The organism is Falseniella ignava, assembly GCF_002847645.1.
Lineage (GTDB): Bacteria > Bacillota > Bacilli > Lactobacillales > Aerococcaceae > Falseniella > Falseniella ignava.
This window is the reverse complement of record NZ_PKHE01000007.1, coordinates 1-57,671: the sequence shown is the minus strand read 5'-3', so window position 1 is coordinate 57,671 and position 57,671 is coordinate 1. Positions and strand designations below refer to the sequence as shown.

Genomic DNA, 57,671 nt, shown 5'->3' with positions numbered 1-57,671 from the left:
TAGATTCGTCAATGCTTGTTCGTCCCGAAAGAATCACGCCGTCGATAGGAACGCGGTCGCCATTGAGAACTTGAAGTTGATCACCAATTTGTAATGAATCGACAGAGACAATTTCAAGGCTTCCATCCGACATAATTTTTCGGGCAGTTGTAGGATTGATTGCCATTAATTTTGATATTTCTCGTTGACTCTTGCCCTGAGCCCAGTCTTCTAAGAAGTGTGCTCCTGCAAAAATTAATATAAGCAGTGCCCCTTCCCAATATTCGCCAAGTACCATCGAACCGATTGAAGCGAGTCCCATTAAAATATGGGCATTGGGTTTAAACGAACGATGTTCGACCGTCTCGTGCCAAGTTTGGGAGACGCCTTCCATAATAATTACGTGATAGCCTGCCAGCAGCGCCGATAAGACAAAAGTAACATTCGCTAACGAAGGGTTGGAATGTCTTAAAAACAATCCAACCAATGCTAGAATTAAACCAGTGAGATAGCTAATGATAGGTGCTTTACCGTGATTGTGATGATGTTCGTGGTGATGGTGTGTATGTTTCATAAAAATTCCTCCATTCAACTTATGAGTAATCATTCATATGATTATAATTTCATATTATACCGAACGGACAGATTTGTCAAAGGAAAAAGTCTTCATATGATTTTTAATAAAAAGATATTATAATAGAGGAGTAGGGAGGCGAAATAATGAGTTTAACAGACTTTAATAATGAAGATTTATTAGCAGTGAGTCGCTTGTTTAAAGTTATTAGCGATCCGACTCGCTTAGCGATTTTATTTTTTTTACGCGAAGGATCTGCCAATGTGGGACAAATCTCTGATAAAGTAATGATGGAACAATCCGCCACGTCACATCAGTTGAAGACGTTAAAAGAAGCACGTCTCGTTAAATCTGAGCGATCCGGTAAGAATGTCTATTATGAATTAGACGACGATCATGTGTTTAGTATTTTGAAACAAGTGCTAGACCATATTCAAGAAGTAGAGTGCGATCATCATCACTAATCAATAAAGTAAGCTACCGAGCTCATCAGCGTATGATGAGTTCAGTAGCTTATTTGTTTGAGTATTAATTTAAATTTAAGAGAAACTTTGAAACGAAATTGGGGTTTCTTTGACTGTATAACGTCTTTCCAAGTAGTGTTGGACTTGTTCAAAGACGAAACAAATTGACCAATATAAGACAGCCAATAAGAGATACATCGTAATAAAATTATTGTTCGAAGCAGCAACAATCTTTGCTTGTTGGAAAATATCTCGCACCGTAATCATCGCGGTTAGTGAGGTTCCCTTAATGAGATCTAATAGGATGTTACTCAAGCCTGGAATGGCAATCCGAGTTGCTTGTGGGAGGATGACCCGCGTAATCACTTGTCTGAGATTTGCGCCTAAATCCATTGCCATCTCCCACTGGGCGCGCTCAATCGCAATGATTGAACTGCGAATCACTTCGGAGCTGTAGGCACTGGCAGTAAAGGTAAATCCAATAATCGCAGCAGTATAAGCCTCTAATGTGACACCGGCAAAGGGTAACCCAAAGTATAGAAAGAACAAGACAACAAGTGCAGGAACGCCTCGAAAGAATGATACATAAAATCTTGCAACCCAATGTAAGATTGGGACTTGTAAGATTCGAACGATGGCAATCAAGGTTCCAATTAATAATGAGTTTAAGAAACTAATGAGGGCAATGGAAAGTGTTGTGCTTAACCCCATTAAGACAAAATCAAGGTTCTCCCAAATTAATTGAAAATCAATCAGTTCATTAAGTGGCGTCATCGATTCAGCCTCAATTTCTAATGTTAATACTCAATCACAGGGATATCTTCGATAGGAGTTCCGTTGATTTCTTTAAACGGTTCAGATGGATTATCACCATTAAAGTATAGTTCTGCAATTTCTTGTAAACGACCGCTCTCGCGAAGTTTTTCAATTTCTTCATTAATTTTTTCGACTAATGCCTCAGCGTCTTTATGGTACATAAAGCCTGCTTGAGTTGGGTTAAAGAAGACGTCTGCCATTTTAATCGGGTATTGCTCACCGTAGAAAGCAATAGCGGATTTAATGGTATAATAATCATTCGGAATAAAATCAATACGCTTCGCCACTAAGTCCATAAAATATTGCTCGTTAGAAGAATTATCATAAACGACAGGTTCAGCACCGAATTTTTGAGCAATTTTCATATAAGATGTTGAAGCTGCTCCACCAGATTTCTTCCCGGCAAAATCTTCAACACTCTCAATACCAGAGTTATCTTCACTTCGAACGACGGCGGTTCCAAGACTGTAAATAAGCGGTGTAGAGAATCGATAGCTTTCTACTCTATCCGGTGTCATATCGAAGCCTTCCGCAATTAAATCAACTTGACCATTATCCAAAGACGTCACCATACCGTCGACGCCCATCTCTTTAACTTCAAGCTCTAGCCTCATATTTTTTGTGACTTCTTTAAGAATATCAATGGTGTAACCTACCAGTTCATTATCTTCATTGTAATAGGCAATGGGGTATAAAGTTCCTGAAGCAGCGATAACTAATTTACCATTCTCTTCAACGCGAGCGAGTGAGTCATCTTGCTTGTCTTCTGCATAAATGGCAGTGTTGATTGAAGTAAGTGACAGTAGAAATACAAGTAATGTTGTTAGAAATTTTTTCATAATATTGCTCCTTTATTCGTTAATTTGTGTTGATAAATCAATAATATCTGTATGTAATAAGCCGTTTTCTTCAAGTTGAAGTGCGAGTTGAAGTAGTAAATATTCTTCACCGCGACCGCCCCATGCTTGAATACCAATCGGTAGACCTTGCGCTGTGTGATACATCGGTAATGAAATCGCTGGCTGACCGGTTAAGTTTTGCTGTTGGGTAAAAGGTGTCCACTCGAGACTGCGATCGAACATCTCCCAGATTAAACTTTGCTGCTCAGCTTTCGATAAATCATCAATATGATGGAGTCGATCAACCATTTCGGGTTGTTTGTGGAATTCTTCATGAACAAAGGCAGCTCCATTGTTAGTAGGAGTTAATAGCACATCATACTCTTTGAAGAATTGTTCCATTTGAACGGCTAAATTATCCCAATACGTTAATACTCTAGAATAATCAGCGCCAGTCACATTCTCGCCTGAACGATAGAGAGCCCAGCTCATCGGTTCCATATCATCTTGAGTTACTTTACGTTGTTGACCTTGCTCGATGCTTTCCATCATCACTTGGGTCTCTACACCGTTAACCATATAATATGTTTCCATTGCGCGGCGTCCGTCGGTAGGAAGTGGAACTTCCACCAGTTGGTGTCCAAGTCGTTTTAGTTGTTCGACAGCTTGATCAAGCGCTTCACGAGCCTCCTCTCGTAAGGCGTAACCAGCTGGAACATCATAAGTATATGCGATGTTCAGTGGACGATCTAATGCGGTCAATTCTTGCTGGGCAATTTTTGGACAGAAGAAAGCCGCCTCAGTCTGTTCAACTTGCAAAGCTTTTAACATTTCCCAAGTATCTCGCACGGTTCGAGTGATGGCGAAGTCAATCGACGCCCCTTGCCAGCCACGGTAACCTCCAGGACCAACGGGCATCCGACCCCGAGTAGGTTTAAGGCCAATTAATCCAGTAAAGCTAGCGGGAATCCGTATTGAACCTCCGCCATCACTGGCTGTGACCGCTGGAACCAATCCGGCTTTTAAGGCAGCAGCAGCACCACCACTCGAGCCTCCTGGGTTACGCTTTAAATCCATCGGATGATTCACTGCCCCATTAAAATCAGAATCACTTTCATTTTTGAATCCAAACTCAGGTGTATTGGTTCTTCCGACAACGATAAAACCTGCATCCAATACTTGTTGAACAAAGTTATCCGTGATGGGTGCAATAAAATCCTTCATCAATCGACTGCCAGAAGTACTCGGTTGTCCTGCTTGGGTTTGACCGAGGTCTTTCAAAAGAATTGGTACCCCGTAAAACGGTGGTAATGCTTCTTTTTGAGCATCGCTCAATGCGTCGAGCTTTGCTTGATAAGCTTCAGCAATGTCTAAAGCGTCATACTGGGTATGCGTCACTGCATTTAACAACGGATTGTACTGGTCAATATTATCAAGTGCTCGTTGAACCGTATCAACGATTGAGATATGGGATCCTCGAATCTGTTGTGCAATTTGAACCGCATCTTCAGTAAATAGCATAAAATACCCCCTTCAATTTTATACAATTAATTTATTGTGTTTCTAGTATAAATGATTTTAAAGGTTTTGTGTACCTTAATGCTTAAGTACTTAATTAATTTTTTCGATGTTTTGAGGGCTGTTTAATGCATGAATATTACAAATTGGCAACAAAACATTTCAATCCAGAAACCAATATTGGTCTTTGAGTTGAAACGTGATACACTACAGTTGCGATTATAATACGGTAAAAAGGTGAAATTATGAATAAAACAAAAAAATTATGGTTAAGCACGTCGCTGGTCGCTTTATTGGCACCCAGCGTTTTAGTAAGTGCTCAAGGTCCAGCGGTGGCAGCACAACCTAAGAGTGTAGCACAAGCCAATCGAGTACAATCTACACAACGTCAAACTAGCTATCAAGTGAAGTCTGGTGACACATTAAGTACGATTGCGAACAAACTTAAGATGGATTTACGCGTTTTAGCGTACTTGAACAAGACAAGTCAAGTAAATATTATCAAGCCTGGTGCAGTAATCGAAGCGCATTTTGATTCGAATCAACGCGCTGAGCGCATGACGATTTCAGCCCCAGAGCAAGAGGCTGTTGAAGTGGACGTACCGGTTAACTTAACGCCACTCCATAAAGTAAAAGCAGCAACTTTCGTTCAACGTACTACGCCAGTGGCACCAGCGGTATATACTGAAGAAACAACCCAAGAAGTTGTGACCGTTGACGAGATTGAGACAACGGTTGAGGAAGTTGAAGAAGCGACAGAGGCAACGCCAGCGGTTGAACAATCGACTCCTGAAGTTGAAGCAACTCAAGAAGAGCCACAACAATCACGTTCGAACTCATTACATTTGACAAGTCCTAAAGTTCAGGCACAACCGTCTACTACTCAAGAAGAGAAACCAGCAAATGTTGTGACACCACCTGTTGTTAACGCCGAAGAAACGACAAAAGAAGTTGTTGAGAGTACGTTAGAAACAACTGAAGAAACGACAGAAGAGACAACACAAGTAGTAGCACCAAAACCTGAAAAAGAAGTTGACGAGGGTGTTTATACACAACCGCCAGTTGAAGCAGAGCCAGTGGAAGAAACTACGACTCAAGTTGAAGTATCCATTGAAGAACCGATTGTTGAAGAAACAGAAGAAGTAGTACCTGAAACACCGGCTGAGACACCGTCAGTGGATGGTTTACAACCACATGCCGCAGCTTATAAAGATTTAGTCGGTTCGATGTTCGGCATTACGAACTTCAGTACCTTCCGCCCAGGAGATCTAGGAGATCACGGTAAAGGATTAGCTGTTGACTTTATGGTTTATAGCAACGAGCAGCTAGGTGATGCAGTGGCTGAATATACTTTAGAACAAATGAAGAGTGGCCAAAGTAGAATTAGTTATGTCATTTGGAAACAACGTATTGCAGGGCCATGGACAGGTTACCAATGGCAAGATATGGAAGATCGTGGAAACATTACAGCAAACCACTTCGATCACGTCCACGTTTCATTTAATCCATAAAAATAAGAAGATTCTATCAAATTAAGTTAAAGTCCCCTCAATCCAAAACGGATTTTTGAGGGGACTTCGTATCAATCTAATAAAACCCGAGATGAAAAATCATCTCGGGTTTTTGGTTATAGTGATAATTTACCAACGTTATAGGTATAAGCAGCAATCCGCTCAAAAGCAACTAAGCATTTTTCAAAGATAATACCACTTTCAGGGTCGCAAGCGCCGCTTTTCATTCGATCAATATGGATTCGCTTATAATTTTCGACATTGCTCTCAACGCCAGTATAAGCTAAACGTAAATCATTCACCCGATGTGACTTAACTGGATCGATTTCAATCGATTCGAACATATCATCGATAATGGATTCTAGCGCATCGAATTCTTCTAAAGCATCTTCCGTGTAAGTGAGGCGAGAAAGATTTGAATATTGAGAATGTTCCGCAATATTCTTCGTATGGTCACCAATCCGCTCCAAGTCTCGTACAATCCTCAAATAGGCTGTGTAGAGAGAGGCCAAGGAATCGTCCATTGGTAAGCTAATATTTTCAATGATATGTTTTGAAATTTGAGAGTTTAAATAGTTAATAATCGACTCGTTGTGGAAGCAACGATCAAAGTTCTCCTGATCAAACTGACGAAATAGTTCCGTACTAAGCAGGAAGTTACTGCGTGCTAACGAAATCATTCGCTCTGTTTCAGCTCGAACCCCAGCGAATAGTGCGTTAGGATCTTGAATATTTGGGTTGAGATAAAGTAGAGATTTTTCATCTCGATCACTATCGTCCCCTTGGATAATAAACTTAGACATTCTCGCAATTTGATTACCAAATGGGAATAAGGCTGCGGTCGCAAAAATATTAAAGAACGTATGCATATTCGCAATTTGCGCTGCAGGGACATTGCGCGATATTCCCGTAATGAAATTCTCAACGGGTACAATAAAGGCAAGAATTAAGAATAAGGCGGTCCCGATGACGTTAAATAGTACATGGCTGGCTGCCGTTCGTTGTGCATTTTTGTTAGAACCAATGGCTGATAAGACAGAGGTAACACATGTTCCGATATTAAATCCACAAATGATAAACATACTCGGTCTTAATGCAATCAACCCCATATTCGCAGTCGCTTGCAAAATACCGAGCGAAGCAGAAGAGGATTGTAAGATACAAGTAATTGCCGTCCCCACTAAAATACCTAAGAGAGGATTTTGGAACTTGGCAATTAAATGAACAAATTCAGGATTATCAGCTAACGGAGCCATCGAACTTGACATGGTCTTCATTCCTAAGAAAAGTACCCCAAGTCCTAATATTGCTTGTCCCGTATGTCTTAAGCCGCTATTTTTATTTGCGAATTTCAAAAGTAAGAAACCAACAAAACAAAGAATTGGCGCTGCGGCAACGATATCTAAGGCGACAATTTGCCCGGTAATCGTTGTTCCGATATTCGCCCCCATAATAATTCCGATGGTCTGCTCAATGGTCATAATTCCCGCATTGACAAAACCAACTAACATAACGGTCGTCGCAGAAGATGATTGAATCACTGCCGTGACAACTGTTCCAATAATGAGACCTTTAAATCGGTTAGAAGTAAATTTTTCAATCCAACCTTGCAGCTTATTTCCCGCTGCCATCTCAAGGCCCTGGCTAGTTAGATCCATCCCATAAAGGAAAAGGGTCAAACCTCCTAGCAGGCCGACTAAATAATTTATTTTCATATGTGCCTCCCAATCAATTAACTCTATTGTACTGTATCTTTCTGTGCGATTAAAGTCAAAAAAGAATTTTATGGGTGTGAATGTTAAACCTTTTACTGATGAAATTTTTTGAGGAAAAAATTAGCATAATAAACATTTGAATTGCATTTTCGATAAAAGTATCATAAAATGATAGCGAGATGATATTTAATATCAGAATGGAGAGAGGAGGGTGAAACGTTGTATGATGAAGGATTTGAAAATGCTGTAGATAGTACGGTAAAACAATGGGGAGGTTCGCTTGCCATTCGCTTACCTAAAAGTATTGTAGAGGCTTTGCAGTTACAAGCTGAAGATGCAGTTCACTTGAAAGCGAGAGGTTCGGGTACTTTAATTATTCGGAAACGAGGAGCCGGTGAGGAGACGAAACAAGAACCCGTTCAAACGAATTGTGAAATATTAGATGCTTTGAATCGCTTCGAACAAAAAGTGGAAGGTAGCATTGATCAACAAGAGTCGCTTTATGCCAATGTACAAGAGGCAACGGAAAAATTATTTAATCCATTTTTTGAAGGGGTAGCAACCCGGGCATTCTTCCAATTAGTTGATCTCGCTATTTTACACTCCGATACAGGATGGTATCAAGTTACGGTCAGTGGAGATCAGCAATGGTTCTTAGTTTTTACCGGCGCAAAGACAGACCTTACAGCCACGTTGCAACGACCGGTCAGATCCGGTAAAGAAGTTGAAAGTTTAGGGAATTTTCGACTTACGCCGCAACCATACGGTGATATCCGAATTACTTATGAACCGTTAACTGCTTTACATCATAGTGATACGAATTATTTGATTTTGGAGTTAACGTTGCAGTTTTTAGAAGATGTTTCAGCAGAATTATTGAGTACAACCGTAGCAAATCAAATCAAACAAGATTTTAACTTATAGTGGAACCAATGGTGATAAAAATTTAAAGGAGGCGTATGATGGGAGCATTATTTTATGTTATTGTGGCACTGGTGATTGTTGGGATAGCCTTTTTCTTATATTTTGTACCGCTTGGGCTATGGATTACAGCCTTATCAAGTGGGTTACGAGTGGGCGTTGGAACGCTATTTGCGATGCGACTTCGCCGAGTCAGCCCAAGTGCGATTGTTGAACCAATGATTCGGGCACATAAAGCAGGTATCAGAGGCTTAACGTTGAATGATTTGGAGTCACACTATATGGCCGGTGGAGATGTAAATCAAGTGGTTAACTCTTTAATTACGGCGCAACGTGCGAATATTGAACTCGATTTTAAAAAAGCTGCAGCGATTGATCTGGCAGGACGCGACGTATTAGAAGCTGTTCAAGTATCGGTCACACCAAAAGTCATTCAAACACCTGAGATTGCTGCTGTTGCACAAGATGGGATTGAACTGATTGCGAAAGCGAAAGTGACGGTCCGTGCTAACATCGAACGTTTAGTCGGTGGGGCTGGTGAGGATACTATTATTGCTCGCGTCGGTGAAGGGATTGTTACGACCATTGGTAGTGCCTCTTATCACGGCACGGTGCTCGAAAATCCAGATTTAATCTCTGAGACGGTTCTGAAAAAAGGACTCGATAAAGGAACGGCTTATCAAATCTTGTCGATTGATATTGCAGATATCGACGTTGGCCGCAATATCGGGGCTTCATTGAAGCGAGACCAAGCAGAAGCAGATAAAAATATCGCCCAAGCCAAAGCAGAAGAAATGCGGGCAGAAGCGGTTGCTAAAGAGCAACAAATGCGCGCACTCGTTGTAGAACGTCGTGCACAAGTTGTTGAGGCCGAGGCGGAAGTGCCTCGCGCAATCTCTGAAGCATTGCGCAATGGTAATTTAGGGGTGTTGGATTACTACAATCTAAAAAATATTGAAGCTGATACGAAAATGCGCTCTAGCTTAGGAGAATAAGGAGGGATTCGATGAGTTTCTTTCCAGGTCTAATTATACTTTTTGTCGTAATTTTAAAAATTTCAAGTAAATATCGAATGCCATTGAGGCGTTGGTTGGCGTCTCAAGAAGAGGCAATAGAGACTGCACGCTTGAAAGTGCCGAAAGAAGTAATGCCAAAAGATACTTTAGAGAAGCCTCAAAAGCGGCACCGTATTGCGAAGCGAAATCAACCGCGAACTAAAGAAGGAGTTTCCCGGATGATGCCAAAAGAGACGCAGACTACGCAATCTGACAAGGAGCAAGTAGAGGAACTTGAACAAAAGTTAACTAAAAGGATTGAATTAAACACTACGGGAAATAAAAAAATCGAGGTTACAAATTTAGATTTAGTGTCTGAAGCTTCAGTCGACCGACAAGCGTTGAGAGCAGCTTTAATCCTAAGTGAACCAAGGTCACGTCGTCCAATTATTTAGAATAGAATGATTGCTGGGTCAACTTATCAAGAAAGGATGATGGCTGATGAATGTAAGAGAAAGACAAAGTAGAGAAATGGCGCGCTTAAGTAAGCAACTCGAACATTATAATGGAATGAAGTCTACCCGTCGCGAATTGAGTGAACAATCCTCAACGTATGTTGGACCGAAAAGGGATAGTTGGTGGATTCGTTTTAAGCGCCGTTGGTTTGGAGAGTAAAGAGAATTGGAAGCGAACTCAAAAACGAGGTCGCTTCTTTTTAATATGAACAAACAATCTCCATCGGTATCGCATCGAGATATGGTACAATGATAAAGATATAAAAGATGAGTGAGGAGTGAACCTATGACGATTCAAATATATAATACTTTAAGCCGTAAAAAAGAAATTTTTGAGCCAATTCAACCTGGGAAGGTGAATTTTTATGTCTGTGGACCGACGGTATACAACTATATTCATATTGGAAATGCGAGAAGTGCAGTGGCTTTCGATACGATTCGTCGCTACTTAGAATATCGTGGTTATCAAGTTCGTTATATCTCTAACTTTACCGATGTTGACGATAAAATTATACACGCAGCGGCGCAAGAAGGCGTCACTCCAAAGGAATTAGCCGATAAATACATCGCGGCTTTTGAAGAGGATACGCAAGCTATCCAGATCAAACCCGCCACATTGCACCCGCGAGTGATGGACCATATTCCGTCGATTATACAGTTTGTCGAGCAATTAATTGAACGAGGCCATGCTTATGAAGTTGAAGGCGATGTTTACTTTGACACAACATCATACGCTAACTATGGACAACTCAGTCATCAGAGTTTAGATGAGTTAATTGTCGGTGCAAGCCAACGGACTGAAAGTGAAGATACTGCGCGCAAGAAAAATCCAGTGGACTTTGCACTATGGAAAGGCGTCAAAGATGCTTCTGAAATTTATTGGGACTCTCCATGGGGTCCAGGGCGTCCTGGCTGGCATATCGAGTGTTCGGTGATGGCAATGGAGCATTTAGGTGAGACGATTGATATTCACGGCGGGGGACAAGACTTAGAATTCCCTCATCATGAAAATGAAATTGCACAGTCGGAATCTTGCTCTGGACATACTTTCAGTAATTATTGGATGCATAACGGTTTTGTTACCATCGGGCAAGATGAAGAAAAGATGAGTAAATCATTGGGTAACTTTGTCTTATTAAGAGATTTACTCGAAAATGAAGATCCAACGGTGGTGCGATACTTATTAACGTCAGTGCACTATCGCCGTCCGCTTAAATATGATCAAGCAGCTTTGGATGAAGCTCGAAGCAATATTGAACGTTTGAAAGAAGTGACGCGTCGCCTTAATAATCGCTTATCACTGGCAGAAACGCAACTTGATACGGATACCGAATGGTTAGATCGTTTAAATCAACTCGAAGCGCAATTTGTCGCAGGAATGGATGATGACTTCAATGTAGCGAATGGTTTAACCGCCGTAAGTAGCCTCGTAAAGACTATCAATCATTACTTAACCCAAGAAGAAGTTTCGAAGGCAGTACTCCAACCAATGCAAGAACAGCTTACACGGTGGTTAGAAATCTTCGGAATTATTTTAAGCGAAGATGAAGCGATCGACCAAGAAATTGAAGCATTGATTGAAGAACGCAATCAAGCCCGAAAAGATCGTAACTTTGCACGAGCGGATGAGATCCGTGATTTGCTGAAATCGCAAGGAATTCAATTAGATGACACTCCACAAGGCACGACATGGAAGAGAGAAGGATAGTGTGGAAAAACCAGAATTAATGAACGGGGCAACCCTGGCTTATATCGGTGATGCAGTCTACGAGGTTGCAGTACGACAGCACGTACTTCTATCTGGCGAGACCCATCCTAACCAACTGCATCGACTGGCCATTCGATTTGTAGAAGCAGCCGGTCAAGCACAAGTGATGAAACATTGGCTCAGCGATGATACAAGTCTGACACCAGAGGAGATACAAATTTATAAGCGGGGTCGAAATTATAAAACGAATACAAAGGCGAAAAATGCTTCAATTGGTGATTATCGGCAAGCAACTGGATTTGAGGCACTCATCGGCTGGTTATATTTATCCAACCAGCATGATCGAATGAATCAATTGATGCAAGAAGCGATTCAGTGGATTGAATCAACGCATTCAAAGTAAGGAGGGAAACGTATGACACATTCTAATAAAAAAACCAATAATCGTGATAATCAATCCAAAGAAAACGAAATTATTTATGGAAAACATCCTGTTTTAAGTTTTTTAGAATCGGATGAAGCAATAAATAAGCTCTATCTTCAAAAAGGCATTGCGGGTGCTGCCATCTCTGATATTTTAAAATTAGTGAAAGAGAATGGCTTCGTTATTCAAGAAGTACCTAAAACTAAACTGGATGAATTGACCGGTGGGAAGAATCACCAAGGCGTCGTCGCAACGATTCCCTCTTATCCTTATAGCGAACTGTCCGATATTTTCGAATTAGCGGAAGCAAGACAAGCTGACCCATTTATTTTGATTCTCGATGGCATCGAAGACCCTCATAATTTGGGCTCGATTATTCGTACCGCGGATGCGATGGGAGTTCATGGTATTATTATTCCAAAGCGCCGCTCAGCAAGTCTAACCGGGGTTGTTGCTAAAGTTGCGGCTGGAGCCTTACAGCATGTTCCGGTTGTTCGTGTCACGAATTTGGCTCAGACGATCCAAACACTCAAAGAACGAGGTGTCTGGATCTTTGCAACCGAGATGGATGGGGAGGATATCCGTCAATGGAATTCATCGGGCAGTATTGCGATCATTATTGGTAATGAAGGACAAGGTGTCTCGCGCAATTTACTCGACAAAGCGGATGGCACCATTACGATTCCGATGGTAGGTCATGTTCAAAGTTTAAATGCTAGCGTCGCAACGGGGATGGTCGTCTATGAAGTCGCCCGTCACCGTATTGAGAAATGAAGGTGTTACTTTGAAACAAGACATCCTTTTTGTAGACGGCTACAATATGATCGGGGCGTGGCCAGAATTAAATCATCTTAAGCAACGAGATGAATTAGGGGCGGCTCGAGATTTATTGTTATTCGAATTATCCAATTACCGTAAGTACCGAGATATCCAAGTTATCGTGGTATTTGATGCGCAATTTGTTCCGGGTATTACGTCAAGTTATGATGAATACGAATGTACCGTTGTCTTCACAGCAGAAGGAGAGACAGCTGACTCTTATATTGAACGCGAAGTCCCTCGCTATATTAATCCGTTGACACGCGTCGTGGTGGCAACGAGTGATGCTGCTGAACAGTGGATGATCTTCCAACAAGGAGCGCTTCGCCAGTCGGCGAAGGAGCTCTTGATGGAGGTTGACTATGCGAAAGCAGAAATCAATCAAGACGTCACGACCTACTATAATCAACGGCTCAGACGGCGCAGTCCGTGGACCATGGATCATCTGCAACAATTGAATCAGTTGTTATATGAGCTAGAGAATCCAAAACGACGTTCATAAAAGGTAGCTGTTTCCAATACAAAGGAGTGGAAATAGCGGTGTATTATGACTTATCGAATGAAGCATTAGTTGAACTTATTATAAAAGACAGTTGTAGCGAAAAGTTCGAACATTTATTTCGTCGATTTTATAATTTATTATGGAAGTTCTACGGTCAAATTAAAATACCATCCTATGAAATGGATGATTATCGACAAGAAGGGCGAATTGTCCTTTACCGCAGTATCCAAGAGTATCGCTTCGATCGCGGTGTGACCTTCGCCCCTTTTTATAAGACGAATCTCTATCACCATCTATTGAACTTGTATCGAATGAGCCAAGCTCAAAAGAGAGGTGCAGGTATGCATGAAATAAGTTATCACGATAATTTCCTCAGTGAAGATCTAAATCCCTATTATATGACCGTCAAACAACCTCAGACGGACGCCATGGAAGAAAGGCTCATTGGCAATGAATTTATGCAAGCCTATTATCAAAGTTTAACCCCATTAGAAAACCAAGTAATCCGTTTGATGATTATCGGGTTGTTACCCGATGACATCGCCTCTCTCTTACAACGCTCACGCTATCAAGTTGACAACGCGCTTTATCGAGCTCGTTTGAAATTCTCCAAATTAATGCTCCAAACTCCTCTACCTACGACTCAAATCTCTTTAATTCATTCTCTCCAATTATAATGAAGTGAACCATCATTCTTTGCAAAACATCCTTTCCTTTATTCACATCAAACTCTAATTGTAAACGCTAGTGCAATAGGCTATGATAGTGGTGAAAGCGTTTATCAAAAAGGAGGAGATTGTGTGTCACAAGTTAATGACATCTATGGTTCGGTAGAAATCCCAGAAGGCGTATTATGGGGCGCAAATACGCAGCGCAGTCTACAAAATTTTCCAATTGGTGTCGAGAAAATGCCACGTGAATTGATCGAAGCATTAATTCATATTAAGCGGGCTGCGGCACAAGCGAACGGTGAAAAGGGAGTGTTAGATCGTCAAATCGCAGATGCGATTATTGAAGCGAGCGATCAAATTTTAGAGCAGAAACTATATGATCAGTTCCCTCTGGCCATTTGGCAGACGGGGAGTGGAACTCAGACGAATATGAATGCCAACGAGGTGATTGCGAATTTAGCGAATAAAAATCATCCCGGTCTCGTGGTGCATCCGAACGATCATGTTAATAAAGGGCAAAGTTCTAACTGTGTTTTCCCGACAGCATTGCATGTATGTCTAACCTTGATGATCAATCGAGATTTAATTCCAGCCATTGAAGCGATGCGGGATGAATTAGATCAGTTAGCTGAGAAACACCAAGATGTTCTAAAGACAGGGCGCACACACTTACAAGATGCGACACCAGTGACGTTTGGCCAAGAAGCAGCAGCCTGGGCGCATTGTTACCGTCAATGCCTAAGCCAATTAGAAGCAACCTTACCGATGCTTCGTAAATTAACGATTGGCGGTACGGCTGTAGGGACAGGCTTGAATGCGTATCGTGGTTTTGGGGCAGACGTCTCACGCTACTTAAATGAAAATCTCGGCGAACAATTTGAATCAACTGAAAATCCATTCCACGGAATGAGTGCCAAAGATGCCATCGTCTTTATGCATGGCGCATTGACAGCTATTGCAGCAGATACGATGAAAGTGGCCAATGATATTCGCTGGTTAGCGAGTGGGCCACGCTGTGGAATTGGAGAATTAACCATTCCAGCGAATGAAGCAGGAAGCTCGATTATGCCTGGGAAAGTAAATCCAACTCAAGCCGAAGCGATCACGATGGTGTGTGTTCAAGTCATGGCCAATCACCAAGCAGTTGTGATGGGTGCAAGTCAGGGGAACTTCCAATTAAACGTGTATATGCCGATGATTTTACACAATGCTTGGCAATCAATCCGTCTTCTAACGGATGGATTGAATTCATTCCGCGAACGTTGTGTTCAAGGAATCGAAGTCAATCGCGATAAAATGCGCGAAAATCTAGAAAAGTCATTGATGACAGCAACTTACTTAAATAACCGTTTTGGTTACGACCAAACTGCTAGAATCGTTAAAGAAGCACATGAACGCGGCTTAAGAATTAAAGATGTGATTGTCGAACATCAGTTAATGACAGCCGATGAATTTGATGCATTCTTCGATTACGAAGCGATGATTAAACCATACGAACTATAGAGATATTTGAAAGGAATGGGAAAATGACAGAATACAGAATTGAGAGCGACTCCTTAGGAGAAGTAAAAGTCCCTAAAGATGCACTATATGGCGCACAAACAGTGCGCGCCCAACATAACTTCCATATTACAGGACAAACGGTCCATCCTGCGATGATTCAGTCACTCGCTTATGTGAAGAAAGCTTCAGCCTTGGCGAATTATGAAGTAGGTGAATTAACTGAAGAAGTGGCGAAAGTAATTATGCAAGCTGCTGATGAGATTATTGCTGGTGATCACTTAGAAGAATTTGCGACGGATGCGATTCAAGGTGGGGCAGGGACGTCAATTAATATGAATATGAATGAAGTCTTAGCCAATCGGGCAGCGCAACTATTGGATGAACCTCTAGGAACTTATCAGACAGTCCATCCGAATGATCACGTTAACCGAGCGCAATCAACTAACGATGTCATCCCAACAGGTGGAAAATTAACAATCTTATTCTTAAGTGAAGCATTAATTGATGCGATGGATCAACTTGCTGTTTCCCTTGAAGCTAAAGCCGAAGAATATCGTGACGTAACGAAAGTCGGACGGACACACTTACAAGATGCTGTTATTATAACCTTCGGTCAAGTGTTCCAGAGCTTTGCGACAATGATTCGCCGAGACATTCGCCGTATCCAACATGCTTTAGAAGAGATGCATACCATCAATATGGGTGCAACAGCGGTAGGAACTGAAATTAATACGACTCCGGGTTACAAAGAGCGTGTGGCAAAATACTTAGCGGAATATACGGGATTTGACTTTGAAACAGCAGAAGATTTAGTGGATGGAACGAAACATATTGACGGTTTTGTCTACGTATCGAGTGCATTGAAGAGTTTCGCGGCAAGCTTATCACGTATGTGTAACGATATGCGCTTAATGGCATCAGGTCCAAAAGTCGGATTGAATGAAATTACCATTCCACAAAAACAACCTGGCTCATCCATTATGCCTGGGAAAGTGAACCCGGTAATTTTCGAAGTTACCAACCAAGCTTGCTTCCATGTCATTGGGAATGACCTAACAATTACGTTAGCATCTGAAGCCGGCCAAATGGAACTTAACGTTTTCGAACCTGTTTTGTTCTATAATTTATTCCAATCGATCGATTACTTAACCAATGCTTGTACAACATTACGTGTCAATGGCATTGAAGGACTCACCGTTAATGAACATCAAGCTTCAGAGTACGTTCGTCAGTCCTTTGCTTTAGCAACAGCCGTATCGCCTCAATTAGGCTACTCAAAAGTTTCGAGCCTGACAAAACAAGCAATGAAAGAAAATCGTCCATTTGTCGATGTGTTGATTGACGAAGGAATTATGACAGAGGCTGAACTTAAAGAAGCCTTTCCAGCTTACTTCCCAACTAATTAATTAATAATTTAAGGTTGAATTGTGTAATACGTTAAAGATAACTACAACTTGACAGTGACGCGATCATTGAGTATGATTGCTAGAGGTACATGTATTATTGAAAAGGAGGACTGTCAATGGCGCAGAAGAAAGCAGCGTTAGCTTGTATTGAATGTGGTCAGCGCAATTATCAGATGACTCCAACCCAAATGGGGAAAACAACGCGACTCGAAGTGAAAAAGTATTGTCGTTATTGTAATAAGCATACCTTACACAAAGAGACCAAATAGTAAAGGTGGGAGCTAAATGAGTTATTTCAAAGAAGTCCGTAAAGAAATGAAACGAGTAACCTGGCCAACGGTGTCAGAAGCGAATCACTTTACTTGGATTTCAGTGATGTTTATTGTCGTCTTTGCGGCTTACTTCGGCTTAGCTGATCAAGTATTTTCTTGGTTAATTAAGTGGTTTGTTAATTTATAAAATATTAGGCTGGCGCTTTCTATCGCCAGCCTTTTCTGTTATAATTGGGGGGTAGACCTGCCAAGGGGTAGGTTTTTTTGTATGGAAGATATTAAGGAGGAACAAGGCATGGAATCCAATAATAAAGCATGGTATGTACTACACACTTATTCAGGCTATGAAAATAAAGTAAAAGAAAACATTGACTTACGCAAAGAATCGATGGAAATGGAAGAGAATATTTTTAGAGTGATGGTACCTGAAGAAACTGTACGTGAATCAGCAGAAGGTAACACCAAAGAAAAAGTCCAAAAGAAATTTCCAGGCTATGTATTAGTTGAAATGATCATGTCCGATGAAGCATGGTTTATTGTACGTAATACACCGGGTGTCACAGGATTTGTCGGATCACACGGTGCTGGAAGTAAGCCTGCGCCACTGTTAGATGAAGAAATTGCGTATATCTTAGGTGACATTGATGCGCCACGTGAACATATTGAATTGGATGCTGAGATTGGCGATGTCGTTGAAATTACGGACGGTGCCTTCAGTGGACTTGAAGGTAAAATTGAAAGCATCGACCCAGATGCCCAGAAAGTAAAAGTCTTGATTGAAATGTTTGGACGTGAAACGGTGGCAGAACTTGAATTTCATCAAATAAGCCATTAAAATCAAGGAAAAAATCATCGAATTGATTATAGAGATGAGGAGAGCTATGAAATTAAGAGATTGCATCATATTACTAAGCATCATCTTATTAACAGGGTGTCAAGGATTTCCGACGCTATCGACATCTAAACCAAATGAAGCGCCATCGTATGAATTGCCTACAATCACCCCGAAATATGATAAAGAAACCATCTCGGATTTTAAGAAAAAAGCGGGAATGGGTAAAACCAATCGCTATGAGGGACTTGTTGTTTCTAATGATCCGATTCTATCCTTACCAGATACATTGCCGGCGAGCCTGACCTACAACACAGGCATTGATATTCCATATCCAAATAACGGAGTTCGCGGGTTGTATATTAGTGATGCGATGCTGATGGATCCCGAATACATGGATTATATTTTGGAATATGTCCGAGATACGGAACTCAATACCGTGGTGATTGACTTCAAGACGGACTATGGTCATATCGCAAATCAAGAGGAAAGTGATAACCCCGTTATTAATGAGCATCGTTTAAATATCGATATGCGTAAAATTCTCGAGCGTCTCGAAGAATACCAAATCTATCCAATTGCTCGGATTGTAACATTTAAAGATAATTTAACGGCCGATGCAAGTCCGGACTTAAGCTTCTTCGATAAAGAAGAAGGGGCGGTCTGGGCTGACCCGAATGGCTCTAAATACTTGAATCCATTTTTGCAATCAACATGGGACTATATTCTGGAAATTGCGGAAGAAGCAGCGAAGTTAGGCTTTAAAGATATTCAGTTTGACTACGTTCGTTTCCCAGAAGGCTTCTTCGAAGTGGAGCCAATGCTAGAATATAATATCGGGGACTTTAGTATTGAACGCGATGAGACCGGACAAAGTACGGGTTATGAGCGGGTCGAAGCAATTAACCATTTCTTGGAGTATGCTAAGAAACGTCTGACACTTTACGATGTTCAAGTGAGCGCCGACATCTTCGGTTATACGGCGATTGCCGGAGATAAGTACGACGTTCGAGGAATCGGACAAAATTTTGCCCAAATGGCAGAGCGATTAGATACCGTATCTTCGATGATCTATCCATCCCACTGGGATGCAGGCTTCTTAGGTTTTGACTATCCTGACTTATATCCATATGAATTTGTCGATGCTTATATTAAGGAAGAGCAGCATGTTTTTGATACCTCCGTTAAAAATGAAGTAAATACGCGCCCTTGGTTACAAGACTTTACTTGGTATAAAGAACCTGGAACTTTCTTAGAGTATGGCCCTGCAGAGGTTGAAGCACAAATTCAAGCGCTAGCTGATAATGGCATTTATGAATTCCTCTTATGGAATGCAAGTGGTGAGTATCAGCACGGTGTAGATTATTATAAAGGACCTTAAAGTCATAACGGATGAGTTAAAGAGCGACGAGGTTACCCGCTCTGACTCATTCGTTATTTTTGTGGGGCAAATGGGCAATTAGGCCTTGAATTCAATGTATGAGTTATGCTATAATACTCGAGTGCACTTGACGGCACACTGAGTGGGAGGGCTCCGGCCCGTCAACCACATCACGATTAAATATAATAGGAGGAATGTTTCGTGGCTAAAAAAGTCATTACTCAAGTTAAATTACAAATTCCAGCTGGACAAGCTAGTCCTGCTCCACCGGTTGGACCTGCATTAGGTCAAGCTGGGGTGAACATTGTAGCCTTCACGAAGGAGTTCAATGCTCAAACAGCAGATCAACAAGGCTTAATTATTCCAGTTGTTATCGATGTGTATGAAGACCGTTCATTCACATTTATCACTAAAACTCCACCTGCACCAGTTTTACTTAAGAAAGCAGCAGGATTGGATAAAGCATCGGGTAAACCTAACAAAGAAAAAGTAGGTAAAGTTACTCGTGCACAAGTGCAAGAAATTGCTGAAACTAAAATGAAAGACTTAAACGCAGCAGATGTTGAAGCTGCTATGCGCATGATCGAAGGTACTGCTCGTTCAATGGGAATCACTGTTGAAGGGTAAGCATCCCGCAGAGCAGCTTCCAGCCCGTATCTCTATCGGGTGTGGGAGGCATGACCGTTAATACCACAAATAATAGGAGGAATATACATGGCTAAAAAAGGTAAAAAATACCAAGCGGCTCTTGAAAAAGTAGACCGCACAAAACTCTATGCTGCAGATGAAGCAATTGCACTCGCAAAAGAAATTGATTTTGCAAACTTCGACGCAACAGTAGAAGTATCATATAACTTAAATATCGACGTAACAAAAGCAGACCAACAAATTCGTGGCGCAATGGTATTACCACACGGTACAGGAAAAACTCAAACCGTTGTAGTGATTGCCCAAGGTGAAAAAGCGAAAGAAGCTGAAGAAGCTGGCGCAGATTTTGTCGGAGATGCAGACCTTATCGCTAAAATCGAAGGCGGCTGGTTAGATTTCGACGTGATGGTTGCGACACCAGATATGATGGGTCAAGTAGGACGTTTAGGACGCGTTTTAGGTCCTAAAGGTTTAATGCCAAACCCTAAGACTGGTACTGTAACGCAAGACGTCACAAAAGCAGTTAACGACATTAAAGCAGGACAAGTTACTTACCGTGCTGACAAAGCAGGGATTGTGAACGTCCCAATCGGTAAAGTTTCTTTTGAAGATGCAAAATTAAAAGAAAACTTAAAAGCATTACATAACGAAATCGTTCGTTTACGTCCAGCATCAACGAAAGGTAAGTATATTTTAAGCTTAACTTTAACAACAACATTTGGCCCTGGCATCAAATTAGATGTACCAAGCGCTGAATAATAAAAAATAATAATCAACTTCCAAGTTCAAGTAAGGATTTGGAAGTTGAATTTTGAATAAAATGTTCTTGACTTGTTAGCTAGGTCAAGTTATAATACTCATTGTGTTAAACGACCGTAGACAGTAAGTGGCATCTGCCTTAAATATCTTACCGAGGAAGTTCCAGTAGTGATCAAATTGATACATTAAGGAATGGTTCTCTATGTCTAAGGTGACATAGGGCTTTTTTATATTCTATAATCAAGTCTTATACCAAAATGACGGAGGTGAACTGATTGGCAAGAGTTAAAGTAACCCGTGAACAAAAAGAAGCAGAAGTAGCAGGATTAGTTGAAGACTTAAAGAATTCCGCAAGTGTTGTGGTTGTTGACTATTTAGGTCTTAACGTAGCAGAAGTGACTGAATTACGTAAAGAATTACGTGAAGCAGGTGTACAAATGCGCGTTGTTAAAAACACGATGCTACGCCGTGCAGCGGATGAAGCAGGAATCGAAGGTTTAGATGAAGTATTCACTGGACCAACAGCCATTGCTTACCACGCAGATGACGCGGTAGCTGCTGCTAAAATCTTAGTAGACTCTGCGAAAGATCTTGAAGCATTAGAAGTTAAGGGTGGATTATTAGAAGGTACTGCAGTATCAATCGATCAAATCGTAACCTTATCTAAACTTCCAAGCCGCGAAGGCCTATTATCTATGTTACTTTCTGTATTACAAGCACCTATGCGCAATACAGCTTCTGTATTACAACAAGCTAACCCAGCGCTTAGATTGGCTTACGCACTTAATGCTGTCGCTGAGACAAAATAGTGTATATTGTTTGAACTAAAATAATTTTTAAATAAAAGGAGAAAATAAAAATGGCATTAAATATTGAACAAATTATCGAAGATATCAAATCTGCAACAGTTGTTGAATTATCTGAATTAGTATCAGCTATCGAAGAAGAATTCGGTGTATCAGCTGCTGCTCCTGTAGCAGTTGCTGCAGCTGGTGGTGCTGCTGAAGCTGGCGCTGCTGAAGAAAAAACTGAATTCGACGTTGAATTAGTAGCAGCTGGCGACGCAAAAATCAAAGTAATCAAAGTAGTTCGCGAAGCTACAGGCTTAGGTCTTAAAGAAGCTAAAGAATTAGTAGACAACGCTCCAAAAGTTGTTAAAGAAGGTCTTTCTAAAGAAGACGCTGACGCACTTATTGCTCAAATCGAAGAAGTTGGCGGTAAAGCAGAAGCTAAATAATGATTTAACTCAAGCTTTAAAGCACTTGGCGAAATGCCAAGTGCTTTTTTTTTAGGTATGCTGCAATCACATATCATGGTATACTATAAGGGTATATTAGAGAGGATGAGATGAGTGAATCGATCAAAAATCATGCGAGCTTCTATTGCCCTATTCCTAGCGGCGAGCTTACTTAGCCCAACTATAGCTGTGATGGCTGAAGAATCAAGTAATCAAGAGGAAACAACGGCTCTTGAGGACCGCATACCGCTTCCAAAACCAATCCAACAAGTGGCCGCGGAAAGTGTATTTGACTATTTAAAATCCAACCCTACAGTGTCTTATCAAACAACCATTTCGTATGACAGTGAATTAGGGAAGTTTAGTCGTCATCTAACTACGCAACAATCATACCAAGATTCTAAATTAGAAAAATACCACACAATGAGTGAAACAAAAGCAGATGATGAGACTTTAACAGAAGATTTCTACTATGACGGTGAGAAATTTTATCAACAAATAAACGGGGCCCCATGGAGTTCCTCAAAGTATGAACAACGTGGCCAATTGACTTTCTTAATTCTTAGTAAATTGCTCATTGAACAAGAAGATTTTAGCGCAGAATTAATCGATAATAATACGAAGTATCGCGTTGAAATTGACGGATTAAATGAAGAACATTTGGATTTGATTCCATTTGCTTTTGATTTTCCGGTCTTATTATCACCCGAGACGACTTATCAAGGGCACCTAACATATGGAATAGATCGTGAATCCGGTATGATTGAGACTGCCACCCTGACGATTGAAGCCAATGATCAAGGGGATATTCATCACGTATCGGCTGAAATTGAGCCCATTGGTTCACAGTCTGCACCAGAGTTAGACTTTAACGTGCCAATCACAGAAGATGCATCGGAAGAATCCGAAGAAGCTGCGGAGCCAGAGGGGCTAGAAGAGGGAGCGACTTCTGACGAGAATACGGATTCTGAGGAAGATTCTTCAGATGAAGAGCAGGAGACTGACGAAATTGAAGAGACAGCCGAAGGTGCTGAAGAAGTTGAAGAGGAGGGAGAAAACCCAACCGTTGAGACCGATGAATCAGATAGTGATACTTCGAGTGAACCGGTCGAATTGCTAAGTAGTAAAGAAGTGGTAGATAACTTCTATGACTATAATCCAATCTCACTATGGTCAACCTATGAGCAAATCCGGACACTCCGACTTCCAACAAGCTCAGAAGCAACCGAAGCTCCAGAGTCTACAGAAGAAGAGGACACCGCAGAGCGCTATGTAGATTACTATAATATGGTCAATCAAAAAGTTTACCGTGTCATTACGACACCGATTGTAGATGAAGAGTTAGGTGAAGGTAGTTTAGTGGTCGATGGCCAAGCATATACCATAGATGGGGAGCAAGTTGTAACATCTTCCCAACCGATGCCAAATAATTATGTACATTTTGTGCAACGATTCGATCAATTAACGGGTGAAGAACTAACGAAGTTAGAAAGTGATCGAGAAGATATTCTTGCATATCGAGAAATTTTTGAAGTAGCTTCAGATTTTGAAGCTGCGTTAGGAGACTTTGATGGTAGTGGGTTAATTCAATCTTCAGAAGCGATGTATGGGCTTGATTACCAAATTAGCTTGGTCACCGGTCGATTAGTCAATGTGATTTTCTGGACGGCGTTACCAGAAAGTCAATCGATTGATGAGTTTATTAGTTTAACATTTCAAGGATTTAATCAACATACACCAGAACTTGTTGCTAATAATGTGAATGATAAGATCTGGAAAGCATTATCAAAATAATAAAAACTAGGTATTAAAGGGGAAGCCGATGAAGAAAAGTAAATATATTATGGTTGCCATTGTCTCGGCATTATTAACATGTGGAGCAATTGGAGTCAATTTAAATACACTAGGTGTGTTTCTAGTTCCTGTTTCAGATGGTTTAAATGTTGGCTTGGGGGATATTTCGGTTCACTCAACCTTAATTTCTATGGGAATGGCACTCGGTGCTCTTGCATTCATGAAAGTGAAAGAGCGGGTTAACTTTAAAGTTATTCTATTAGTATCCGGCCTCACGGTTGCAGGGATGACGCTCTTGATGTCACGTGCAACGGCACCTTGGCAATTTAGTGTGCTTGGCTTTATTCGAGGATTTGCCTCAGCCTTCTATGGTATGGTGCCTGTCCAAATGATTGTCAATAATTGGTTCCATGAACGACACGGTTTAGTTTCAAGCCTTGTCTCCAGCTTTAATGGTGTAGCGGGAGCGGTTTTTTCACCAATCTTAATGTATGCCATTGAAAACTATGGCTGGCGAACAGGTTACCTATGGCAGACTATAATTTTTGTAGGCTTGAGTCTACCAGCGATTCTCTATCCATTTACATTCCATCCTGAAGATGAAGGCTACGTTCCTTATGGGGGAGAAGCGAATGAAGTTAAGCCGTCAGTTCGTCAAGAAATTACCGAGCCAATGATTATCCCGAAATATCCCGTGTTTTTATTAATGGGGATGAGTTTCTTAACCACAGCTTTAACAGGGTTAGCACAACATATTCCAGGGATCGGCGAGAACTTAGGTTATACTGCTGCACTCGGAGCTGCGATGCTATCTGCCGCCATGATTGGAAATATTACGTTTAAATTATTAATCGGAACGCTATCAGACTGGAAAGGCCAAGTCTTTGCGACGATTACAATTATGACGGTAACAACACTTGGGATTGCTCTACTCTATATTGGTCAAGGAACGAGCATGTTGATTGCCGGAAGTGTACTGTACGGTTCGGTCCCAGCCATGGTTGCTGTTGGAATGGCTCTACTAGCTAAACATTTCTTCGGTAATCAAGGTTTCAATAAAGTTTTCCCGGCAATCAACTTTATATCGAATATCGGGGGAGCTTTAGCCATTTCATTCTATGGCTACAGTGTCGACTTTACTGGAAATTACCAATTTGCATTATTCACATCCGGCCTCTTTGCCGTGTTGACTATTGTCTTAATCTTATTGATTAATTATTACTATAAACAACGTTCGACACAGAATCCGTCTTAGAATAAAAGGGGATAATTTACTTTATACAATTAATAACCGAGTAACGAATAAAGTTAATAAGAAAATCAATTTGTCTCGAATATAATATAAAATTTGGGACAAAGTTTTGAGCGAGAGAGAAATCTTTCGCTCTTTTTTATTTATAGAAGTATGATTGAAGTTAGTCATAGCATAAAAGCTAAGAAATATGTGATTAGTTATTATTACTGTTATGTACAGGTATCATGTATAATGATGAAAATATCAAGTAGGAAAAATGGAGCGGAATTTCTTGGCTTGTGAAAACTTTAAAAGAGGAGAACTAGATGGAATTTGTAATTCAAGAAATCAAAAATAAAAAACAAAAGGAAGTAATCGCCAGGGAAGTATTGAATGATTTACCAGAGTGGTTTGGTATGCCTGAGAGTACCGAAGAATATATTATGGATTCACAAGATAAACCTTTCTTGGCATCCTTTTATCAGGATGAAGTAGTTGGATTTATCGTTTTGAATGCAACCAGTCCAGACTGTGCGGACGTATTTGTTATGGGAATTAAAAAGAAGTTTCACCGTCAAGGCGCCGCAACACAATTAAATGAAGCGTACGAAAAGCTGGCGAAAAGTCTAGGCTACACTTATTCGCAAGTTAAAACCGTTCAAATGGGTCACTATGATGAATATGATATAACGAATCATTTCTATCAATCCGTAGGTTATAAAGAATTAGAAGTCTTCCCAACACCCTGGGATGAGTGGAACCCATGCCAAATATATATTAAATATATTGGGGAATAAATATAAATGAGAGGAGTAAGTAAAAACTCCTCACAAAAAAGCCTTCGATAAATTTTATCGAAGGTATTGGCCAGTGGTCGGACAACTTGAAGGTGGGATCGATACTTACGGTAAAGACCCAGAAGTCTATGGCGACCTCTGGGAGGGACAGATGTATATCTTCGCCGGATGTCGTCGTTATCCGTGTAACCTTTACGTCCAGGAGCACGGCCTAACTCATGATGAGTGGGAAGCTCGCTTAAATGCCATTGGCGAATCTTCGAATACTCACTAAACTGCTTAAAAAACCAAATAAAAAAACTGATCTACCACAACTTCTGCGGTAGATCAGTTTTTTATTAGAAAGTGATTATTTCTTGTAACGTTTGGCATAGATGAAAATAGCGATCGATAGACTTAAAAGCATTAACACTAGGACATAAACCAAGATCATCTCATTAGTTAAATCGTGACCGAAGAAAGTAACATCAATTGAAAAGATGCGCTTCATCTCATTTAGGAAACCTGCAGCGGCAGGATGATTAGTAGTTTGATACAAATGGTCGAGCAGATTTTCCGTATATAGACGCCGGTAGAGACAGGTCAAGAGCGTTTGAGGCACAAAAAGAAAAATATTTTGAACCATCTCGGGAAACTGAGAGATTGGCACATAAGCACCAACGATAAAACCAATCATTGCTGAAAACAAGCCATAAAAAGATGAGAAACTGGCTTGGCGTTGGATAAAACTGACTACAATCATATATAAGGCAGACGATGATAAGGACGACAACAGATTCAGACTATAAATTTGAAGCATGTTGCGTGTATTCACAGCCGTATCGGCTTGGAAGTAAAGGTAGATCCATGCAATCGTCGTCAAAAGACTACTTAAAGCAAAGGACGCAATGACCGCAGATAAGAAATATCCGAGAATGATTTCCCAACGTTTTAAGGGACTTGACAAAATATCATAGTCAATCCGCTTTTCTTTGTCATTGATCACATTTTGTAAAACTGTCACTGGAATAGTGATTGTCGAGAGACTAATCGTAGCAGCAATGATGACTTCATCTGACAACAAGCTGATATCTTTCGCTGAAAGACCCAGCGACATTTGATCAGCAACCTCAATTAACGGCTGCGTGTAATTGTCCCGCAAGAACAAGAGGTACAAGCCAAGAACAATCACAGAGGTCAGCACTGAAAAGAAAATGGAAGACTTATTTTTTAGATAGACCATCAGGTTACGCTGAGTAAAAGCTAGCAATCGCTTCATCGCTTCATCACTCTCCCTGTAATATTAAGAAAGACGTCATCCATGTCGCCTTTGATAAACTCAAAATCTTGAATTCGATCCCGGTACTGGTACAGAAATGGGTGGATATCGCCAACAAACTTAATGACATAATGATCGTTCTTGTATTCATAATCCAAGCCCTCTAAAATCTCTTCCTGACTCTTTGACCGATCGGTGTACCAAAGGAGTTTGGGATAGGTATAGCTATTCTTTAGCTGCTGAGGGCTAGCATCGGCGATAATCTTACCATGATCAATAATCACCACTTGGTCACAGTTTTTCGTTTCCTCCATATAATGCGTCGTGAGGAAGATAGTCAAGTGTAACTCTTGGCGCAATAAATTCAAGTATTGCCAGATATTCTGCCGCGCCTTAGAATCCAAGCCCGTCGTCGGCTCATCTAAAAACAAAATTTTAGGCTGATTAATCAAGGCTCGCATCAAGTCTACTTGTCTCCTTTGACCGCCACTTAGGTCAGCGTAGTGCTGATTCTTGATCCTGTTGTAATCAAATAATTCTGAAAATACTGCCAATCGCTGGTCGACTTGGTGGGAAGACAGTCCATAGTATGCTCCTCGAGTCAGAATATTCTCTCGGACGGTCAATTCAGGATCGAGCACAGAATGCTGGAAAACGATTCCTATCCTGTCTCTAATCTTGTCGTCGTCTTCGCCCAGTTGATATCCTAGAATGTCTGCTTCTCCGCTGGATTTTTGAAGGATTGTACACAACATATTAATGGTAGTTGATTTTCCAGCTCCATTTTCACCTAAAAAGGCAAACAAACTTCCTTCATCGACAGAAAAAGAAATATCGTCCACGGCCTTAAAGTCTCCATAAGCTTTTTTCAGGTGTCTTACTTCAATAGCTTTCATCTTATTCTCCTTAGCTATGACTTAGCCCTCCTCAATAACTATCTATGATAGACATAATAGCATATTAATCAACATAATTTTATCGTTGATTATACCACCTAATTATTAAAACTACGTAAATTAATAATAAAAACTATGTAAATATCTGTAGGCAATGATGATTAACGGTGGTAAAGTAAAAAGATTGAGCTGTCTTCTGATTAAGGTAGATAGATTTGATATCATTGGCTTATCCTAGGTTAACATCTGAAGTCATCATGAGAGCAAAGCCTAGAATCAAGGCCATCGTAGCCAAATCCTTATTACCATCGGTCTGAGAGTCGGCGATTAACTCCTCTACATAGGGGAAAACCACGTGCCATCTAACGCTTTAAAGTAACATTAATACAAAACAATGAAAAATCGGAGTGAACGCACATAGTGTGTGCAACTCACTCCGATTTTTAACACTTGCTATGATATTTTCTATGAATTGATTCTTAAAATTTAAATCGCAATTTCCGTCCATTTACCTTGTTTGAATCGGTGTCGCATAAAGAGGTAGCGAGAGAATTGATCGGAGAAAATTCCAATCCAAATTCCAATTAACCCAAGTTGGAAGACATTGACCAGTGTGAGGGTTGTAATGGTTCGGATAAAGGTGACGGAGACAATCCCTGCCATTAAGGTATATTTGACATCGCCACCCGCTCTTAAGCAAGCCCCGTAGATGATTTGCGAGATTTGTAATAAGATAATGACAGTCATAAAGCGAGTGAGAATCGTTCCCATCTCGATTTCAGCTGGATTGCTGAAGAAGGCGCCCATAATGGTCTCTCCACCGAAGAAGAAGACGATCGCAACGACCACGGAAATAGCCAAGCCAATTCGTTGGCAGACATGGCCGTAGGTAATGGCTTCTTCGCGCTCACCTTGACCTAGTGCATAGCCCGTTAGTGCTACGGCGGCAACTTGCATGCCGTCAGCCAAGGCAAAGCCAATACGAATAATATTCATCGCTGCATTATGAACCGCAAAAGAACTTGTACCTAAATTGGCGGCAGTAATGGCGGTTGTTAGGAAACCTACTCGCATGGCGAGGTTTTCAACGAGCATGGTTGAGCCGAACTGAACAATGGATTTGACTGTTTGCCACTGTGTTCGGATGTGGTGCTTGATGATATATTTAACGCGGATATAACTTGAGTGATGAAACAGTGAGCGAATACTCATTACCATGGCGATAAAAGTGCCGAAGACGGTTGCAATCGCCGCTCCTTTAATCCCTAATTTCGGGAAGCCATAATAACCATTAATCAATAAGTAATTGAAAATAATATTGACGATTGAAGAGGTCAAGTTGGTCACGAAGGCAATCTTAGTATTCCCACTGCCACGTTGGGCGGCGTTAATGACCATCGCAATCACGTTGAAAATCATTCCACTCGTAATAATTTTGAAATATAGCGTAGCAGGCGCATGCGTATCACTTTGGCTTCCTGAAATTCGCATTAAGGGTCCTGCATAATACACCATCGAAATACTGATAATCAAGCATAAAATGATTGACATCACGAGCGCGGTTAGGAAAATCTCATTGGCACCGTCCTCATCTTCTTGGCCACGTCGCCGGGCGACAAGGGCAGAGACGGCGACGTTAATTGCAAAAAAGGCAGTGAGTCCGATAAATTTAGCTTGTGTCGTCAGTCCCACTGCGGCCACCGCATAGGTCCCCATGGCACTGACCATCATCGTATCAATCATCCCAGCTAATGAGATGAAAAAACTTTCTAAGACGGAGGGCCAAGCCATTTTTAGTGCATTTTTATAATAGTGTTTTGTATTCATGTGTCCCTTCTATCTAAGCTATGGATGCTAAAACTGCGTCATGTGATTTGATGGAATCAATGAATCAACTTTGAGCTTGTTCAGATAGAATTTGTTCAATAACTAAAGCGACACCATCTTCTCGGTTGCTCGGCGCAATAAACTTCGCCATGGCTTTGACTTCTGGGCTAGCATTATCCATCGCGTAGCTGTACTTTGCCATTTTAAGCATCGAGCGATCGTTCAGCGAGTCTCCAATCGTTGCGACTTGATCCATTGTGTAGCCCTTTTGTTGGGCGTAGCTTTCAACAGCGATCCCCTTTTGCGCATTGGTGTGCGTGATTTCACGATTATCAACCGCTGATGAAGTGATATCGATATCGTCAAACTTATCAAAGACTTGGTGGAAAGCGTCAAATTTACTTGGATCTTGTGGGCTGAAGACCATCATTTTAAGAATCGTATGGTTGTGATTGAAGTCAAATTCATCTAGCGGACGAATGTCTTCTTGGATCCCTGCAAACTGAGCTTGAGAGCTTAATTCTTGGCCATCTTCTTGTTCGCGAACGGGCATAAACTTTCTCATATCTTCGATAAATTCTTCAACATCGATGACAAAGGTATGCTGATCGGTCATTAAAGTGTACCCTAAGCCGTTTACGGCACAATAACTCATAATTTCAGCGACCGTGCTGGGTTCCATTGGAATCGAGTATTCCAGACGTCCTTGTGTATCATAAATTGCAGCACCGTTCAAATTAATCATATGAGATTGTAATCCGTGTTCTTCAAGTAAAGGGGTGGCTGACATTAATGTCCGACCTGTCGCAATCATAAATTCAATGCCTGCAGCTTCAAGTTGGCGAATCGCTTCGGCATTACGTTCGCTAATTACATGGTTTTCATTGAGTAACGTTCCATCCATATCGGATACGAATAATTTAATCATCTGTCTCTCCTTCAAAATATCTTTCTTTCCTATGATAACATAATCTATTTAAATAAATAACCGTAAAACCTTAGCCGAACTAGTGTATAATGATTGAGTATTGAAATTAAAGGAGTTTTATCAAGTGAACGATCATTATTATTCACAACAACCAACGAGTTATCACGATCCAAAACGTTATACTTGGGTAGAAGAGGGAACTCCCTTCCAATTTGAGACCGATCGTGGCGTCTTCTCGCGAGACGGACTTGACTATGGTTCACAAGTTTTAATTAAGACGGTCCGCAGATATTGGCAACCAAGGTGGAGATCCCTGCTTGAATTAGGTAGTGGTTATGGCCCAGTTGCAATTATATTGAAGAAATTAAGTGAAATAGACGGACAAGACTTAACAGTAACAGGGATTGAATTAAATCAACGCGCGTATGATTTAGCGCAAACAAATCAACAATTAAATCAAGTCAAAGCGATTCAATGGATGCAAAACGATGTTACGAAAGTGAATTGGGATGTGCAGTACGATTGTGTAGTGACCAATCCGCCGATTCGTGCTGGCAAGCAAACGATTCAAGCATTTGTGGATCAAGCGGAGATTGCACTGAAGCCAGGAGGCGAGTTATATGTAGTTATCCAGAAGAAACAAGGAGCACCTTCGATGCGTGATTATATGGTGCAACGCTTTGATAATGTTGAACGGTTAAAGCAAGACCGTGGTTATTGGATTCTTCGGTCAATTAAGCAAGAAGGGAGTGATTAAGCTCAATGAATAAGCGAATGGTGGCAGGCTTTCTAGGGCGTATATGCTATTTAGAAGCCGTCTTAATGTTAATTCCATTTGTTGTGGGATTAATCTACCGGGAAGGGCCTGAGACCTTATTAAGTTTTATTTATACGATCGGTATTTTAGTCGTCTGTGGTTTTTTCCTCAGTTTATTTGAGCCCGAGCAAACATCTTATACCTTAATAGATGGTTTTGCGATCACGGCTTTATCGTGGTTTTTATTGTCATTTTTTGGCGGACTCCCGTTTGTATTTAGTGGGGAAATCCAAAGCGTGATTGATGCGACCTTCGAGATGACGTCAGGATTTACAACGACAGGGTCGAGTATTCTACAAAATGTTGAAGCGCTTAGTCAGTCGATGTTGTTTTGGCGTAGTTTCTCCCATTTAGTAGGTGGGATGGGGGTGTTAGTTTTTGCCTTTGCTTTAATTCCTGAACTGGGTGAAGGTTCCGTGAGTATTATGAAGGCAGAAGTTCCCGGTCCTGAATTTGGTAAGTTAGTTGCGAAAAATAAAAATACCGCAGCGATTCTTTATACAATTTATATTGCGATGACGGGTATTTTAGTCTTACTACTGATGCTAGCTGGGATGCAACCTTTTGATGCATTGATTCATGCATTTGGGACGGCTGGGACAGGCGGTTTTAGTAATAAAGCCCTCAGTGTCGGTCATTTTAATAATCCGATGGTTGAGTATATTCTATCCTTTGGCATGATTATATTTGGTATTAACTTTAATTTGTATTATTTTTTATTACGTAAAGAATTTAAAACATTCTTTTCAAGCGAAGAGTTGCGATTATTTCTAAAAGTACTTGCGGCAGCGGTTTTACTGTTGATGCTTGTTATGCATGCAGATTATTTACATTTTGAACCGCTCTTTCGCGATGCGTTCTTTACCGTCACAACGATTATTTCAACGACTGGTTTTGGAACGGTGGACTTTACGCTCTGGCCATTATTTGCCCGGCTCATCATTTTATTATTGATGTTTTCAGGAAGTATGGCTGGGTCAACTGCTGGTGGAATAAAAATGTCGAGAATTTTGATTTATCTTAAAGGCATTCGACGCGATATTATTCAAGCCGTACACCCACGTAAAGTGGTGCCGATCACAGTTGATGGGCGATTGATGTCGAATATTTATATTAAGCGGACCTTTATCTATTTGGGAACTTATTTTATGGTATTTACTGTATTGACGCTATTGGTTTCTATTTCTGAAAATGATTTTATGACCGCCTTCAGTGCGGTAGCTGCGACAATTAATAATATCGGACCAGGGATGGGTAATATTGGACCCGCCAGTAATTTTGCTTCGTTTAATCCTTTTGCAAAAGTAACCTTAATTTGTTCCATGATTATTGGACGCCTGGAAATATATCCTGTGTTAATTCTATTACTGAAACGCACTTGGACAACGAAATACTAGGAGGAATCATCATGCAAATCATTATATGTGGTGGTGGCGAAGTCGGAAGTGCCATCTGTGAAGCATTGTACCAGACAGCGGATATCGTGATTGTAGACCCGAATGAACACATTATTGATGAGATTGCGGGCCAATATGATATACAAGGAATTGTCGGTTCAGCGGCTTCGGTTCGGATTTTGCAAGAAGCCGGGATCGCGACAGCCGATGTCTTTATTGCGGTTACGAACTCGGATGAGAAGAATATTATCTCTGCGATTATTGCACAAAACTTTGGTGTTAAGCATGTCTATGGACGAGTGCGGGATCCAGAATATATGGAAGATATTCAATTTATGCAATCGGCCATCGGGGTCAATCGGATTGTCAATCCCGAGCATGATGCCGCAGTGGTGATTGACCAAATCTTAAGGTATCCTTTCGCCAATTCAATCGAAGCTTTCGCGAATGGTCGGATGCATATTGTCGGGTTGACGATTACACCCGAGAGTGCCGCAGCCAACTGTAAGATCATGGACTTTAGAAATTACTTAGACGGCGATATTTTAATTTGTGCGATTGAACGCGGGGATGAGGTCTATATTCCGGATGGTGACTTCGTCATGCAAGCGGGAGACCGAATTCATGTTTTAAGTGAGCAAAATCGCTTAAAAATTCTATACAACCGCCTAAGAACGAAACAAGTGACTATTAAGAAAGTTTTGATTATCGATGGAGGGACATTAACGCATTATCTATTAGAAGAATTAAAGCAACGCCATCTGGAGATTACAGTGATTGAACAAGATTATAAGACAGCGTTGCAGTTGGCCATTAGCTATCCTGAAATTGAAGTCATTCATGGTGACGGGTCAGACCAACGTGTCTTGGAAGAAGAACATATTAAGAATTATGATGCTGTAATTAGTTTGAACCGCAGTGACCATGAAAATATGGTGACGTCATTATTTGCAATGCATCAGGGCGTTCCAAAAGTTATTACGAAATTAGACCGTCCTTATCTATTGCGCCCATTAGCAAATTTAGGGCTCGATACGATTATTACACCGAAACAATTAGTGGCGGATAAAATTATTCAATTGACACGGAGTCTCAAAGCAACCGAAAACTCAGCGGTAAATAACCTCTATATGTTAATTGAAGGACAACTTGAGGCGTTAGAGTTTGAGGTGCTGAGTGAGTGTTTAATTACTGAAAAAACTTTGCGTGATTTGACGCTTGAAGATCAAACGCTGATTATCGGTATTTTAAGACAAGATGAATTTATTGTGCCAACCGGGGATACCCAAATTAAACCGGGGGATTTTGTCTATGTGGTAACGAAGCAACATGAGGTGACCGATATTAATCAGTTAGTCGTCAAAGCATAAGTGAATTATGGATGGGAAGTGTGCCGCTTCCCATCTTTTTGTTGTCTAAAAAGTGAGGTTATTAATGAAGTGCTATTGATTAAGATAAATCATCACGATATACTATTGATAATCAAATGAATGTTACAAAAACGTAACAGAGGAGGAGTATCCTTGGACCGCAAGAAATTAAATTATAGCCTGTTAATCGCAGGTCCGTTATCAATATTATTAGCCTATGGATTTATTAATGGGGAGATTCATTGGTCGAATCCGAATGGACGACCTATTGGACAGAGACTCGCCTACAGTCAGGACCCAGAAGAAGCCTCGGAATCTGAGCAGTATTATCAAACCATGACCTTGTACCGCCAAGAACCGATTACGATTAATGGGATTGCTCAGCTGAAGACCGATCAGACTTATTATTACAATGCTGAACGGGGAGATATTCAAGAAGTCTATGTGACGGATGGGCAAGTAATCAAAAAAGGGCAACCTTTATTTAAGTACAATGAACAAAAAGCCGTCTACGAACTCGAAGATACCCGACGTGAACAGACCCGACTCTATAACCAACGTGAGCGTCTAATCGATCAATTGTCAGAAATGACCGGTAATGCCTATAACTGGCAAGGGGATCTGATTGAAGGTTATTGGACCGAAGATGGCTACCAATATTACGTCTCGGTGCCGATTGGCAAAGGGGAGTATGTAAATAAACCCGTCAATCCACCGGTGATGGATGAATCTGGTGAACTAGTAGCACCTCCAGAAGATGGCTCAGCGGATGGCATTAAAGATCAGATTCGAACTTTAAACCAACAAATTGAAGATATTGATATTAAGGTTGCAAGAATGTTGAAGGATCAAGATAGCCAAGTCGTTGCAAAAACGGATGGTAAAGTCATCTTAAATCAAGATGGCAAAACAGACTCACAAGTACCGTTTATTCGTGTGATTAGTGAAGATATCTCCGTCACTGGATCCGTATCAGAGTACGAATTCTACGCGTTAGGTGAAGATCGTCCGGTTAATCTTTATGTTGATGCTGAGGACCGCGATGTTACCGGCACGATGATTCACTACGATAAGATTCCGAAAGTTTCGCCGAGGTCCGATGAATCGAATGAACCGATGTATAATGCATCCCAAGGTAGCTCTGGAACCCAATATGGCTTTACAGTTAAAGCGGATGAATTTATTCAACCTGGGTTTACGGTGAAAGTCCAAATTGGCCTGCCAGGCTATGTGATTCCAACCGATGCGATTGTCTACGAAGGTGAAAAGACTTTTATTTATACGGTTCAAGATGGCGTCGCAGTTAAGAAAGAGATTAAATTAGAACGCCAAGGTGTGAAGCAAGTCGTTCTACGAGGCGTTGAGGAAGGTGAAGTGGTCATCCTTTATCCATACGATGTCAAAGAGGGACAGACCATTCAAGTGATGGATAATGCAGAATTCGATCAATTTGATATGGAAGGAATGGATTATGATGGTCACTAATACTTCTGTGCCGTTAATTGATATTCGAGGCATTAATAAGTATTATACGGCCGGTGAGGAACAGCTCCACGTCTTAAAAGATATCGATCTACAAATTCATCGTGGTGAATTCGTCTCAATCATGGGACCTTCAGGATCTGGGAAATCAACGTTAATTAATATTTTAGGGTTTTTAGATAATCAATTTGAGGGAACGTATATTTTAGATGGGAAGCAAATTGAACAGCGAACCGATCGTCAAATTTCGCAACTGCGTAATCAATTAGTGGGCTTTGTCTTTCAAGATTTTAATTTAATTGAGACGATGACCGTTGAAGAAAATATTCGTTTACCACTAATTTATAGCGGGATGACAGCCAAGCAAACGCGTCCGAAAGTCGAAGCTGCACTGGAGCGCGTGGGCTTAAAAGGCAAACTCAAGAATATGCCACATGAATTATCAGGAGGCCAAAAGCAACGCGTGGCGATTGCGCGCGCTTTAATTAATGAGCCGCAATTTATTATTGCGGATGAGCCGACAGGTGCGCTCGATACGAAGACCTCTACATTGATTATGGATATTTTAAAACAACGTCACGAAGAAGATGGCGTCACGATTGTGATGGTGACACATGACCCGGCGCTCCAAGCGTATGCAACGCGCAATATTGTCATCGTGGACGGTCAAATTAGTCAAAAGCGCTGGGAAGATTTAGAGTACGAAACGCTCGCCCAGCGATCGAATATTCAATCTCAGGAGGTGACTGAAGATGCGAATGAGTGAAATCTTAAAATCATCGTTTGACACACTGAGAATGAACGGGCGACGAACCTTTCTAACGATGATTGGGATTATTATCGGGATTGCCGCCGTGATCACAATTATGAGCTTAGGGAATGGCTTTCGCCAACAAACAATTGATAATTTAACGAAAGACGAAAAAGGACGAATGAGCCAGCGATTTAGTTTTAACCCAGAAAATCAAAATATTGACTGGGCACAAATTACGCCTTTTAGTAAAGATAACCTCTCAGCAATTGAAGAAATGCCGGGTGTAGATGAAGTCAAGCTAGATAGCGAGACTTCGGTTCAGACGCAGTATAGTCAAATTAAAGTAAGAGAAGAAAATCTCGACTTTGAGTTTGAAATTTTAGAGGAATCCGACTATCCGTTAATTGCGGGACGGAATCTAACCCAAGCTGATTCGGATTATCGGTCACCTTATATGATGTTGAATGAAGATGTTGCCACCCAATTGTATGGTAGTGCCGAAAAGGCTGTTGGAAGATCTGCGACTTTGGATGGGCATGAATTTACGATTGTGGGAATTTTTATTAAGACGTTGTCTGAAGAAGAACAAAAGCTACAAGAAGAAGGTTATATTTTCTCGACCATTAGTGGTGTGATGCCACGTGGGACGTTTGATCGTTATTATTATGCGCAAAACTTTGATTTTGGCATTCAAGTCTATTTCGAAGATGGTGCCGATATGTCCACCATCAATAAGAAGATTAAGAGCTATTTAGATGAAGCGGGTGCTGAAATTAGCAATGGGAGCTATACTTATTTTGATAGTTCTGAGATGATGGCTGAAGTCGGTAAGACGCTCTCGATGGTAACGCTCTTTATTTCAGCGGTAGCTGGAATCTCGCTCTTTATTGCTGGTGTAGGGGTTATGAATATGATGTATATCTCTGTCTCAGAGCGAACAAAAGAGATTGGGATTCGACGTTCACTCGGGGCAACCAAGGATAGTATTCAGTGGCAATTCTTACTGGAAGGGATTGCGATTACGACCTTCGGTGGGATTATTGGCTATTTAAGCGGAATCGGGATTGCGCTTTTAGTCAGCCGATTTATTCCATTTAATGCGCTCTTTGATGTGACGACGGCATTGGTCAGTGTATTGATTTCAGTCTTAATCGGTATTGTATTCAGTGTCTTTCCTGCTAGAGCCGCATCAAGAAAGAATGTCGTCGAAATATTAAGATGAAAAATAAGGCCGAAAGCAATCGCGATTGCTCCCGGCTTTATTTGTATTTAAGGCTAATTATTTTGCAGCAACCAGTTCAATCTCAACCAGTGCACCTTGAGGTAGGGCAGCCACTTCGAAGGCAGCACGTGCAGGGTAAGGTGCTTGGAAATATTCTGCATAGACTTCATTCATCGCGGCGAAGTCTTGGATATTTGCTAAATAAACCGTTGTCTTCAATGCATCGGCTAAAGTCAGACCGTCTGAGGCTAAGATATGCTTCAAGTTCTCAAGACATTGACGCGTTTGGTCAGCTACATCGGTCGCTTCGATTTTACCTACGGCAGGGTCAATCGGTAATTGACCAGAGACAAACACGAGGCCGTTTGCGGTCGTTGCTTGAGAGTATGGACCGATAGCGGCAGGTGCTTTATCCGTATTCAGTGGGGTAACTTTTGACATAATCATTCTCCTTTTGCAAATTTTATAATTCTATAGTACAACGCTTTCTTCTGTCCGTCAAAGGGATTAGATATGCTATAATAAGTTGACTAATGAGTAGGAGGGACTGACCATGCTGAACATCGTCGTGGTAGATGACGAACAGATTCAACGAGATTATATGGAAGCATTAATACAACAAGCTTGCCAAGCGCTACAGGTAGATTGTTCTATTACTTGCCTTGAGAGTAGCGAACATTTTCTCTTTGAATTAGAAGAACATCCAGAATGGCAACTTCTATTCTTAGATATCGAAATGCCCACGCTCGACGGGATGTCGTTGGCACATCAAATTCGGCAAATCGCTCCGCAAATCGAGATTATCTTTGCGACCGGTTATAGCGAATACGCCGTCGCAGGGTATCAAGTGGATGCGTTGGACTTTTTAGTAAAGCCAATTGATCACGCAGATATTGAGCGGGTCATTCAAAAGTATTTGACGATCCAACCTGTCCAAGAACATTACGTGCTAGTCGATACCATCGATGGGGTGAGTCGAGCGCTGAATGCCAATGAAATCTATTGGGTCGAGGTCAATCGTCGGCGTTTAACGATAGCGCTCGAAGATGAACAGATTGAATTGGGTGAGACATTAGCCGCCTTTAGAGAGAAGCTCAATGCGGATTTTATAAGTCCGCACCGCAGCTACTTGATTAACTTAAATCATGTCAGTGCCATCCACGCCAATGAGGTGCAGATGGAAGATGGTACGGCGATTCCTCTTTCGAGAAGACTGTTAAAAGAAGTGCAAGCCGCCTTTGTATCGCATTATCGTAAAGGAGCTTATTGATGAATCGAGTTATATTGGTAAGTTTAGGTATCCTAGTCCTTGGAATGGGTTATATTATTTGGCGTTTAGTGATCAAACTCCAAACTGTTAAAATTCAACAACAAGAATTAGATGAATATGTGGTGGAAGTGGAAGCCATCTACGACCGTTTAAGGGGGATTCGTCATGATTATCGCAATCATTTGCAAGTGATTGATGCGTATGCGAACCAATCGGACCTCACTGCTTTGCGTGACTATTTAAAATTATTAACGAATGAATTAAACCAAGTCGATACCTTAATCCGTACTGGGAATACGTTAATGGATGCGTTAGTCAATACAAAGCTAACGCGAGCCGTCAGTGCCGGAGTTGAAGTGAAGGCAGAAGCCATTGCCCCAGATAAATTAAATATTCCTTCAACCGACCTGGCCATTATTTTAGGAAATTTGTTGAACAATGCAATTGAAGCAACGCAAAAGCAACAAGGTGGTGCACGAATTCGACTTTATATTGCCCCTATAAAGAATAATTTATATATCAGTATGATGAATACGATGGATCATGCTCCGCTCCCTTGGTATCGCTCATTAAAGCGACCGAATCGGCAAGGGTATGGCTTGCGTCGGATTGATGCGGCGGTTCAAGCGAATCATGGCATCGTCAACCGTCAATGGGAAGAAGGGGTCTTTGTCACGGAGGTTACCCTGCCTTTGTAATTAAAATAACCGTTGAGGTCAAATTTTCAACCATTCAGACATTTTATCGAATAAAATGTCTTTTTTCATTTATACTGAAAGCGTCAGGAGGGATCAGATGAAGAAGAAATGGGCAATCTTTCGTTATATTAATCAATTAATTTTTGAAGTGGACCGCAAGTTTTACCCCATTGCATTGACCAAAGTAATTGTCAAAGCGTGGCTTCCGATGGCACGATTGCTCGTGTCGGGAGGTTTAGTGAATTATTTATTGCAAGCGACACACCCAAGCGATTTGACTGGTTATTTACTATACACACTTAAAATGATGGGTCTTTTGATTTTGGCAGAAATGCTGTTAGTTTATAGCAATCAATGGATTGAAAATAAATTTTCCGATCGAATTCGATTGTTAACGCTAGCGCAAGTGCTATCCTACCAGGTGTTGATGGATTATCCGTTAATTATTGGCGAAGAGAATAGTGCAGCCTTCAAAGGAGCAGTATACGCAGCGGATCACAATGGGACGCCGTTGATGGGATTCATCTTGAGAGGCGTCGAGTTAGTTGGAGCTGGAATTGGAATTATCTTATATACTACGCTACTCTTTCAACTCGATTCTGTTATGTTAGGATTGATTTTGATTTTGGTGATTTTCCTACTTGTAATCAAACATTTCCAGTTGAAATTAAAGCGTAGCAATCGCGATGAGCGGCTGAGCAATGAAACACAGTATCAATATGCGCGGAAAGTTATGAGCGATCATCGTGTCGGGAAAGATATTCGACTTTATTCAATGATGAATTGGATTAGTGAGATTCAAGCACAACTCATGAAGCAGTACTATCAGATAATTCGCCCGACGAACCGATTGAATCGGATTGAAAGTATCGGTGTTCTATTGATGACCTTGTTGATGTCTGGATTAGCTTATTACTATAGTCTTCAAAGCTTAATCAAAGGGGAGATTGCGGTCGGAGACTTTGTCGTCTATGTCGGGTTGGTGACAGTTGTGATTACCGTGTTGTCGCAACTGATTGAAGAATCTGCCATGACGCTGGAATATTTAATCGACATCGAACCGTTCTATGATTATATGCATTTGGATCCGATATTTAAGGGTGAACAACCTTTAGCGACTGAAGGTGTTCCTTTTGAAATTAAGCTGGAAAAAGTAACGTATCGTTATCCGAATCGGCAAGAGGCGATTATCGATCAAATGGATTTAACCATTCAGCCGGGTGAGAAGTTAGCGATTGTCGGGACAAATGGAGCTGGGAAGACAACGTTAGTAAAATTAATCTTAGGACTCTTGGAACCAACCTCGGGTCGTATCTTAATTAACGGGACGAACTTACGTGAGTTTGATCGAAAAGCTTATTACCAGCAAATAGCCCCTGTATTCCAGGATACGCATTTATTTACCTTTAATATTCGAGATACAATTCTACAAGGAGCCCCTTATGATCCAGGAAAATATCGAGTTGCACTTGAACAGAGTGGTATGGATCAAGTGATCGATAAGTTACCGGAAGGCGACCAAACCAAAATTGTTAGACAAGTTGATTATGACGGGGTGGAACTATCCGGCGGGCAAATGCAAAAATTAAAATTAGCTCAGGCACTCTATAAAGATGCGCCGATATTAATATTGGATGAACCGACTGCAGCGTTGGATCCATTGAGTGAGAGTGAAGTTTATCAACACTATTTGGCATTCTCTAAAGGCAAGACTGCCCTATTCATCTCGCATCGCCTCGCTTCAACACAATTTTGCGATCGGATTATCTACTTGGATGACGGCTACATTAAAGAGATGGGAACCCATGAGGAGTTACTGGCGTCACATGAAGCGTATGCGGAGATGTTCCACCATCAAGCATACTATTATCGTGATTTAGGCGATGGAAATGAAGAGCCAGAAGCTGTGAGCGAACAAGGAGGAGTGATTTAAATGAGTCGAAAGCAATTATTTATAAGAACTTTTAAGGATTTATGGTACTACTTTAAAGGAATTTTATTATTAAGAATTCTCTTGGCTTTCTTGACTCATGGCGTGACATTTGCAAACTTCTGGTATATGTCACGGGTCTTATCAAATTTATCGTATGGCCATTATGATGCGATTATGCCAATGATTATACGTTATCTAACGATCATAGGAACTTTACAACTTGCGAATGCCTTACTTCGTCCAATCTATGGGGTTCGGTTTACGGAGATGCGGCGAGACTTATTCGATATTCCAAATAAGAAGATGGCGATTACCGAGTATACTTATGTTGAGGATCCAAATATCCAATCGCTGGCCTTTCAAGTAGGCCGAGATCAAATGCAAAATAACTCTTCTTTCTACTATATTTGTGAACATACTTTGCGTGCTTTAGATAGCCTTGTTGGAATGGGGATGTCTCTTATCCTAATGTGGCCATTATGGTCCTACGCACAAGGCGCTCACTGGATTGACTCATATTGGGTGAACGTCGCCTTAATTGCCACGATGGTATCATTGATTGTCATTCAGATACTCGAAATGCAACGTGCCGTGGGGATATTAGAAACCAAAGGAGGATTGATTGTTCGCTTAAATGCGCTCGCTTTCTATTTGATTAATTTATTAGAAGACCCGGAATCGAGCAAAGAAATCCGCTTGTACCATGGGGAATCTCAGTTCGTCAAAATGTGGAATGAGCAAATTAAAAAAATGATTGAGTTTATGGCGCAGTTTCATAAAGTTAATTCGCATTCGAATTTGATGGCGGCATTCAGCGAAGGTGTCATTAATACCTTAATCTATTTATTGATTGGCGCTCGGGTGATTTTAGGTAGCTTACCTATCGGGATGGTCGTTCAATTGATGGGAGCGATGAACCAGTTGATGACTTCCATGCGAGGATTATTATCGTTATCTTCTGTATTTGCTCAAAGAGAACCGATGGACCGATTCTATCAATTGTTGGACTTACCAGATGAAAAAGCCCAAGGCACCTTGCCAATTGAGAAACGGCTAGACAATGATTATCAACTTTCTGTGAAAGACCTGTCGTTCAAATATCCAGGGAGTGATGAGGAGATTCTCAAAGGAATTACTCAGGACTTCGAACCTGGCAAGCGCTACGCCATTGTAGGAGAGAATGGCTCAGGTAAAACAACCTTTATTAAGTTACTACTGCGACTTTATGAACCGACCACGGGCTCAGTTGAACTGAACCAAGTCGATGGCATGAAATATTCACTGGCAGAATGGTATCAATTGTACTCGGTCGTCTTTCAAGATTATCGCTTGTTAGGTCTGACCCTAGCGGAGAATATTGCGGTAAGCCCAGAATACGATATTGATCGGGTGCAACGCGCACTCCATCAAGTCGGGCTGAAAGCGTCAGATTTTGAACAAGGGCTTGAGACGTATTTAGGGACAGAGTATCAATCGAATGGGAGCAATGTCTCAGGAGGACAAGCTCAAAAAATTGCGATGGCTCGTGCTTTGTACAAAGAAAGTCCGATTATGATTCTCGATGAGCCAACAGCCGCGTTGGATCCGATCGCTGAGTTTGAGATTTACCAACATATTGATGCGATGGTTGAAGATCGAACGGCCTTTTATATATCACATCGTTTGTCAAGCTGTCGTTTCTGTGATGAAATATTGGTTTTTGACGAAGGGCAGATCATCCAGCGTGGAACGCATGAAGCGTTAGTTCATCAGCCAGGCAAATATTCCGAACTATGGCAAGCCCAAGCACAATATTATCAATAATCATTTATTCCTTATTCACTTTTGATTTTGTCGATAGCGAATAAGGATTTTTATTTTTTCACAAGCTTTTGTCACACGTTCGGACAAATATAATAATGTTCAATTCACGATTGTATAATTTTTTGAAAGAGAGATTGACGAATGAGAAGTAACTATGTTAGGCTTTTCATAGAGTATAGAAGCGTTTACAAAAACGTGTTGTTACAGAGGTGGTGGATATTAAATTTTGTCGTGTCGCGTAGTCAACTGTCTGTCGCAAGTGTCAAAGTAGAATGATAATGATAAGGAGATTCTAATTATGAAGAAGAAGTTATCAATGTTATTAACAATGCTTTGTGTATTGTTATTAGTAGGTTGTTCTGGTGGAGGAACGGGCGGAAACCAATTAACGATTGGTTTATCGGGCGATGCTATCTCATTAGACCCAGTGATGTCCAATGACAACCAATCAAGTAACGTCACAACACAAATTTATGAAGGACTCGTTAAATTAGATCCAAGCGGTGAAATTCAACCGAGCTTAGCGGAAAGTTATGAACAAGTGGATGATGTAACCTACCGCTTCAAATTAAAAGAAGGCGTTAAGTTTCATAACGGTGAAGAGCTAAAAGCTTCTGACGTTGTCTTCTCATTAAAACGCGCGATTGAAGCGCCAAACGTTACGCACTTATTCCAAACAATCGATGTTAATAGTGTACAAGCGATTGATGACTATACCGTAGAATTTAAACAGACTGAACCTTTCGCGGGTATTATTCCTGCGCTATGTCACCCAGGTGGATTTATTGTCAACGAAAAAGCAGTCACTGAAGGTGGCGATGATTACGCACAACATCCAATCGGTACGAACGCATTGAAATTCGTTAGCTGGAAACGTGCTGATTCGATCGAACTTGAGAAATTCGAAGACTATCACGGTGAAGGCGTAGCCTACGACAAATTATTATTCCGTGTTATTCCAGAACCAAGTAACCGTGTTATTGAGTTAGAATCTGGTGGGGTAGACATTGCTTACGACATTATCGCAACAGATATTAAAAAAGTTGAAGATAACGCAGATCTTAACTTAATTAAAGCTTTAGACTATGGTGAAACATACATGGGATTCAACACAGCGAAAGAGCCATTTGATAATCCAAAAGTTCGTGAAGCCATTGCTTTAGCTTTAGATGTTGATTCAATTGTAAAAGCGGTATTCCATGACTTAGGTCAAACAGCGACTGGGGTACTTCCTCCAACATTGAATTACTCAATCTCAGATCAAATGGAAGTTCGCCAACAAAATATCGAACGTGCGAAAGAATTACTTAAAGAAGCTGGCTATGAAGATGGTCTAAGCTTAACGATTAGTACTAACGAAAATAAAGACCGTTCAGACATGGCAACCGCAATGAAAGAACAATTATCTCAAGCAGGTATCGATGCAACGATTAACATTTTAGAGTGGTCTGCCTTTAACGAAGTCATCAAAAACGGTGATCAAGATCTATTCATGATTGCTTGGACTGCGGACTCATCAGACCCAGATACATTCTTATATCCTTGCTTCCACTCATCAGCTAAAGGTGAAGGTGGAAACTACATCTTCTTAGAAGATCCTAAAGTTGACGAACTGTTAGAAAAAGGACGCTATGCTCAAGACGATCAACAGCGTGCAGACTACTACGCAGAAGTTCAAGAATACTTGATGGATATTTACGCTTGGATCCCACTTCATAATAAAGAAATGACCATGGGAACTAAGAAGGAAATCGGTGGCGTTCACTTATCTCCACTTGGCTTCCACTCATTTACAGATGTAACGATCGGTGAATAATAGAAAAAATCGTATTAAAACCGTATTTAAAGGAGATGCCTGCCATCTCCTTTTATAGAGAGGTGTAATAATGTTTAGATATATTTTAAAGCGACTGCTTTATCTTATTCCCGTCCTATTAGGAGTAAGTTTTATTGTATTCTCGCTGCTTTACTTAACGCCAGGAGACATGGCGCGTAACGCTTTAGGACCTTCTGCCTCAGAAGCAGCGGTAAAAGCGTTAAGAATAGAGATGGGACTTGAAGACCCATTCTTAGTCCAATACGGACGTTACTTAAAGAATGTAATTTTCCATTTTGACTTAGGTTATTCCTATATCACACGCAGTAATGTGACGCCAGAGATTATGTCTCGGGCGGGCGCAACGCTAAAATTAGCGGCAACAGCGATTACTTTCGCTGTAGTGGTTGGAGTACCAGTTGGTATTATTAGTGCGGTACGCCAGTATTCAATCTTTGATAATGTAACGATGGTGGCAGCTCTAATCGGGATTTCAATGCCAGTATTCTGGTTAGGATTATTATTAATTTTACTATTCTCAGTGAAATTACATTGGTTCCCATCTTCTGGTTATTCAACACCAATGCATATGGTATTACCAATGATGGCATTGGGGGCACAATCCGTGTCGGTTATTGCTCGGATGACGAGGTCATCGATGTTAGAAGTAATTCGTAAAGATTTTATTCAAACCGCAAAAGCCAAAGGGCAACGTCGTAACAAAATTATTTGGCGACATGCACTTAAAAATGCGTTAATTCCAATTATTACAATCACCGGTACTCAATTCGGACAACTAATGGGGGGAGCCTTGATGACGGAAGTTATCTTCTCAATCCCAGGAATTGGACGCTTGATGGTAGACTCCATTATGAAACGAGATATGCCGATGGTATTAGGGTGCGTTCTATTCGTGGCAGTTACATTTAGTTTAGTGAATTTAGTTGTAGATATTCTCTATACTTATGTGGATCCACGACTTAAGACGCAATACGAGTAGGGGTGAGACATTATGACAGAACAAATAAATACCGAACGTATTGAACGCGGACGTTTTAGAGGTCTACGTGATATTTGGATACGGATGAAGCGAAACCGATTGGCGATGGTGGGGTTAGTAATTATTATCATTCTCATCATTACAGCTATTTTTGCTGATTATATTGCTCCATACGGTTATGCTGAACAGAACTTAGCTAATCAATACCAAACACCGAATGCCGAGCATTGGTTTGGAACGGATGAACTTGGGCGCGATATTTTTAGTCGAGTTGTCTATGGCTCACGGGTATCACTCCGGGTCGGCTTTATCTCAGTAAGTATTTCGATGACGATTGGGGTCGCGATTGGTGCGATTACGGGCTATTATGGTGGTAAAATTGATAATATCTTGATGCGCTTTATTGATATTGTTCAAGCCCTTCCAGATATTTTATTAGCGATTGCGATTATGGCTGCCTTAGGCCCAGGTCTGACGAACTTAATGGTGGCGGTCGGGATTGCTGCAATCCCAGGTTATGCTCGTTTAGTTCGCTCTTCAGTCTTATCATTAAGAGATCAAGAGTTTGTTGAAGCAGCTCGAGCAAACGGTTCAAGTGATGCACGAATTATTTTAAAACACATCATTCCGAACTGTATGGCACCGATCATTGTTCAAGCGACATTAGGGGTGGCTTATGCCATTATTAACGCAGCGGGGCTTAGTTTTATCGGGCTTGGTTTAGAGCCACCTACACCAGAATGGGGTGCGATGTTATCTGGAGGACGTGCTTATATTCGTGACTATCCTCATATGACGTTGTTCCCTGGGTTGGCAATTGTATTAACGATTCTAGCCTTAAACTTACTTGGTGATGGATTGCGTGATGCGCTCGATCCGAAGTTGAAGAGATAGGAGATTATGATGAGTGAATTATTAAATATTAAAAACTTAAGTGTTGAATATCATACAGATAGTGGTGTGGTTCACGCGGTCAATAATCTGAACTTCAAAATCGACAAAAAGCAAACGCACGGGTTAGTTGGAGAGACCGGTGCGGGTAAAACGACTACCGCGAAAGCAATCATGCGACTTATCCAAACTCCGCCAGGAGAGATTACCTCTGGCGAAATCTTTCTAGAAGGGACAGACTTATTAACCGTCCCTGAAAATGAAATGTATAAAATTCGAGGAAATAAAATCTCGATGATTTTCCAAGATCCGATGACGTCATTGAACCCTGTTATGACCGTTGGAGAGCAAATTGAAGAAGTATTAGATTTGCACGAGGATCTGAAAAAAGACCAATTGCGTGAACGCGCAAAAGAAATGCTTAAAGTTGTTGGAATTCGTCCAGAGCGTATTGATGACTACCCTCACCAATTTAGTGGTGGTATGAAGCAACGGGTTGTTATTGCGATGGCATTGGCATGTAATCCTAGTTTGATTATTGCAGACGAACCGACAACCGCATTGGACGTAACAATTCAAGCGCAAGTCCTAGAGTTAATTAAAGACTTAAAAGATCGTTTCGATACTTCGATGATCTTAATTACTCACGACTTGGGTGTCGTTGCAGAGACGTGTGATTATGTTTCTGTTATGTATGGTGGGGCGATTGTAGAACATGGTACGGTTCAAGAAATTTTTGAGCATCCATATCATCCATATACGAAGGGATTGTTTGCTGCGATTCCAAGTATTGACGAAGATGTTGAACGTTTAGCAACAATGAATATGGCGTTACCTGATTTTTCAGTGATTACGCCAGAGTACCGAGAAGTACGTCCTGGACATTTTGTTGCGTTCCCACTAACAGCAGAGATGGAAGGTGAGTTGAATGAGTAACGAAGATGTATTAATTAGTGTCAGAGATCTAACGAAGTACTTCCCGACCAAAGCTGGAGATCTAAAGGCTGTTGACGGTGTTAGCTTCGATATTAAGCGCGGCGAAACACTCGGACTTGTCGGGGAATCGGGTTGTGGGAAATCAACCGTTGGACGTGCGATTATTCGCTTGCATGAGCCGACATCGGGTCAAGTACTGTTTGACGGGGTAGATGTGGCGCAACTGAAGCGAAAAGCAGATATCAATAAAATCCGTCTGGACATGCAAATCGTCTTCCAAGACCCATATTCTTCACTGAACCCACGGATGAGTACCTTTGACTTAATTGCAGAGCCTGCTCGGGTGAATCATCTGTTCAAGTCTGAACGCGAGTTGGAAGCGGCTGTTTACAATATGATGGATACGGTTGGTTTGCGCAGAAGTGTAGCAGGTGCATTCCCTCACGAATTGGATGGTGGGAGCCGTCAACGGATTGGGATTGCGCGGGCACTCATTTTAAAACCAAAATTCATTGTGCTAGATGAGCCAGTATCTGCACTGGACGTTTCAGTTCAAGCGCAAGTGTTGAACTTGATGGATCAGCTGCAAGATGAATTCAACTTAACCTACTTATTCATTTCACATGACTTATCGGTTGTTCGTCATATTAGTGACCGAGTAGCGGTAATGTATTTAGGACAAATTGTTGAGTTAGCAGACTACGATGTATTATTCGAAAACCCATTACATCCATATACAAAAGCATTGCTATCAGCAATTCCAATTCCTAAATATGGATTGCAACGCGAGCGGATTGTCTTGGAAGGAGATGTTCCAAGTCCGGTCAATCCTCCGCAAGGTTGTCGCTTTGCTTCACGGGTCCCATGGATTCCAGCAGAGTATCATGAAGCAGACCCTCAACTGCGTGAAGTGGAACCAGGTCACTGGGTCCGTTGTACTTGCTATCAATATGATGGTCAAGGACATCAACATTAATTGTAACAATCAATACCCTTGCTCAAATCGAGCGGGGGTATTTTTTAAATTATTGCCTTGACTTGTCGGGGCTGAAGTGATAGTATTAGACAACGTAATTATGATGTAGAGAAAGTGTGTCGAAATATTGTCCGGCAACCTTTTTCGCCCGTATACAACAAAAGATCAGCGAGTTTAGATTCAAACAAGCGACAATCTTTTGTATTTTTTTGCCCTTTTTTAGTGAAGAAACACCATTTGATAACAAACCTTAATATTTGTTACCTAATTGTAAACTTCGCCCAATTTTATCGAAGGAGTGAAACTATTTGAGTCAATTTCATACTGTGCCGTATGGTAAGAAAGCAGAACGCCGAAGTTATTCTCGAATTAAAGAAGTGCTTGAAGCACCGAATTTAATTGAGATTCAGACAGATTCTTATGAGTGGTTTTTAGATAAAGGGATTCGAACGATGTTCGAAGATATCTCGCCTATCGTTGACCACACTGAGAACTTAGAGTTACATTTTATTGATTATGAATTAAGAGAGCCAAAATACAACATTGATGAAGCGCGTGCGCATGATGCAAACTACTCTCAACCCATCTATGTGAAGTTGCGTCTAGTGAACCGTGAGACGGGTGAAGTGAAAGAACAAGTTGTGTTTTTCGGTGATTTCCCGATGATGACACCTATGGGAACCTTTATTATCAATGGGGCGGAACGTGTTATCGTCTCCCAATTAGTTCGCTCACCTTCCGTTTATTTCCATGATAAGTTAGATAAAAAGAATCGTCATACCTTTACTTCAACCGTCATTCCAAACCGCGGAGCTTGGTTAGAGTTTGAGACGGATGCGAAAGGCATTGCGTACGTTCGTATTGACCGCACACGTAAATTGCCACTTACGGCCATTGTTCGTGCCTTAGGTTTTGGTTCAGATGAAGAAATCTATGAGATTATGAGTGAGTCCGAACTATTAAACAATACAATCGATAAAGATACGCATAAAAATGCTACGGACTCACGCGTTGAGGAAGCCTTAAAAGATATTTACGAGCGTCTAAGACCCGGTGAACCTAAGACTGCTGAAAGTTCACGGAATTTATTGATTGCTCGTTTCTTCGACCCACGCCGTTATGATTTAGCGCCAGTTGGTCGTTATAAAGTGAACAAAAAACTACACTTAAAATACCGTCTCGTTAACCAAACTTTAGCAGAGACATTAGCAGATCCTGAGACAGGTGAGATTATCTTCCCAGAAGGAACGCTGCTAGATCAACAAAAGATTGATGAATTAGTTCCGTATTTAGATAAGGGCATCAATATGGTCACGCTACATCCTTCTCCAGAAGGTGTGTTAGGTGAGAGTGTTGATGTTCAAATGATTAAAATCTATTCACCGGAAGATCCAGAACAAGTTATTAATATCATTGGTAATGGTAATATTCCAGATGAGATCAAGTCGCTAACGCCAGCAGATATTATTGCGTCAGTGAATTATTACTTATTCTTAGATCAAGGGATTGGAACAACGGATGATATTGACCATTTAGGGAATCGTCGTATTCGTTCGGTAGGTGAATTATTACAAAATCAATTCCGTATCGGTCTATCTCGAATGGAACGTGTCGTACGTGAAAGAATGTCACTACAAGATATCTCATCCATGACGCCGCAACAGTTGATTAATATACGTCCCGTTGTCGCTGCTATCAAAGAATTCTTTGGTTCGAGCCAGTTGTCTCAATTCATGGACCAGTCGAACCCGTTAGGGGAATTAACGCACAAACGTCGTCTTTCTGCCTTAGGACCTGGTGGGTTAACTCGTGACCGAGCCGGGATGGAAGTGCGTGACGTTCACTACTCTCACTACGGTCGTATGTGTCCGATCGAGACACCCGAAGGACCGAACATCGGACTCATTAACTCTTTAGCAACTTACGCTAAAATTAATGAGTTTGGTTTCATTGAGACACCGTATCGTCGCGTAAATAAAGATACACTTCAAGCGACTGATGAAATCCATTATCTTTCTGCTGATGAGGAAGACCTATATGTTGTTGCGCAGGCGAACTCGCTGTTAGATGACGAAGGTTACTTTGTGAACGACACCGTAATGGCTCGCTTCAAGTCCGAGAACTTAGAAGTTCCAGTTAGTCGAGTTGACTACATGGACGTGTCACCGAAGCAAGTTGTATCGGTTGCGACAGCATCCATTCCGTTCTTAGAGAACGACGACTCCAACCGTGCTCTAATGGGAGCGAACATGCAACGTCAAGCCGTGCCATTAATTAAACCTCAATCACCTTTAGTGGGAACAGGAATGGAATACCAAGCGGCGCATGACTCGGGAGCAGCTTTAATATGCAGTCGTCCAGGTAAAGTGGAATACGTTGATGCAAGTCGTATTCGCATTAAATTATCGGACGAATCTTACGATGATTACTACTTAACTAAGTTTGCACGCTCGAACGCCGGTACATGTTATAACCAACAACCGATTGTTGAGGTTGGAGAAAGCGTCGAAAAAGGCGAAATCCTAGCAGACGGCCCATCAATGCAAAATGGCGAGATGGCCCTAGGTCAAAACCCACTCGTTGCCTTTATGACTTGGGAAGGTTATAACTACGAGGACGCGATCATTATGTCAGAGCGTTTAGTCAAAGATGATGTCTATACTTCAATTCATATTGAAGAGTACGAATCTGAAGCGCGCGAAACAAAATTAGGACCAGAAGAAATTACGCGAGAAATACCAAACGTTTCAGAAGAAGCTTTAAAATACTTAGATAAAGATGGCATCATTACTATCGGGGCAGAAGTTCGCGACGGCGATATCTTGGTCGGTAAAGTGACCCCGAAAGGTGTCACTGAATTATCGGCAGAGGAACGCTTACTTCACGCTATCTTTGGTGAAAAAGCTCGAGAAGTTCGTGATACTTCACTTCGTGTTCCACACGGTGGAGGCGGAATCGTCCATGATGTGAAGATCTTTACGCGTGAAAATGGTGACGAACTTCAACCCGGCGTGAACAAATTAGTCCGAGTCTATATCGTTCAAAAACGTAAAATTCAAGAAGGAGATAAGATGGCCGGACGCCACGGTAACAAAGGGGTTGTATCTCTCGTTGTTCCGGAAGAAGATATGCCATTCTTACCAGATGGTACATCCGTTGATATCTTATTAAACCCACTTGGGGTTCCTTCTCGGATGAATATCGGACAAGTATTTGAACTACACTTAGGAATGGCGGCCCGCTCACTTGGCATCAAGATTGCGACACCGGTCTTTGACGGGGCAAGTGAAGATGATGTCTGGGAGACAGTTCAAGAAGCAGGCCTCAATGAAGATGCTAAAACCATTCTTTACGATGGTCGTACCGGAGAGCCATTTGACCGTAAAGTATCCGTTGGTGTGATGTACATGCTGAAACTTGGACACATGGTCGACGATAAGATTCATGCGCGTTCAACAGGCCCTTACTCACTTGTTACACAACAACCGTTGGGTGGTAAAGCTCAATTCGGTGGACAACGTTTCGGAGAGATGGAAGTCTGGGCGCTTGAAGCGTACGGTGCGGCTTATACATTACAAGAAATCCTAACCTACAAGTCAGATGACGTGGTCGGACGTGTTAAAACTTACGAAGCCATTGTCAAAGGAGATCCAATTCCAAAACCAGGCGTTCCAGAATCATTCCGCGTCTTAGTGAAAGAATTACAATCTTTAGGATTAGACTTACGGGTATTAAATGAATTCGATGAAGAAATCGATCTGCAAGATGATGATGAAGATGATGTAATCAATCTGAATGCATTAGATCAGTATAAAGAAGATCAAAAAAATGCCGGTAAGAGCCAAAATGAAGTGAAAGATAACGACACCACTGCGGTTACCGACGAGGCGTAATCGCAACGAGTCGTCATAATCGAGTAGGTATGTATCAGGGATAAATAAGGAGGTTTGCCCTTTGATAGATGTGAATACATTTGAATCGATGGAGATTGGCTTGGCCTCTCCAGAGAAAATCCGTAGTTGGTCATACGGCGAAGTCAAGAAACCAGAGACCATCAACTACCGTACATTAAAACCAGAAAAAGACGGCTTATTCTGTGAAAGAATATTTGGTCCAAGTAAAGATTGGGAATGTTCATGTGGTAAGTATAAACGCATTCGTTATAAAGGACGTGTCTGCGAACGATGTGGCGTTGAAGTTACCCGTTCTAAGGTACGCCGTGAACGAATGGGGCATATTGAGTTAGCAGCACCTGTAACTCATATTTGGTATTTCAAAGGAATACCAAGTCGTATGGGACTCATCTTAGATATGAGCCCACGATTATTAGAAGAAGTTATTTATTTCGCTTCTTATATTGTGATTGATGCAGGAGATACTCCGTTAGAGCCTAAGTCACTTTTAACAGAAGCAGAATATCGCGAGAAACGTCGCGAATACGGCAACCGCTTTGTTGCGAAAATGGGTGCCGAAGCAATTAAAGATTTGCTTGAAGCGGTCGATATCGAAGGGGAAGTTGCGGAGTTAAAAGAAGAGTTGAAGACCTCTACCGGTCAAAAACGGACACGCGCAATTCGCCGTCTTGATATTTTAGACTCATTCTTAGCGTCAGGGAATCAACCATCATGGATGGTAATGGAAGCTTTACCTGTCATTCCACCTGAGTTGCGTCCAATGGTGCAACTTGAAGGGGGACGCTTTGCGACGAGTGACTTAAACGACTTATATCGTCGAGTTATCAACCGTAACAACCGACTCAAGCGATTGTTAGATTTAGGAGCTCCTGGTATTATCGTTCAAAATGAGAAACGTATGCTGCAAGAAGCGGTCGACTCGTTAGTCGATAACGGTCGTCGCGGTCGCGCAGTGACAGGACCAGGTAATCGTCCGTTGAAGTCACTATCTCATATGTTGAAAGGAAAACAAGGTCGTTTCCGTCAAAACTTACTCGGTAAGCGAGTCGACTACTCAGGTCGTTCGGTGATCGTCGTAGGTCCTTCACTTAAGATGTACCAATGTGGTCTTCCTAAGGAAATGGCTGTTGAATTATTCAAACCTTTCATTATGAAAGAATTAGTTGAACGAGAAATTGCAGGCAACATCAAAAATGCAAAACGCATGATTGAAACATTAAATGATGCGATCTGGCCAGTGGTTGAAGAAGTCATCCGTGAGCATCCAGTCCTACTGAACCGCGCACCGACCCTTCACCGTTTAGGGATTCAAGCATTTGAGCCGGTGTTAGTTGATGGTAAAGCCATCCGTCTACACCCGTTAGTCTGTGAAGCTTATAACGCGGACTTTGACGGAGACCAAATGGCGGTTCACGTGCCGTTATCAGAAGAAGCGCAAGCTGAAGCACGTATCCTAATGTTAGCGGCAACGCACATTCTGAACCCAAAAGACGGAAAACCTGTTGTTACACCATCTCAAGATATGGTGTTGGGGAACTATTACCTCACGCTGGAAGAAGAAGGACGCGAAGGCGAAGGGATGTACTTCTCAAGCCCAAGCGAGATGGAGATGGCTTATTACGAAGGGTATGTTCACTTACATACACGTATTGCGTTACCAGCAAGTGCCTTCCCAGAGAAGCCGTTCACTGAAAGTCAACGCAACAAATTAATGGTTACAACGGTTGGTAAGGTAATCTTTAACAGTATTATGCCAGCCGAATTCCCGTACTTAAACGAGCCAACAATGGAGAACTTATTGGAATCCACACCGGATAAGTATTTCTTAGAGGTAGGCCAAGACGTTAAAGAAACCATCGCTTCAATGGAATTGGTGCCGCCATTTAAGAAAAAACACTTAGGAAATATCATTTCTGAAGTCTTCAAACGATACCAAGTAACGGAAACATCCAACATGCTAGATAAGTTGAAGAACTTAGGTTATAAATATTCAACAAAATCCGGTATTACGGTTGGGGTAGCTGACGTTATCCGTCTTGATACGAAACAAGAAATCTTAGATGAAGCTCACGCAAAAGTGGACAATATTACAAAACAATATCGTCGAGGATTGATTACAGAAGACGAGCGTTATGAGAGCGTCATTCGTACATGGGAGAAAGCCCGTGAATCAATTGCTGACCAACTAGTAGCTTCCTTACCACGTCTGAACCCAATCAATATGATGGCGGACTCAGGAGCTCGTGGTAACATCTCGAACTTCACTCAGTTAGCGGGGATGCGTGGGAACATGGCAGCGCCAAGTGGTAAGATTATCGAACTTCCAATTACTTCGAACTTCCGTGAAGGCTTGACGGTTATGGAGATGTTTATCTCGACGCACGGGGCACGTAAAGGGATGACTGATACGGCGCTGAAGACAGCCGACTCGGGATACTTAACACGTCGTCTCGTTGACGTAGCACAAGATGTGATTGTGCGTGAAGAGGACTGTGGAACCGACAAAGGGCTTGAAATCCGTGTTATCTCAGACGGTAACCGCGTAGTTGAGTCACTTGAAGAACGCTTGACAGGCCGTTATGCGCATAAGAGCGTCTTCCACCCAGAAACGGGCGAAACCATTGTTGCTTCAGGTCAATTGATTACGGAAGATTTGGCTAACGAAATCGTTAAAGCGGGTATCGAAACCGTTACGATTCGTTCCGTCTTTACATGTAATTGTAACCATGGCGTATGTAAGAAATGTTATGGTATTAACTTAGCAACTGGTGAACAAGTTGAAGTAGGCGAAGCTGTCGGAACGATCGCAGCGCAATCTATCGGTGAACCCGGAACGCAATTAACCATGCGTACCTTCCATACGGGTGGGGTTGCTGGTGGTGGCGACATTACCCAAGGTTTACCGCGGATTCAAGAAATCTTTGAAGCGCGAAATCCAAAAGGACAAGCACAAATTACGGAAGTATCGGGTGTGGTTGAATCAATCGAAGAGAAAGCATCCGACCGTACAAAAGATATTACAATTAAAGGGGCAACGGATACGCGTACATATAACGTGCCATTCCAGTCTCGTGTAAAGGTTGCCGAAGGCGATACCGTTAAGCGTGGTCAGCCATTAACGGAAGGGTCCATTAATCCGAAAGAGTTACTTCGCGTGACGGACGTTATTACCGTTCAAGAATATCTATTAAATGAAGTGCAACAAGTCTATCGTGGACAAGGGGTTGAGATCGGTGACAAGCATATCGAAGTAATGGTTCGCCAAATGCTTCGCAAGGTCCGCGTAATGGACCCTGCTTCGACCGAAATCTTGCCGGGTGCATTAATGGATATTGCTGACTTTACACGTGCGAACGAAGAAGCGATTCGCACAGGTGAAGTTCCAGCGACGGCACGCCCAGTATTACTAGGAATTACTAAAGCAGCCCTTGAAACAAAATCATTTATTTCGGCAGCTTCCTTCCAAGAAACAACACGTGTCTTAACGGATGCGGCGATTCGCGGAGATCGCGACCGTCTAATCGGCTTGAAAGAGAACGTCATTATCGGGAAGTTAATTCCAGCAGGAACGGGAATGCCACGCTACCGCAAGACTGAAACGTCCACGCAACCCATTATTCAAGAATTATTGGATGAAGAAGAGCGTAAACGTGAAGAAGAAGCGGCGCATAAAGAGGCAGAACGGGTTGCTGAAACAGCAAAATCCGAAGATAACTAATCATATCATTATAAGGAGCAAGGGATGCGTCCCGTGCTCCTTATTTTTATGCGACAAACCAAAGGTAGAGATGCCAGCCAATAATAATCGAAAGGATAAATGGGAACGGTTGATTCCATTGACGCACACGGATGTTGTGACACAACCAACTTATCAGACCAACTGTCGAAATACCGAAGAAATAATAGGCAAGCAAATAAGGCGACACTAATAAACTGAAGGAAATCATCAACTTAATATCCGCTCCTCCGATTTTTTCCGGTGAGAGAAAGTAAAAGACAATTAAAAGAAATCCGACATAACAAAACGAGGTAAAATATAATGGATAACTTTGATTTATTAATAGAAGAAAAACGCTAAGAAATTGGAGCGTATCCGGTACCCACATCGCTTCTTGATCCATCAATATCATTAATAAGATCGTTATGAACCATAATAGATGCCACAATATCGAATCGGACGGGAAAAGGATATAAATCAAACAAAAGCTTATCCCTGACAATAGTTCACCCCAAAAGTAATAACGACCGAGGTATTGTCCACAATAATCACAGCGAAATCTAAACCATAGCGATGACAACACTGGAATTAAATGAAACCATCGAAGTCTCTGATTGCAAAAGTCGCACTGGGATCGTCGCATTAAGTTAACTTGGTGATAGGCCCAATCATAAGCAAAACATTGTCCAAATGAACCGCAGATGGCTCCAATTAGAAAGTAACATAAAAACATTATTATTCCTCCTCGTATAATAAATGTAGTCTTAAATGAATGATTTTTAAGACTTTAAACTTGTTACCCCTTTCGGGGTATAATTGTTTGTAAAGATTGAGGTTGCCCAATTCCTCCTCGTATAATAAATGTAGTCTTAAATGAATGATTTTTAAGACTTTAAACTTGTTACCCCTTTCGGGGTATAATTGTTTGTAA

The 57,671-nt window shown here is 41.4% G+C and carries 53 protein-coding genes, 2 pseudogenes and 1 other annotated feature (1 of these 56 running past the window's edge); of the genes and pseudogenes, 42 read left to right on the top strand and 13 right to left on the bottom strand.

Annotation, left to right across the window (positions count from 1 at the left end):
• On the bottom strand, window positions 1-553 hold the 5' portion of the coding sequence (locus CYJ57_RS03945) for a heavy metal translocating P-type ATPase (protein ID WP_101954158.1). Its footprint begins 1,346 nt before the window's first position; the window shows 553 of its 1,899 coding nt (coding positions 1-553); the start codon lies at window positions 551-553; its stop codon lies beyond the left edge, outside the window.
• Window positions 554-699: 146 nt separating this feature from the next.
• Between CYJ57_RS03945 and CYJ57_RS03940 the strand changes: the two genes are divergently transcribed.
• Entirely contained in the window at window positions 700-1,017 is a 318-nt protein-coding gene (locus CYJ57_RS03940; protein ID WP_006701504.1) for an ArsR/SmtB family transcription factor, read from the top strand.
• 75 nt (window positions 1,018-1,092) lie between these two features.
• On the opposite strand, the gene CYJ57_RS03935 is transcribed toward CYJ57_RS03940, so the two are convergent.
• The 3 genes from CYJ57_RS03935 to CYJ57_RS03925 are packed head-to-tail and all read right to left on the bottom strand — an operon-like array spanning window position 1,093 to window position 4,193.
• Window positions 1,093-1,791, bottom strand: a complete 699-nt coding sequence (locus CYJ57_RS03935; RefSeq protein ID WP_101954157.1) for an amino acid ABC transporter permease — start codon at window positions 1,789-1,791, stop codon at window positions 1,093-1,095.
• Window positions 1,792-1,814: 23 nt separating this feature from the next.
• On the bottom strand, window positions 1,815-2,672 hold the full coding sequence (locus CYJ57_RS03930) for a transporter substrate-binding domain-containing protein (RefSeq protein WP_101954156.1): 858 nt from the start codon (window positions 2,670-2,672) through the stop codon (window positions 1,815-1,817).
• Window positions 2,673-2,684: 12 nt separating this feature from the next.
• Window positions 2,685-4,193: an amidase gene (locus CYJ57_RS03925; protein WP_101954155.1), complete on the bottom strand. Its 1,509-nt coding sequence runs from the start codon at window positions 4,191-4,193 to the stop codon at window positions 2,685-2,687.
• Between the two features lie 242 nt (window positions 4,194-4,435).
• On the opposite strand from CYJ57_RS03925, the gene CYJ57_RS03920 reads away from it, so the two are divergent.
• Complete coding sequence (locus CYJ57_RS03920; RefSeq protein ID WP_101954154.1) at window positions 4,436-5,701, top strand: LysM peptidoglycan-binding domain-containing protein; 1,266 nt, start codon at window positions 4,436-4,438, stop codon at window positions 5,699-5,701.
• A 116-nt stretch (window positions 5,702-5,817) separates the two neighbouring features.
• On the opposite strand, the gene CYJ57_RS03915 is transcribed toward CYJ57_RS03920, so the two are convergent.
• Window positions 5,818-7,416, bottom strand: coding sequence for a Na/Pi cotransporter family protein (locus CYJ57_RS03915; RefSeq protein ID WP_101954153.1), 1,599 nt, complete (start codon window positions 7,414-7,416; stop codon window positions 5,818-5,820).
• Between the two features lie 219 nt (window positions 7,417-7,635).
• Between CYJ57_RS03915 and CYJ57_RS03910 the strand changes: the two genes are divergently transcribed.
• The 23 genes from CYJ57_RS03910 to CYJ57_RS03805 all read left to right on the top strand — a co-directional run bounded on the left by CYJ57_RS03910 (window position 7,636) and on the right by CYJ57_RS03805 (window position 26,108).
• A complete protein-coding gene (locus CYJ57_RS03910; RefSeq protein ID WP_006701498.1) occupies window positions 7,636-8,340 on the top strand; it encodes an AbrB/MazE/SpoVT family DNA-binding domain-containing protein in 705 nt (234 codons plus the stop codon).
• 38 nt (window positions 8,341-8,378) lie between these two features.
• The gene (floA, locus tag CYJ57_RS03905) at window positions 8,379-9,332 is read left to right on the top strand and encodes a flotillin-like protein FloA (RefSeq protein WP_006701497.1); all 954 of its coding nucleotides are present in this window, start codon (window positions 8,379-8,381) and stop codon (window positions 9,330-9,332) included.
• Window positions 9,333-9,343: 11 nt separating this feature from the next.
• Window positions 9,344-9,787: a hypothetical protein gene (locus CYJ57_RS03900; RefSeq protein WP_101954152.1), complete on the top strand. Its 444-nt coding sequence runs from the start codon at window positions 9,344-9,346 to the stop codon at window positions 9,785-9,787.
• 46 nt (window positions 9,788-9,833) lie between these two features.
• On the top strand, window positions 9,834-10,007 hold the full coding sequence (locus CYJ57_RS07805; protein ID WP_006701495.1) for a hypothetical protein: 174 nt from the start codon (window positions 9,834-9,836) through the stop codon (window positions 10,005-10,007).
• Window positions 10,008-10,133: 126 nt separating this feature from the next.
• Window positions 10,134-11,555: a cysteine--tRNA ligase gene (cysS, locus tag CYJ57_RS03895; RefSeq protein WP_101954151.1), complete on the top strand. Its 1,422-nt coding sequence runs from the start codon at window positions 10,134-10,136 to the stop codon at window positions 11,553-11,555.
• Window position 11,556: 1 nt separating this feature from the next.
• Window positions 11,557-11,958: a Mini-ribonuclease 3 gene (locus tag CYJ57_RS03890; protein WP_425319853.1), complete on the top strand. Its 402-nt coding sequence runs from the start codon at window positions 11,557-11,559 to the stop codon at window positions 11,956-11,958.
• 12 nt (window positions 11,959-11,970) lie between these two features.
• Entirely contained in the window at window positions 11,971-12,753 is a 783-nt protein-coding gene (rlmB, locus tag CYJ57_RS03885) for a 23S rRNA (guanosine(2251)-2'-O)-methyltransferase RlmB (protein WP_101954149.1), read from the top strand.
• Window positions 12,722-13,300, top strand: a complete 579-nt coding sequence (locus tag CYJ57_RS03880; RefSeq protein ID WP_180764381.1) for an NYN domain-containing protein — start codon at window positions 12,722-12,724, stop codon at window positions 13,298-13,300. The genes rlmB and CYJ57_RS03880 overlap by 32 nt, the downstream gene beginning before the upstream one ends.
• A 38-nt stretch (window positions 13,301-13,338) precedes the next feature.
• Entirely contained in the window at window positions 13,339-13,977 is a 639-nt protein-coding gene (locus CYJ57_RS03875) for a sigma-70 family RNA polymerase sigma factor (RefSeq protein ID WP_006701490.1), read from the top strand.
• 123 nt (window positions 13,978-14,100) lie between these two features.
• Window positions 14,101-15,474, top strand: coding sequence for a class II fumarate hydratase (locus CYJ57_RS03870; RefSeq protein WP_101954147.1), 1,374 nt, complete (start codon window positions 14,101-14,103; stop codon window positions 15,472-15,474).
• 23 nt (window positions 15,475-15,497) lie between these two features.
• Window positions 15,498-16,880, top strand: coding sequence for an aspartate ammonia-lyase (locus CYJ57_RS03865; protein ID WP_101954146.1), 1,383 nt, complete (start codon window positions 15,498-15,500; stop codon window positions 16,878-16,880).
• Window positions 16,881-16,996: 116 nt separating this feature from the next.
• The gene (rpmG, locus tag CYJ57_RS03860; RefSeq protein ID WP_006701487.1) at window positions 16,997-17,149 is read left to right on the top strand and encodes a 50S ribosomal protein L33; all 153 of its coding nucleotides are present in this window, start codon (window positions 16,997-16,999) and stop codon (window positions 17,147-17,149) included.
• A 16-nt stretch (window positions 17,150-17,165) separates the two neighbouring features.
• Window positions 17,166-17,339, top strand: a complete 174-nt coding sequence (gene secE, locus CYJ57_RS03855; RefSeq protein ID WP_101954145.1) for a preprotein translocase subunit SecE — start codon at window positions 17,166-17,168, stop codon at window positions 17,337-17,339.
• A gap of 108 nt (window positions 17,340-17,447) precedes the next feature.
• Entirely contained in the window at window positions 17,448-17,987 is a 540-nt protein-coding gene (gene nusG, locus CYJ57_RS03850; protein ID WP_006701485.1) for a transcription termination/antitermination protein NusG, read from the top strand.
• A gap of 46 nt (window positions 17,988-18,033) precedes the next feature.
• Window positions 18,034-19,365 carry a putative glycoside hydrolase gene (locus CYJ57_RS03845; RefSeq protein ID WP_101954144.1) on the top strand — a complete coding sequence of 444 codons (1,332 nt, stop codon included), beginning with the start codon at window positions 18,034-18,036 and terminating at the stop codon, window positions 19,363-19,365.
• A gap of 201 nt (window positions 19,366-19,566) precedes the next feature.
• Window positions 19,567-19,992 (top strand): 50S ribosomal protein L11, encoded by a 426-nt coding sequence (gene rplK, locus CYJ57_RS03840; protein WP_006701483.1) that lies wholly within the window; start codon window positions 19,567-19,569, stop codon window positions 19,990-19,992.
• A gap of 87 nt (window positions 19,993-20,079) precedes the next feature.
• Window positions 20,080-20,772: a 50S ribosomal protein L1 gene (gene rplA / locus CYJ57_RS03835; protein WP_101954143.1), complete on the top strand. Its 693-nt coding sequence runs from the start codon at window positions 20,080-20,082 to the stop codon at window positions 20,770-20,772.
• Between the two features lie 96 nt (window positions 20,773-20,868).
• Window positions 20,869-21,010 (top strand) — a sequence feature (ribosomal protein L10 leader region).
• Between the two features lie 37 nt (window positions 21,011-21,047).
• A complete protein-coding gene (gene rplJ / locus CYJ57_RS03830) occupies window positions 21,048-21,581 on the top strand; it encodes a 50S ribosomal protein L10 (protein ID WP_006701481.1) in 534 nt (177 codons plus the stop codon).
• A gap of 50 nt (window positions 21,582-21,631) precedes the next feature.
• Entirely contained in the window at window positions 21,632-22,009 is a 378-nt protein-coding gene (gene rplL / locus CYJ57_RS03825) for a 50S ribosomal protein L7/L12 (protein WP_101954142.1), read from the top strand.
• Window positions 22,010-22,123: 114 nt separating this feature from the next.
• Complete coding sequence (locus CYJ57_RS03820; RefSeq protein ID WP_101954141.1) at window positions 22,124-23,803, top strand: hypothetical protein; 1,680 nt, start codon at window positions 22,124-22,126, stop codon at window positions 23,801-23,803.
• A 28-nt stretch (window positions 23,804-23,831) separates the two neighbouring features.
• A complete protein-coding gene (locus CYJ57_RS03815; RefSeq protein ID WP_101954140.1) occupies window positions 23,832-25,058 on the top strand; it encodes an MFS transporter in 1,227 nt (408 codons plus the stop codon).
• Between the two features lie 305 nt (window positions 25,059-25,363).
• A complete protein-coding gene (locus tag CYJ57_RS03810) occupies window positions 25,364-25,834 on the top strand; it encodes a GNAT family N-acetyltransferase (protein WP_101954139.1) in 471 nt (156 codons plus the stop codon).
• A 73-nt stretch (window positions 25,835-25,907) separates the two neighbouring features.
• Window positions 25,908-26,108, top strand: a complete 201-nt coding sequence (locus CYJ57_RS03805) for a hypothetical protein (protein WP_425319852.1) — start codon at window positions 25,908-25,910, stop codon at window positions 26,106-26,108.
• Window positions 26,109-26,183: 75 nt separating this feature from the next.
• Here the strand turns inward: CYJ57_RS03805 and CYJ57_RS03800 are convergent, their stop codons facing one another.
• The 5 genes and pseudogenes from CYJ57_RS03800 to CYJ57_RS03780 all read right to left on the bottom strand — a co-directional run bounded on the left by CYJ57_RS03800 (window position 26,184) and on the right by CYJ57_RS03780 (window position 30,743).
• Window positions 26,184-27,092 (bottom strand): ABC transporter permease, encoded by a 909-nt coding sequence (locus CYJ57_RS03800; protein WP_101954138.1) that lies wholly within the window; start codon window positions 27,090-27,092, stop codon window positions 26,184-26,186.
• A complete protein-coding gene (locus CYJ57_RS03795; protein ID WP_101954137.1) occupies window positions 27,089-27,988 on the bottom strand; it encodes an ABC transporter ATP-binding protein in 900 nt (299 codons plus the stop codon). The genes CYJ57_RS03800 and CYJ57_RS03795 overlap by 4 nt, the downstream gene beginning before the upstream one ends.
• 229 nt (window positions 27,989-28,217) lie before the next feature.
• A pseudogene (locus tag CYJ57_RS07970) lies at window positions 28,218-28,343 on the bottom strand (ZIP family metal transporter); the annotation flags it as partial.
• A 131-nt stretch (window positions 28,344-28,474) separates the two neighbouring features.
• Entirely contained in the window at window positions 28,475-29,815 is a 1,341-nt protein-coding gene (locus CYJ57_RS03785; protein ID WP_101954136.1) for an MATE family efflux transporter, read from the bottom strand.
• A 64-nt stretch (window positions 29,816-29,879) separates the two neighbouring features.
• A complete protein-coding gene (locus tag CYJ57_RS03780) occupies window positions 29,880-30,743 on the bottom strand; it encodes a Cof-type HAD-IIB family hydrolase (protein ID WP_101954135.1) in 864 nt (287 codons plus the stop codon).
• A gap of 124 nt (window positions 30,744-30,867) precedes the next feature.
• Between CYJ57_RS03780 and CYJ57_RS03775 the strand changes: the two genes are divergently transcribed.
• From CYJ57_RS03775 to CYJ57_RS03750, 6 genes are all read left to right on the top strand, one after another.
• On the top strand, window positions 30,868-31,500 hold the full coding sequence (locus CYJ57_RS03775) for a class I SAM-dependent methyltransferase (RefSeq protein ID WP_101954134.1): 633 nt from the start codon (window positions 30,868-30,870) through the stop codon (window positions 31,498-31,500).
• 5 nt (window positions 31,501-31,505) lie between these two features.
• The gene (locus CYJ57_RS03770; RefSeq protein ID WP_101954133.1) at window positions 31,506-32,957 is read left to right on the top strand and encodes a TrkH family potassium uptake protein; all 1,452 of its coding nucleotides are present in this window, start codon (window positions 31,506-31,508) and stop codon (window positions 32,955-32,957) included.
• Window positions 32,958-32,968: 11 nt separating this feature from the next.
• Window positions 32,969-34,327, top strand: coding sequence for a Trk system potassium transporter TrkA (gene trkA, locus CYJ57_RS03765; RefSeq protein WP_101954132.1), 1,359 nt, complete (start codon window positions 32,969-32,971; stop codon window positions 34,325-34,327).
• 153 nt (window positions 34,328-34,480) lie between these two features.
• A complete protein-coding gene (locus tag CYJ57_RS03760; RefSeq protein WP_101954131.1) occupies window positions 34,481-35,812 on the top strand; it encodes an efflux RND transporter periplasmic adaptor subunit in 1,332 nt (443 codons plus the stop codon).
• Window positions 35,802-36,575: an ABC transporter ATP-binding protein gene (locus CYJ57_RS03755; RefSeq protein WP_101954177.1), complete on the top strand. Its 774-nt coding sequence runs from the start codon at window positions 35,802-35,804 to the stop codon at window positions 36,573-36,575. The genes CYJ57_RS03760 and CYJ57_RS03755 overlap by 11 nt, the downstream gene beginning before the upstream one ends.
• The gene (locus CYJ57_RS03750; RefSeq protein ID WP_006701465.1) at window positions 36,562-37,785 is read left to right on the top strand and encodes an ABC transporter permease; all 1,224 of its coding nucleotides are present in this window, start codon (window positions 36,562-36,564) and stop codon (window positions 37,783-37,785) included. The genes CYJ57_RS03755 and CYJ57_RS03750 overlap by 14 nt, the downstream gene beginning before the upstream one ends.
• A gap of 57 nt (window positions 37,786-37,842) precedes the next feature.
• On the opposite strand, the gene CYJ57_RS03745 is transcribed toward CYJ57_RS03750, so the two are convergent.
• Complete coding sequence (locus CYJ57_RS03745; RefSeq protein ID WP_006701464.1) at window positions 37,843-38,226, bottom strand: RidA family protein; 384 nt, start codon at window positions 38,224-38,226, stop codon at window positions 37,843-37,845.
• A gap of 112 nt (window positions 38,227-38,338) precedes the next feature.
• On the opposite strand from CYJ57_RS03745, the gene CYJ57_RS03740 reads away from it, so the two are divergent.
• The 11 genes from CYJ57_RS03740 to rpoC all read left to right on the top strand — a co-directional run bounded on the left by CYJ57_RS03740 (window position 38,339) and on the right by rpoC (window position 56,740).
• Window positions 38,339-39,055 (top strand): LytR/AlgR family response regulator transcription factor, encoded by a 717-nt coding sequence (locus tag CYJ57_RS03740; RefSeq protein WP_101954130.1) that lies wholly within the window; start codon window positions 38,339-38,341, stop codon window positions 39,053-39,055.
• On the top strand, window positions 39,055-39,753 hold the full coding sequence (locus CYJ57_RS03735) for a sensor histidine kinase (RefSeq protein WP_101954129.1): 699 nt from the start codon (window positions 39,055-39,057) through the stop codon (window positions 39,751-39,753). Before CYJ57_RS03740 ends, CYJ57_RS03735 begins: the two co-directional genes overlap by 1 nt.
• A 97-nt stretch (window positions 39,754-39,850) precedes the next feature.
• On the top strand, window positions 39,851-41,686 hold the full coding sequence (locus tag CYJ57_RS03730; protein ID WP_180764380.1) for an ABC transporter ATP-binding protein: 1,836 nt from the start codon (window positions 39,851-39,853) through the stop codon (window positions 41,684-41,686).
• Window positions 41,687-43,489 carry an ABC transporter ATP-binding protein gene (locus tag CYJ57_RS03725; protein WP_101954127.1) on the top strand — a complete coding sequence of 601 codons (1,803 nt, stop codon included), beginning with the start codon at window positions 41,687-41,689 and terminating at the stop codon, window positions 43,487-43,489.
• 298 nt (window positions 43,490-43,787) lie between these two features.
• Complete coding sequence (locus CYJ57_RS03720; protein ID WP_101954126.1) at window positions 43,788-45,305, top strand: ABC transporter substrate-binding protein; 1,518 nt, start codon at window positions 43,788-43,790, stop codon at window positions 45,303-45,305.
• A gap of 70 nt (window positions 45,306-45,375) precedes the next feature.
• Window positions 45,376-46,305, top strand: coding sequence for an ABC transporter permease (locus CYJ57_RS03715; RefSeq protein ID WP_006701457.1), 930 nt, complete (start codon window positions 45,376-45,378; stop codon window positions 46,303-46,305).
• A 12-nt stretch (window positions 46,306-46,317) separates the two neighbouring features.
• Entirely contained in the window at window positions 46,318-47,199 is an 882-nt protein-coding gene (gene nikC, locus CYJ57_RS03710; RefSeq protein ID WP_101954125.1) for a nickel transporter permease, read from the top strand.
• A gap of 9 nt (window positions 47,200-47,208) precedes the next feature.
• Window positions 47,209-48,132: an ABC transporter ATP-binding protein gene (locus CYJ57_RS03705; protein ID WP_006701455.1), complete on the top strand. Its 924-nt coding sequence runs from the start codon at window positions 47,209-47,211 to the stop codon at window positions 48,130-48,132.
• Window positions 48,125-49,108, top strand: coding sequence for an ABC transporter ATP-binding protein (locus tag CYJ57_RS03700; RefSeq protein WP_006701454.1), 984 nt, complete (start codon window positions 48,125-48,127; stop codon window positions 49,106-49,108). Before CYJ57_RS03705 ends, CYJ57_RS03700 begins: the two co-directional genes overlap by 8 nt.
• A gap of 308 nt (window positions 49,109-49,416) precedes the next feature.
• Entirely contained in the window at window positions 49,417-53,001 is a 3,585-nt protein-coding gene (gene rpoB / locus CYJ57_RS03695) for a DNA-directed RNA polymerase subunit beta (protein WP_101954124.1), read from the top strand.
• Window positions 53,002-53,062: 61 nt separating this feature from the next.
• Entirely contained in the window at window positions 53,063-56,740 is a 3,678-nt protein-coding gene (gene rpoC / locus CYJ57_RS03690; RefSeq protein ID WP_101954123.1) for a DNA-directed RNA polymerase subunit beta', read from the top strand.
• Window positions 56,741-56,786: 46 nt separating this feature from the next.
• On the opposite strand, the gene CYJ57_RS08120 is transcribed toward rpoC, so the two are convergent.
• Together CYJ57_RS08120 and CYJ57_RS08115 are read right to left on the bottom strand one after the other, a co-directional pair.
• Window positions 56,787-57,143: a prepilin peptidase gene (locus CYJ57_RS08120; RefSeq protein ID WP_244896577.1), complete on the bottom strand. Its 357-nt coding sequence runs from the start codon at window positions 57,141-57,143 to the stop codon at window positions 56,787-56,789.
• A 75-nt stretch (window positions 57,144-57,218) separates the two neighbouring features.
• Window positions 57,219-57,473, bottom strand: a pseudogene (locus CYJ57_RS08115) (prepilin peptidase); the annotation flags it as partial.
• Window positions 57,474-57,671 lie beyond the last annotated feature (198 nt).

What these genes read in the sequence shown, in the direction of transcription:
- CYJ57_RS03940 (WP_006701504.1), top strand. Translation starts at nt 700, where the DNA reads ATGAGTTTAACAGACTTTAATAATGAAGATTTATTAGCAGTGAGTCGC.
- CYJ57_RS03935 (WP_101954157.1), bottom strand. Translation starts at nt 1,791, where the DNA reads ATGACGCCACTTAATGAACTGATTGATTTTCAATTAATTTGGGAGAAC.
- CYJ57_RS03930 (WP_101954156.1), bottom strand. Translation starts at nt 2,672, where the DNA reads ATGAAAAAATTTCTAACAACATTACTTGTATTTCTACTGTCACTTACT.
- CYJ57_RS03925 (WP_101954155.1), bottom strand. Translation starts at nt 4,193, where the DNA reads ATGCTATTTACTGAAGATGCGGTTCAAATTGCACAACAGATTCGAGGA.
- CYJ57_RS03920 (WP_101954154.1), top strand. Translation starts at nt 4,436, where the DNA reads ATGAATAAAACAAAAAAATTATGGTTAAGCACGTCGCTGGTCGCTTTA.
- CYJ57_RS03915 (WP_101954153.1), bottom strand. Translation starts at nt 7,416, where the DNA reads ATGAAAATAAATTATTTAGTCGGCCTGCTAGGAGGTTTGACCCTTTTC.
- floA (WP_006701497.1), top strand. Translation starts at nt 8,379, where the DNA reads ATGGGAGCATTATTTTATGTTATTGTGGCACTGGTGATTGTTGGGATA.
- CYJ57_RS03900 (WP_101954152.1), top strand. Translation starts at nt 9,344, where the DNA reads ATGAGTTTCTTTCCAGGTCTAATTATACTTTTTGTCGTAATTTTAAAA.
- CYJ57_RS07805 (WP_006701495.1), top strand. Translation starts at nt 9,834, where the DNA reads ATGAATGTAAGAGAAAGACAAAGTAGAGAAATGGCGCGCTTAAGTAAG.
- cysS (WP_101954151.1), top strand. Translation starts at nt 10,134, where the DNA reads ATGACGATTCAAATATATAATACTTTAAGCCGTAAAAAAGAAATTTTT.
- rlmB (WP_101954149.1), top strand. Translation starts at nt 11,971, where the DNA reads ATGACACATTCTAATAAAAAAACCAATAATCGTGATAATCAATCCAAA.
- CYJ57_RS03880 (WP_180764381.1), top strand. Translation starts at nt 12,722, where the DNA reads ATGAAGTCGCCCGTCACCGTATTGAGAAATGAAGGTGTTACTTTGAAA.
- CYJ57_RS03865 (WP_101954146.1), top strand. Translation starts at nt 15,498, where the DNA reads ATGACAGAATACAGAATTGAGAGCGACTCCTTAGGAGAAGTAAAAGTC.
- rpmG (WP_006701487.1), top strand. Translation starts at nt 16,997, where the DNA reads ATGGCGCAGAAGAAAGCAGCGTTAGCTTGTATTGAATGTGGTCAGCGC.
- secE (WP_101954145.1), top strand. Translation starts at nt 17,166, where the DNA reads ATGAGTTATTTCAAAGAAGTCCGTAAAGAAATGAAACGAGTAACCTGG.
- nusG (WP_006701485.1), top strand. Translation starts at nt 17,448, where the DNA reads ATGGAATCCAATAATAAAGCATGGTATGTACTACACACTTATTCAGGC.
- CYJ57_RS03845 (WP_101954144.1), top strand. Translation starts at nt 18,034, where the DNA reads ATGAAATTAAGAGATTGCATCATATTACTAAGCATCATCTTATTAACA.
- rplA (WP_101954143.1), top strand. Translation starts at nt 20,080, where the DNA reads ATGGCTAAAAAAGGTAAAAAATACCAAGCGGCTCTTGAAAAAGTAGAC.
- rplL (WP_101954142.1), top strand. Translation starts at nt 21,632, where the DNA reads ATGGCATTAAATATTGAACAAATTATCGAAGATATCAAATCTGCAACA.
- CYJ57_RS03815 (WP_101954140.1), top strand. Translation starts at nt 23,832, where the DNA reads ATGAAGAAAAGTAAATATATTATGGTTGCCATTGTCTCGGCATTATTA.
- CYJ57_RS03810 (WP_101954139.1), top strand. Translation starts at nt 25,364, where the DNA reads ATGGAATTTGTAATTCAAGAAATCAAAAATAAAAAACAAAAGGAAGTA.
- CYJ57_RS03800 (WP_101954138.1), bottom strand. Translation starts at nt 27,092, where the DNA reads ATGAAGCGATTGCTAGCTTTTACTCAGCGTAACCTGATGGTCTATCTA.
- CYJ57_RS03795 (WP_101954137.1), bottom strand. Translation starts at nt 27,988, where the DNA reads ATGAAAGCTATTGAAGTAAGACACCTGAAAAAAGCTTATGGAGACTTT.
- CYJ57_RS03785 (WP_101954136.1), bottom strand. Translation starts at nt 29,815, where the DNA reads ATGAATACAAAACACTATTATAAAAATGCACTAAAAATGGCTTGGCCC.
- CYJ57_RS03780 (WP_101954135.1), bottom strand. Translation starts at nt 30,743, where the DNA reads ATGATTAAATTATTCGTATCCGATATGGATGGAACGTTACTCAATGAA.
- CYJ57_RS03770 (WP_101954133.1), top strand. Translation starts at nt 31,506, where the DNA reads ATGAATAAGCGAATGGTGGCAGGCTTTCTAGGGCGTATATGCTATTTA.
- trkA (WP_101954132.1), top strand. Translation starts at nt 32,969, where the DNA reads ATGCAAATCATTATATGTGGTGGTGGCGAAGTCGGAAGTGCCATCTGT.
- CYJ57_RS03755 (WP_101954177.1), top strand. Translation starts at nt 35,802, where the DNA reads ATGGTCACTAATACTTCTGTGCCGTTAATTGATATTCGAGGCATTAAT.
- CYJ57_RS03750 (WP_006701465.1), top strand. Translation starts at nt 36,562, where the DNA reads ATGCGAATGAGTGAAATCTTAAAATCATCGTTTGACACACTGAGAATG.
- CYJ57_RS03745 (WP_006701464.1), bottom strand. Translation starts at nt 38,226, where the DNA reads ATGTCAAAAGTTACCCCACTGAATACGGATAAAGCACCTGCCGCTATC.
- CYJ57_RS03740 (WP_101954130.1), top strand. Translation starts at nt 38,339, where the DNA reads ATGCTGAACATCGTCGTGGTAGATGACGAACAGATTCAACGAGATTAT.
- CYJ57_RS03735 (WP_101954129.1), top strand. Translation starts at nt 39,055, where the DNA reads ATGAATCGAGTTATATTGGTAAGTTTAGGTATCCTAGTCCTTGGAATG.
- CYJ57_RS03730 (WP_180764380.1), top strand. Translation starts at nt 39,851, where the DNA reads ATGAAGAAGAAATGGGCAATCTTTCGTTATATTAATCAATTAATTTTT.
- CYJ57_RS03725 (WP_101954127.1), top strand. Translation starts at nt 41,687, where the DNA reads ATGAGTCGAAAGCAATTATTTATAAGAACTTTTAAGGATTTATGGTAC.
- CYJ57_RS03720 (WP_101954126.1), top strand. Translation starts at nt 43,788, where the DNA reads ATGAAGAAGAAGTTATCAATGTTATTAACAATGCTTTGTGTATTGTTA.
- CYJ57_RS03715 (WP_006701457.1), top strand. Translation starts at nt 45,376, where the DNA reads ATGTTTAGATATATTTTAAAGCGACTGCTTTATCTTATTCCCGTCCTA.
- nikC (WP_101954125.1), top strand. Translation starts at nt 46,318, where the DNA reads ATGACAGAACAAATAAATACCGAACGTATTGAACGCGGACGTTTTAGA.
- CYJ57_RS03705 (WP_006701455.1), top strand. Translation starts at nt 47,209, where the DNA reads ATGAGTGAATTATTAAATATTAAAAACTTAAGTGTTGAATATCATACA.
- CYJ57_RS03700 (WP_006701454.1), top strand. Translation starts at nt 48,125, where the DNA reads ATGAGTAACGAAGATGTATTAATTAGTGTCAGAGATCTAACGAAGTAC.
- CYJ57_RS08120 (WP_244896577.1), bottom strand. Translation starts at nt 57,143, where the DNA reads ATGGATCAAGAAGCGATGTGGGTACCGGATACGCTCCAATTTCTTAGC.